The sequence below is a fragment of the Nostocoides veronense genome (assembly GCF_039531185.1).
GTDB lineage: Bacteria > Actinomycetota > Actinomycetes > Actinomycetales > Dermatophilaceae > Nostocoides_A > Nostocoides_A veronense.
This window is the reverse complement of the sequence record NZ_BAAAPO010000037.1, coordinates 56516-110040: the sequence shown is the minus strand read 5'-3', so window position 1 is coordinate 110040 and position 53525 is coordinate 56516. Positions and strand designations below refer to the sequence as shown.

Here is a 53525-nt window from a genome sequence, read left to right as displayed (position 1 = left end):
GCGGGCAAGGGGGCGTCGTTGATCGGGACCATCTCGGTTCCCGCGGGCACGACGCTGACCCTGATCGCCGGCGGTGTCGGAGACACGAAGATCTCCAACAACTACCTGGCGGGAGCGGCCTATGTCGCCAAGGGCGGCACCGGTTTTGGCAATGGCGGCGATTCGGGTCCGTCTGCCAGCCGTACGGGTTCCGGCGGCGGGGGCGGCTCGGCCATTCTCATCGGCGGCACGCCACTCGTTGTGGCAGGGCGGTGGTGGCGGCGGCTACGCCGGCGGCGCCGGCGGAAGTAGCGCCGCAATTGGGGCCACCACCACGCGAGGCGGTGTGACCTACACCGGGCACAACAGCAATGGGGGCACCGGCGGTGCCGGGTCGAGCTATGCCGGTATTGGCGGCGGCCGGCTCGTGACGCCGAGTTCAGGCAGCGGCACGGCCACGACGTATGGCAATGGCTACGTCACCCCCGACTGGTCGTTCTGCTGACCCGAGCCGCCCGGCGTTAGGGCGCTGTCAACCGCGGTCCCATCCGTCGATCAGGGCTGATAGTCCACGCTCGAACTGCTCGTCCGGCGACCAGGAGTAGCCACTCTGCAACGCGGCAACGATGTGCGGGAAGCCCGCCGGCGTCAGTCCCGCGGCGATTGCCTCCTGATCCGGGGCGGGGGCCCCGACCGATTGGCGGACTTCGGCGAGCACCTTGCCGACCGTAAACGCGACCAAGCAGTCGACCAATGGCAGCGCGGAGGCGGGTGGCAACCCGGCCCCCGCGCACTCCCCGACTATGTGGTCGAGCAAGCCCAGCACGGTCGGCGTGGACGCGGGTCGCGTACCCACGATGGGCGCGAGATTCGGGTGAGCCAGCAGGATTCTTCGTATGGTGCGCATCGGCGCGGCGATGATCTCCTGCCATCTCGGCTCGGCCGCCCGCCCTGTCGCGGCAACGTCCCGCTTGCTCCCGCCGCGCGCGGCCATCGACCACACCTCATCGACGACAAGGTCAATGAGCGCTGCCTTGTTCGGCACGTGGTGATACACCGCCATCGCGTCCACGCCGAGTTCCCGGCCGAGGGCACGCATCGAGAAGCCGTCGAGCCCGTCACGGTCGAGGACAACGAAGGCGGCCTCGACGGCCTGCTCTCGCGAGATGCGCGCTGGAGTGGGTGCCATCAGGAGCGCGCCACGCGGTCCGGACGGGCGAAGAAGAGGGCGCGATCGCGCCATACGAGAACGACGGCGACGACGAGGAGGATTGCCGTCTGGATCGCCTTGGTATCCGGTGCGGTGTGGAAGGCCTCATTGGTGATGTTCGCGACGAGATGGAAAACGACGGCAACCAGGATGCTGCGCCCACAGCGGTAGGAGAGCCAGTTCATGATCAGCACGAACGGGAAGATCGACCCGAGGAAGTTGAGCGTCGCCAGGGCCCCGTCTCGACGACTTCAGCCTGGTAGTAGCCCTTGATCAGGCCCAGCGGCAGATGCCACACGGCCCAGATGATCGCGAAGACCATCGACGTGCGGAAGATCGACCAGCGCGCGGCGAGCGCGTCGGTGCCGTAGCTGTGCCAGGCCAATCCTCGACAATCGGGGCGGCGGTGAGGATGAGCCAGGCGGGCAGTAGTCCGCAGCTGAAGGAGATGCCGTTGGCGAGCCGGAACTGATCCGGCGAATAGCCCAGCGGCAGCGAGATGGCCGTCGCCAGCATCAACGCCCCCACGGGCTGCAGCAGCATCAGGAGTGCGCGAGGCAGGGTGATGCCACGTATGGCGAGCAGCCGCTCGCGCACGTCGCGCACCAGAGCGGGATCTCGCCATACGAGGGCAGCGGCCACCAGCATCGGGGCGAGCAAGCCGAGGACGCCCAGGGTTGCGGTGAGTCCCTGGACCGCCGTGGTTTGGGACGGTCGGTGGCTCAGGTAGCCGGCGATTCCCCAGGTCACCCAGGGGATTGCCGTGGCGAGTCCATAGAAGAGGACGGGGTGTCGGTAGCGCTCAATCGCCGTCGCCACGTCTGGTGAATGACGGTCATGTTCTACGGTGTAGACCATGGGTTTGAGTGTACGCCCTCGAGCAGTGCCGGGAGCAGTGCCTCCTCGTGCACGGCCCGGCCACGGTGCGCCATCGCGGCGGTGAGTTCCGGGTCCCAGCTCGCGTCGACCCGGCTGCCCTTCAGGGCGAGCGATGCGGGCGCCGCCAGGTAGTCATCCACGCCCATCCGCCACGGCTGCACGCCGCAGCGCGCGCGCAGATGATTCGCCATCGCGATACCGGCCCAGTCGAAGTCGCCGTGATAGAGCAGCTGGCCGCCCGCGGACTGGATGCGGTCCAGGAGTTCAATCGTCGCCAGGTTCGCTCGCCCACTGGCGCAGACGACGCCCACCCCAACCCCGATCTCGGCCGCGGCCTCCAGCACGCGGGGGTTCTCGCAGACCAATACGGTCTGGCCCGGCGCTGGCTCCAGACCCTCATCGAGGTCACGCCAGGTCAGGTGCAGGACGGCCCTCTCGAGGGTGTATGCCGAGGCGCGCGCCCCCGCCGCGCCGGCGGCCCAGCGCAGCCCGAACGTTAGGCAGGTTGACGAGATCCGGTCCGAGAGCACCCCGAGCCGCTCCCACAAGGCCCGTTGGGTGCTGCCTTCGCCGCCATCGGGGACCGCGCGCAGGATCGTGCGTGTCAGCAATCGGTCGTCGTCCAGGGCATGCGCGTCGCCGAAGAGTTGCGCTGCGAGCTCGGTCCGGGCGATCGGCGGGGACAGACCGACCCCGCTAAGGTGCTCAGCGCGGTGGGCGAGCACGTCGAGGGCAGCAGTCACCAAGGCTGCTGGATCGCCGCCTCGCCGGCCGAGTAGCCCGTCGCGGCGAAGTCCGTCCAGCCACTCCGCCAGCGGCGGCAGGCCAGCATCGGGATGCGCTTGGTGCCAGGCGGCGAAAGCTCGTGTAGGGGCCTCGTGGCGCTCACGGTGATCCGCCCTCCGGGCCGGGCGATCGACCAGGACCCGGCCGGTGACGGTGGCGGCGGCGTCAATGAGCTCGATGCCCGCGCGGGAGCGCAGCCGGTCATCGAGGGAGGCAAGGTCTACTTCCACGCTAGACGTCACGATGGTGCGACCGAGCAGACCGGAGAGGGCCTGCTGCTCGTCGCGATGGAGGTCGCGAACGCGCACCCGGCCCTGCGCGACCAGACCCGCCCGCTCAAGGCGATCGGCGACGGCCAGCCAGGACCGCTCCAAGGCTGGCGCGGTCCACCAGCCGTCAGGCACGCGCCCCGACCGCGGTCAGCTGGCGGCCGTCCCAGCGATGCTCGTATTGGGCGATCCCGCGTTCGGCCGGATTGCGCAGCGCTTCATAGATCGCCAGCGATGGCACGGTTGCGTGGGTGCCCCACAAGCGTTCGCTGGTCACGACGAAATCGAGGTCGAGATCGACGAGCAAGCCGAACAGCAGGGGATGGGTGCGGGCATCGACCTTGGGGAAGGCATCGTCGAGGAGCACGAATCGGGGAGCGTGCGGTGCGGCGCCGGCCAAGGACGTGAAATGTGCAGCCGCGGCGGCGAAGAGCGGGAGGTAGCACAGCACCTTTTGCTCGCCCTGCGACAACGGACTCTTGCGGTGCAGGTCGCGCCAATCGCCGGACTCGGGCCGCTGATATTGGACCGTGAAGGCAAACCATTGACGGTAGTCCAGTGCCCGGGTGAGGTGCTCGGTGTAGGACTCCTCGGGCGCCTCGACCCGGGAGGTGTCGATGAGCCGGTGCAGCGCGTCGCGCAGCTCGGTGCGCTCCCCGGGCAGGAGCGCCCCGCTGGCCTCGCCGAGCAGCTGGACCGCGCGGCGGGCATCCGAGGGGATGTCGTCGCGGAGCCGCCAGCGCAGCCGCACCCGGATTCCCTGGGAGGTGGAGACTCGCCCGAGCTGCACGTTCATGGCCGCGACCAGCTCGTCGGCCTGCCGGCGGACGCCGCGAAGGGTGTCGCCGAGCTGGCCGAGCACGTGCGTCTCGAAGAGGTGTCGCTCCCGGTCGGTCAACAGCTCACGGTCGGCGGCGACCTGTGCAGCCAGGCGGTTGGCGAGTTCGGTGAGTGCGATATCGCCCGCCGACTCGTCCCGTCCGAGTGCCGCGAAAGTGCCGTCGAGCTCGGCCAACCGCGGCTCGACGATGGAGGCCGGCCCGGTTTGAAGGCCGGTCAGGGCCGCAAGGACCGCGTTGGCGCCCGCCTGCGTACCGGCCGCTGCTCGCTCGTGCAGGGAGGTGATCTCGTCCCGCTCCGTCGGCGGGCGTGCCGGATCGGCCCCGACGTCGGCCGCGCTAATCAAGCCGGGAACCGCATGCAGTGCGCGGACGGCGTCGTATGCCGCGTCCCGCGCCGGCTCGGCCTCGGCGAGGGCCGCGCGGTGACCGTCCGCCTCTTGCCGCAGCTGCCCCTGCCGGCCGAGCAGGTGATCGTGTTCGCCGCGGTGTCGGCGCTGTGCCTCGACGGCCTCCTGGCGCAGCGTGCGCTGCTCCGCGAGGCGCCGCTCCAGGTCCTCGACACTCTTGCCGCGAGCCGCCACCAACTCGTTGTGGGCGGCGCGTCGGCTGGCGGCTTCACTCCGGGCGATGCGCGCCCGGGTGCCCCCCAGGTCGGCCTCGGCGGCGTCGTCGGTCGCGCGGGCGACGACGCCGCGCCATAAGTCCAAGGCGGTGTCGAGGGCGCGTCGGGCGGACCCGACCCGGTCCAGGTCCTTCCCTGCCCTCGCCACCAGTTCGCGGCGAGCGGCGAGCCCCTCGTGCGTGATGGGCAGGCCGTGTCGTGCCGCGGTCGCCGTGAGGTCGCTCAGCGCGGCGGCCTCCTGCGACCGGGCATCCCGGGCGAGGTCCCGCGCACCCATGGCTTCGGCGGAGGCGCGCTCCGCGACGGCGGTTCGCGCGGCTTCGGTGGCCCAGGCCGTCAGGACGGCGTCGTGTCGAGGCCGCGCGCGCAGCCACGCCATCAGGGCGGTGAGCGCCTGCTGTGCCTCGGCAGCGGCCTGCTTGGCCGTGTCGCGCGCCTGCTCTTCCTGACGGATGCGCTCGTCCAACTCGGCGAGGCGGCGGGCACGCTCCTGCGCCCGGGCGGAGGCGCCGACGTACTGCGCAACCGGCTTTGCTGTGCGGCCCCGCGCGGGTCCGAGGCGCCACGACCCGTCCGCCGCGACGACGGCGGCGACCTCGTCCCGTGCGCCGTGTTGTCCGGCACCAGCCGAGGCGAACGCGATCGAGCCAAGCAGGTCGGTGACGACCCGCGCCGGCACGGCCTCGTGGGCCGAGGGGTCTGCGCCCAGGATGGCCAGGAGACTGGCATCTGCCGCAACCGGCACCGGGTTTGCGGTCAGGACGACATCGTGGCGGGCGGGATCGAGCAGGGTGCCGTCCGGGGTCACCCAGGCATCAAGTAGCCCCGACCCCTCGAGGGCGGCTTCCACCGCGGCGCGCACCTGCGCCTCGACCTCCGAACGGAAGTCCACCAGGAGCCACAAGGGGGCGCCGGGGAGGTTGCGTCGGTCGTCTCGAAGCCACGCCGGCACGGCGGGAGCAGGATCTCGCTCCGCCTCGATCGCGGCGCGCTCGCTGGTGAGTCGGGCGAGGGCGGCCACGATCTGCGTATGCCGCGCGCTCGCCTCCGCGACCTGCGTCGCCAGCCGCTCCTGGTCCGGCGCGGCTGCCTCCGCGACGATGGACTCCAGGTGCGCCAAGCCGTCCGCGTCCAGCGTCGGAAGGACGACCGAGACGGCGCCCGGGGCGGCCTGCCACGTCTGCAAGGCGTCGGTCAGCTCGCGCTCGCGAGTTTGCGTCCGCGTCCGCGCGGTCTCCAGGTCAGCCAGGGCGGCCGTCTCCGCGGCTTCCGCGCGATCGACCCCGGCCTCGGCCCGCCGGGTGGTCTCCTGAGCACGCACATGGGTGCCGCGGGCCTCCTCCACCACGGTGATGGCCGCGCCGACTTGACCCGCGGCGCGAGCGCCAGTCTCGGCCCACTCGGCGTGTGTCTGCCCCGCGTGCGCGACCGCCGATTCCACGGCGCTGGCCGCGTCGGCATCGCGCCAATCCGGTCGTCTAAGCACCTGGGCCGCCGTCGGACCGGGGGCAGCCTCGGCCCCACACGTGGCAAGAGCAGCCTCGGCGCGCTCGGTCGCGTCGTGCAGTTCACCAGCCCGGTCCATCAGGCGGTCGCTGGCCGCTGACGCCTCGCGGGCACTGGCCTGCGCCCGGACGTGTGCCTTCTCGGCCACAGCCCGCAGGTCGCTGGCTGCTTTCTCCAGGGTTTGCACCAGCTCGGCGGACTGCGCAAGATCGGTTCGCGCCTGCGCTTCCGGGCTCTGTTCGAGGGCGGCGATCCGCGATGCGGCTTCCCGCTGTGCTTGCTCGGCCGCGTCGATCGCCATCGCCGCCGCCGAGAGACCCTCGGTCACCTCCGTGAGCGAGCCCTCGCTCCGCCGCAATCGTCGCCGGGCGGCGCCGACCGCCTTCGCGGCCTCCAGAGCGACGCGGGTGCGGTCAGTAACGACGGAGCGGGCGTACGCGGCATACGTCTCGACGAAGGTGGCGAGCGCGGCGGCGGCGCGTTCGCGACGGTCGATGTCCTCGCCGAACGCCTCGAGTTCATCGAAGGTCGTGCCCGCTGCGCTCAGGGTGTCGCCATCCAGGGTGGGCAGGGCATTGACGAGTTGCTCGGCGAGGCGCCGCGGATCGATGTCCTCCCCGACCTGCGGCTGCCGCAGCCAGTAAAGGAGCCGGAGCAACGATTCGTATTGGTCCAGGGGCAGGCCGAACAGCAGCGCGCCCACGTGCTCGCGATAGTGCCGGGGGTTGTCGAAGACGCGGCTCGCCCCGGACTCGTCCTCGAGTGCCGCGGCGAGCGCAGGCTGGCTCAGCGGCCCGGCCGCGTTCTCCAAAGCGAGGTCATGCCCGACCCGGCGGGGGGTCGTGAAGAACCACGACGTGGCGGCTCGTGCCTTCTCGGTGGCCCGCAAGCCCACGCCGCAGGTGATCACGTCGGTTGTGCCGTCGGCGTTGTCGCGGCCGAACTCAACCCACACGTAGCCAGTGCGGGCGGATCCGTCGTAGCCGTCGAGGAGCAGCCAGAGCAGGCTGGTGTGGTGGCGACCCGATGAGGTCAGCCGTGACTTGTCCCCGTCGATGACGAAGGGCAGCAACATCTCCATGGTCTTGGATTTGCCGGCGCCATTGGCCCCGCGCAGCAGTAGCCGGCCGTCGGCGAAGTCGAAGACTTGCTCGTCGTATTGCCAGACATTGAGCACGCCAGCGCGCCGCATCCGGAATCGGCTGCCATCGATCGCCATCTCAGTCCTCGCCGTCGGTCAGGTCGTCGAAAAGGGAGGTCTCGCCGGTCGCACTCTGGGCGAGCAGCGCCACTCGGGGTGCGTAGCGGGTGGCGGCGGCGTGGACCAACACGGCCCCGTCCTCGCGGCGGATGAGCCCGAACCGAGCAAGGACGCCCAGGGCCTCGCGGAGGGCGCGGTCGGGGTCCTCGCGTTGGTCTCGGCGCAGCCGATCATGCCACCTGGCATGGACGTCCTGAGCACAGCGCTCGACCGTGGTGAGCGGGAGTCCGCGCCACGCGGTGCCTGCGCCCCCGGGCGCGGTGCGGTGGACCTCGTCGGCCAACGCTTCGAGGACCAAGAGGGCAAGTTGTCGGGTCTTGTCGGTTCCTGGGAAGCGTTCGTCGCTCAGGTCGTCGTCCGGGTCGATCACCGCGGCACCCTCGGCGCGCAACTCCAGCTCTAGCCCGAAATGCGTTTCATACCAATCGCGTTCGCGATTGCGATTGCGCCGCCACCACTCGGCGTGCTCAGCTGTCAGGTCATCGGTGGTGAGCAAGGGGCGTTCCAGCAGGGCTCGCCGGGTGGCGATGCGCGCACCGCCGACGGCCGAGGGCAGAGCCGCGAGGGTGAGCAGATCGGCGGCCGACGAGGCGGCCGTGAGCGGGGCAGCCACCAGGAGGGAGAGCAGGTCTCGTCGGACGTCGAGGAGGGATTGGGTGCGCTGATCGGCCCAGTGCTCCAAGTCGCCATCGCGCTCACGCAGGACCCCAAGATCGACCAGGACGACGATCGCCGCATGAAGCGCTCGTCGATCGCCAATTGCGTCCAGGTCGACGTCAAGGCCGGCGTCGACCGCAGCCGCCCGGACCTGGGCAACGAGTTCGTCGACCAAAAGTTGCGTGCGCGCACGCGTTAGGGCGGCGATCGTGAGACACAGCAGGGCATACGCGCGCGGCGTGAAGGAAGCGCCGCTGCGCCGTCGCAGCGGTCGCGTGGAGTCGGGGCCGAGTCCGGTCTTGAAGAGCCGGGCTGAGGTGGGATCAACTTGGAGGCGATAGCCCAGCCCGTCGGCAAAGAGCTGGATCAGCTCACTTTGGTGGCGGCGGACAAGCCGGAGGTCGTCGGGGTCCGTGCTGCCGCTGGCGAGCAGTGGGCGTTTGAGGAGCGCCCGAGCCGCCCGGCGGCGTTCGGCGAGGTCCTGCGGGTCGGCGGTCGCGGCGATCCGATCGGCGGTGGTCGTCACTGCGCCACCTTGTGATCGGTGCGGACAGCCTGCTCGGCACGCACTTCAAGAGTGCGGCCGACGAGGGTGAGGCGGCCGGCGGGGCTCGTCACGGCGGTCCCGTCACCCGGGGTTTCGTGGACGAACAGGACTGCGGCGGTGCCTGGGACGGCCACGACGGGAGCATCGCCGTCGATCGCGGCGGCCAGCGCACCGGCATACAACTCCAGCAGGAGATCGCGCGCGAGGTCGGAGACACGGACTCGTCCGAGTCGTCCCTCGTGGGCGACGATCTCCGCGAAGGCCGCCGCCCGGTCTCGCTCGGCACGCGTGCGCTCGGCCAGCCGTGCCGCCTTGGCAACGGCAAAGTCTTCGCGGCGCCCGGATCGCCCGGCGATGGTGCGTTCGCCCTGCTCCCTGAGCATGACCGGCACGTCGGCGCGTGGACCGGTCCACCAAGACGTCATCGGAGAGGCCGGCTGCTCCGGGTCGTCGCTGATAAAGCCGAGATGGCGGGCGGAGTAGAGCCCGAAGACACTGGCAAAGAGGGCGTGTGCGGTGTCGTCGTCAGCATGGTCGAACCATCGCGCGACGCGAACCAGATCGGCATACCGCCCATGCTCACGCTCGGCAGACGTGGCAATCCGCCGCAGATTGGTCAGGAGGGAACGCATCGCCGATGTCGCGAGATTGCGCACCCCGTCGGCGTCGCTGCCGCGACCTCCCTCACCGGTGAACCAGGCTCGCAGACTCCGCCAGTCGAGCGGGTCGAGCCCCGCCGAGCGCCGGGCCAGGCGGCCACCGGTGTCGAGCAAACGTTCGCCGGCGTTGGCCCGAGCAACAAGGTCGGGCACAGCTGGGTCGAGGGTGGCCAAGATGTCCGCGATCTGCGGCATGTGTCGGGAGATCTCATCGACGAAGCGCTGGAGATAGTCGATCAGCGCGACCTTGAACAGCTGGAACTCGGACCGGTCGAGGTCGAAGCGCGAGAGGACTTGGGTCAGATAGGTGTAGAACTCGCGCGTGCTGTGCACGAGTTCATCGAACTGGGCGAAGACGGTGGTGATGTCGCGGGCAAGTCGGTCCGGCTCGACGCCTTCGAGATGGGTCGCATCCAGCGCCGCGAGAGCGGTCAGGCCGGCGAGGATGCCGCCTAGCATCTGGCTCGACACCTCGCGCGCGGACTCACTGTGACCGAGCAACTCCTCGACCTGTCGGTGGACCAGCTCACCTCGTTGCGTCAACTGGTAGCGGGCCCGGTTGCGCAGATAGTCGGCCAGCGTGCGGGCCTCGGTCTCGCGGGGGCTTCGCGCGATATTGCCGTGCTCTACGAGATAGGAGAGGCGGGCGTCGACCGTGTCGAGGTCGAGCGACACCCCCTGCGCGGTCAGCGCCTCCCGCACGTCCACGGCGGACTGATCCGAGAGCAGGCCCGCGAGCCCGGTCGTGAAGACTCGCATGATGGCGATGTACTGGCCCGACTCCTCATTGACGGCATAGCGCAGCGCCTCCAGCCGCTGGCGATCGACCGGCGGAGACGTTGGCAGTGCGGGCCCTTGCAGGCCTGCCAGCGTCTCTTCGGGGTCCATATGGAGAACCCTACGAGGGGCCACCGACAACGGGTCAGGGCAGCATCATTTCTGCATCAACGCCGCGTATGCCGCCCTGGCCGAGCAACTGGGGGCACCCTCGGTCACCCTGGATCGCCGGATTGCGCGGGCGGCCGGCGTGCGATGCCGGGTCATGGTGCCGGGCGACCTGCTGGGTTTAGGCGGCGGTGGCCTCGCGCCGGCGAGCTACCTCGTGCAGGAGTTGGACGGCGCGGACGACTGCCCTTCGCGGCGCGGCCCCTTCGCTCACGAAGCCGACGATGCGGCGGCGTGGCGCGGCCTCCCCGGAGACCGGTCGTTGGACCAGGCCATCGTCAAGCCGTCCCATCGCCAGTCGCGGAAGCAGCGTGATTCCTAGTCCCGCCGCGACGAGACCGAGGGCGGCGTGGTGGTCACTGGACCGCGCGACATACCGAGGGCTGGCGCCGGAGGCGGCGTAGGCGCGGCGCAGGATCCCCGAGCACGTGGTGTCGGCCATGCCCTCGGCGATCAGACGCTCGCCGGCCAGGTCGGTCAGCGCGACCTGACTTTGCGACGCGAGCGGATGGGCTGCCGGGAGGACCGCGACATACGGCTCCTCCAGCAGCTCGAACCGCCGGTGTCCCTCGACATGGGTCGGGCCGAGTGACGGGTCCTCTGCCCGAAGCTCGATGTCGTATGGCGAGCGCGGGCCGTCGGTGACATCGATCAGATCGAGGTTTAAGAGGAGGGAAGGGAACTCGGCGGACAGGGTCCGGGCGACCTCGGGGACCCAGTACTGGCCCGCGGAGGGGAAGGTGCCGATGGACAGGCTTCCCGTGCGACCCTCGCGCAGGTCGTCGACCAAGCCCTCGAGACGCCCGGCGGCCTCGATGACGTCCTCACTCCCAGTCACCAGCGCAATGCCGGCCGGGGTGGGGCTAATTCCCCGTCCCGACTTCTCGAACAGCATCAGCCCGGTTTCGCGCTGCAGGGCGGTGATGTGCTGGCTCACCGCGCTTGGCGAGTAGCCGAGATTGGCCGCGGCCGCGTGGACAGTTCCGGAGTGGACAACGGCACGGAAGACGCGGAGGCGGTTGAGGTCGATCATGGTCGAATCGTACGTTCTGACTGAATGATTGTGAAGAAACATTCGCTTGTGCTGACGGGTTCGCTGTTGCAGTTTTGAGGCATGACGAACTACAGCCGCTACGCATCAGTCCCAGTCGACCGCGACATCGAGCGCCTCAACGACGAACTTCGCGCCCTGCCCCGCCCCGAGCGCGCAGCGCAAAGCGCGCGGCGCGAGGGCCTCGCGTGGCTGCGTCCTCGGCGCTTCGCTCACCTCCGGCACGCCTGACCCGAGACGCTAGACGTTGCCGGATTTGGGCGAGGCGAGATAGTCCTCGGCCAAGGTCGGGAGGTCGCGCCCACGGTGGAACCCGCGCTCGATGACGAGGTGCGCCAGTCGCCGCACCTCCGTCTTGTCCTGCTGAGTCAAGATTGGCCGGAGCGACGCGAGGTCTGCCCCGTCTTGCGGTCGCGTGGAGTCATCGCGCGCCAGGAGCTTGAGGACCACGAGGTGGGCTGGCCTGGCCACGGGCACGGTAAGCCCGGGGACGAGTTGCATCTGGTCGGCCTCGCGGGTGATCTCGGGCTCGAGGCCCGACGAGGCGAACAAAACGTCCACGAGCATGCCCTCGGACACGGGTGGGCGCAGCCGCACGGTCGCAAGGCGCTCGAGATATTCATGCTCAACCAGCGAATCCAGGGTGTATCCCCGCTGGAAGAACGACGCGATGACCGCCTCGGCGTCGGCGTCAGCGTCGACGAGGACACATATGTCGATGTCCCGTGTGAAGCGGGGCTCGACGCGTGCGGACACGGCCATCCCGCCAATCAGGGCCCAACGCAAACCCAGATTTGTGGCGTCGTTGGTAAGCCGGCGAAGCGACTCCCAGATAGGCGAGTTCATCCGGTTATCCGCTGGATCCGTTCCGGCGACGCGAGTCGGCCGACGCAATCGCCGAGTTCGGCACCTGGTCGGTCCCGAAGCCACGCGGTCACGCCCTCCTGAACTTGCTCGGGCGTCCAGTCTGGGTGCTCGCGCATTAGGCGGGCCCGCGTCATTTCGACGCCCAGGTCGAACAGATCCAACGCGATGCGCAGGCGCTCGGCGGGGGTGCTGTCCGGCATGCCCAGCAGTTTAGGCATTGGCTCGTCGCCGAGGATGCAGGCGCCGTTCCCGTCGAGTTCGGGAAACACGCCGATCGCCGGGCCGTTGCGTCGGCGTGTTTCCCGAACTCAACCAAACGGCGGGTGGGCGGTCGGTCGTATTTGATACGGTAAACATCGTGAAAAAAGAGGCGAGGGCAAAGGGACCTGTGCCGACCCGATTGGCGCCGCCGACGCCTGCGCAGGCTCAGGTGCTCGCCGTCCTCGACCGAGCGGGCGCGCCGCTCACCGTGGCCGAGTTGGCCGAGGCGACCGATCAGCACGGCAATACGGTCCGGGAGCATCTCGAGGGCCTCGTCGATCTCGGGCTCGTCGAGCGAGTCAAGGCTGACTCAGCCGGGAGAGGGCGGCCCTCATATTTGTATGCCGTGGTCACGCCCACGATCGCCCGCCCCGCGCTCGTCCTCATCGCCGCCTTGGCCGGGGAGTTGCGCCGCACTGCCCCCGACCCGGCCGCCGCAGCCCGCGAGCTTGGCCGGTCGGTTCAACCCGAGGTGTTGGTCGAGCGCCCGAGTGGGTGGGTTGCTCCCACCTCGTATCCAGCGGACGACGGTGAGCTATCGCCTCTCGAACGCCACTTCGCCGACCTCGGCTTTGCGCCCGAGGACGGAGCGGACGACACCATGCGGCTCCACACCTGTCCGCTCGTCACCGTCGCGCGGGCAGACGCCGATGTCGTCTGCAGCTTCCATGCCGGTCTCATCGACCGCTGGGCTGCCGACCACGATCTCGGCGACTTCGACCTCCATCCGTTCGCCGAACCCGGCGCCTGCACCATCACCCGCACCACCCAACCCCGAAAGGCCTGAGATGACCCAGGACACCCCGCTCAACACCATCCCACTCACCGAGGCGCAGCACGGCCACGACTGCGGCTGCCACGAGGCGGACTCCGGGCTACCGGAGCTCGACGCACGCGCCATCCCGCACGCGATCCGCCACGGCGCCGTCTTCGGCGCCTTCGGCCAGCTCCGCCCGGGTGCCGCCATGGTTCTCGTGGCCCCGCACAACCCCCTGCCCCTGTTGAAGCAGCTCAATGACCGCGAGGGCGACGCCATCGAGGTGAGCTACCTCCAAGAGGGCCCCGACGCCTGGCGCCTGAAGCTCGCCCGCGTCCGCTGAGGCGGCATACCGCTCGATGTCCGTGCCCACGACGGCGGGCGCTCGCCTGCCGTTCTTCCTTCCTGCCGCGCTCAGCCTCCTCGCCGGTCTGTATGCCGCCACTCGCCTCGTCCTCGATGAGGCCACGACGGATCGGGTCGCCGGGGTGCACGGCATTCTCATGGTGCTGGGCTTTCTCGGCACCCTGATCTCCCTGGAGCGATCGGTCGCGCTCCGCGCTGCCTGGGGGTATGCCGCCCCCGCCCTCCTCGGGGCGGGCGGGCTCGCGCTCGTCGCGCCGTCGCCGCGGCTGGTCGCCCAGGTGCTGTTGGTGGCAGGTTGCGCGCTGGCCACCGCGGTGCTGGTCGCGCTGTGGCGGCGCGCGCACGATGACACGACGATCACTCAGGTGCTCGCCGCCTCGCTCGCGCTGGGCGCGGCGGTGCTGTGGCTGCGGCTCGATGTGGCGGATCTGCTGCCGTGGCTGGTCGGCTTCGTCGTGCTCACCGTCTGTGCCGAGCGCGTCGAACTCGCCCGGCTGACCCTGCCGGCGACAGCCGGGCTGTGGCTGCTTGCCTTAGCGACGACAGTCCACGCCGGGGTCATCGCGGCGACCCTCTGGCCGCGCGTGGGCACGCGGCTGTTCGGCGCCTCCCTGGTGGTCTTGGTGCTGTGGCTGGTCCGCCACGATGTCGCTCGGCGCACCATCCGCAGCCGCGGCCTGCCGCGGTATGCCGCGGTGGCCATGCTCGCGGGCTACGCCTGGCTCGGCGTCGCCGGGCTCGGGTGGCTGATTGGCGGGCCGCCGGCGTCGCCCGAACGTTATGACCTGCTCGTCCACTCGTGCTTCTTGGGATTCGGCATGTCCATGGTGATGGCGCACGCGCCGGTGATCCTGCCGGCGGTGCTGCGCGTGGCACTGCCATACCGACCCGTGCTCTGGATTCCGTTGGTGCTCTTGCACATTGGGCTCCTGATTCGTGTCGTCGCGGGGCTCGTGGACGGGCATGCCACGCCCTGGCAGTTCGGCGCCTTCGTCACGATCGCCGCCCTCCTTGCCTTGCCGGTGGCCGCGATCGCGTGCGTTGTCGCTGGGCGCCGAACTTCCGCTGTCCGCCCACAGGCGTCTGAGCCGGCCCAGGTCAGCGCATGACCACCGGTATCGGTCGCCCCGAGGCGGCGCGGACGGCATACCCAAACAAGGGGTTGGAGAGGCAGCGCCGACCCGGCCGCCAGGGCTTTTGGCCCTGGCGCGACCTGCCCGCGGTGCTCTGGCTGGTCGCCGTGGCGGCGGTGACGATCGTCCACCCATTCCTCGAACACGCACGCTGGCTGATGGTCCACCTCGTGCTGCTTGGCGCGCTGACCCATTCGGCGATGGTCTGGAGCACCCACTTCAGTCAGGCGCTGCTCAAGACCGGCCCCGATCTGGACTCGCGCGCCACGCAGGACCGCCGCGCCATGCTCCTCTTCATCGGCGTCGCCGCGGTCGCGACTGGCGTGGTTGGCGAGTTCTGGTGGATCGCCGTCATCGGCGCCACCGCCGTCGCCTGCGCGCTCCTGTGGCATGGCTGGCAACTCTGGCGACGCCTCCGCGCGGCGATGGCGCCGCGCTTCAAGATCACGGTCCGCTACTACATCGCGTCCACCCTCTGCGTGCCCATCGGCGCGACGCTCGGCGTGCTGCTCGCGCGCGGCTACGCCGATGACATCCACGGCCGACTGCTCCTCGCGCACACCGCCGTCCTCGTCCTCGGCTGGATCGGGCTGACCGTCACCGGCACCCTCGTCACGCTCTGGCCGACGATGCTGCGCTCCCGGATGGACGACCGCGCCGAGCGCCTCGCGACCACGGCGCTTCCCCTTTTCCTCGCCTCCGTCACCGTCATCGTGGCCGGCGCCCTGCTCGGCCGTATGCCGCTCGCCGCCGCCGGCGTCCTCGCCTGGCTTTGCTCGGCGCTGTGGTGGGGACGCGCGCTGTGGGCGCCGGCCCGGCGACGCCCGCCGCGTGAGTTCGCTTCCCTGTCAGTGCTTTTCGCGCTGTTGTGGCTGGTTGTGCTGCTCGTCTGGGTGAGCATCGTGCTGCTGCGTGGCAGCAGTTGGGCCGACCTATCTGTCGCGCACGGGCGCGCGACCGCGGTCCTCGCCGCGGGCTTCGCACCGCAGCTGCTCCTCGGCGCTTTGTCCTATCTCGTGCCGGTCGTCCTTGGCGGTGGCCCCGCGGCCGTGCGGGCCGCGACCGAGACCATGGGCCGGTATGCCGTGCTGCGCCTCGTCCTCATCAATGGCGGACTTCTGCTCAGCCTCCTCCCCGTGCCCTCCGTGGTTCGGGTGCTGACGACCACACTGGTGCTCGCGGCATATGTCAGCTTCTTGCCGTTGATGGGCCTGGGTCTGCGCGGTTCTCTTCGCGCGCGCCGCGCCGCGGGTGACGAGGGTTTGCCCCCGCCCCAGCCACCCGGCATACCCGCCCCTGGGTCACGCTCGGTCTGGTCCGGCGGGCAATTGGTTGCGGGCCTGATCGCCCTGGGTATGGCCGTTGCCGTCGGGGTGGTCGTCGACCCCACATCGGCCGGCTTGCCGCTGGCCGGGAGCCGGGATGCCTCAGCGGGCGTCGTCGCGACCGGCCAGACCACCACGGTCAAGGTGGTGATGAAGGGCATGCGTTTCGAGCCGGCCAGCGTCACCGTGCCGGCCGGCAATCGGCTCGTCATTGACCTCACCAACACCGACCCGACGACAACCCACGACCTCGTCCTCGCCAATGGCGCGCGCACCAATCGCCTGCGCCCTGGCACGTCGACCACCCTCGACGTCGGCGTCGTCGGCGCCAGTCTGAAGGGGTGGTGCTCCGTCGTCGGACACCGCCAGATGGGCATGGTCTTCGCTGTCGAGGTGACCGGCGCGACAGCGGGCGGGACGGCGAGCGCCGGGCACGACGGCCATACGACGAGCAATCCGGCGACCACCACGGCACCCCTCGATCTGCACGCCGCCTTCGGACCAGGCTTCACCGCAGTCGACCCCGATCTCCCACCCGCCCCGAGCGCCACCGTCCACCGCGTCACCCTCACCGTGCGCGAACTCGAGTTGGAGGTCGCGCCGGGTGTATGGCAGCGCCGCTGGACCTTTAACGGCGCCGTCCCCGGGCCTACCCTGCGCGGCAAGGTCGGCGACCGTTTCATCATTACCTTGGTCAATGACGGGTCGATGGGGCACTCGATCGACTTCCACGCTGGGGCGCTGGCGCCCGACCGGCCGATGCGCACCATCCCGCCCGGCGCCTCGCTGACCTACACCTTCACCGCCACGAAGTCCGGCATTTGGATGTATCACTGCTCCTCGATGCCCATGTCCGCGCACATCGCGGCGGGCATGCACGGCGCCGTCATCATCGACCCGCCCAACCTTCCCAAGGTCGATCGCGAGTTTGTGCTCGTGCAGTCCGAGCTCTACCTCGGTGCCAACCGGGCCAAGGGCAGCGCCGACGAGATCTCGGCCGATGCTGTCCTCGCCGAGCAGCCGACGGGGATGACCTTCAATGGCATCGCCGGGCAGTACGACCAGCGCCCCCTCACCGCCCAGGTCGGCGATCGGGTGCGCATTTGGGTGCTCGACGCTGGCCCTAATCGTCCGTCGTCCTTCCACGTCGTCGGTGGCCAGTTCGACACGGTGTATGCCGAGGGCGCCTGGCTGCTTCGACCCGGCCCGGATGCTGGTGGCTCGCAGGTGCTCGGGCTGATGCCCGGCCAGGGCGGTTTCGTCGAATTGGTCATGCCCGAGGCAGGCTACTATCCGCTCGTCTCACACCTGATGGTCGACGCCGAGCGCGGCGCCCATGGGATCGTCCACGTGGTCGAGAGGCCCTGATCTCGCTAACCCCGACGATTAGGGCTTCGGCTACTCCCTCGGTGCCGCCGGCCGCGGGCGTGGCCTGATCCCCGACGCGCTGCGCGCCCTGATGGATGCGGCAGCGGCGAGTTGGATGTCCACACCTTCATCGCCTTCTGCGAGGACGACAACCCCGCCAGCATCCCAATCCTGGAGAAAGCCGGCTTGCTGGCCGCCGACGTGACGTGGACCAGTGATCAGGGGTGGGTGGAGCGCAAGTACTCCCGCCAAATCCGCGGGACGGACGCCACGTCACTCGAGTAGTGGGGGCGCGACGGAAAGGTACCTGTGGCCGGTCGGAGTGGTGACCTCGGTGGCATGGGTATGCGGTCCGGCTCCGTGCTCTGGCTGCGGGTCGAGGGCCCGAGTGGTGAAGCCGGGGAGTTCTTTGGTGTAGTTGCAGCGGGGGCAGAGTCCTTGCCCGTTGCGGAGTGAGGTGGGTCCGCCGTTGGCGGCTGGTTCGATGTGGTCGGCGTGGCGGATGGTGGCGTCGCAGGATGGGGTTCGGCAGGTGTCGTCGCGCAGGATGAGCGCGGCGCGGAGTCGGGGTGGGAAGAGTCGGGCGGTGGCGTCGAGGGCGAGGAGGTCGCGGCCGTCGGGGCTGGTGTAGACCCGGGTCAGGTAGACCTGCGCTGGCTCGGCTACTCGGTTGTCTTCCGGGTTCATTCCCGGCGGCGCCGAATCGTGTTGCAGTGTCGCGGTTTTCACTGGGTCAGGTGGTTCGCACCCGTGGAGCAGCAGGCGCCTGGCGAGCGCGGCCGGGAGTATGCCGTGTCCCGGGATCCGTGCGGGTGTCTCGGTGCTCCGCGGCCCGCGCGTAGCGGTAAGTCCTGGAGTCGGGTGGACGCTGTACGCCGGGTCAGGCTGGGCGCCGGCGCCGCGGGGGGCCCGGCCGGTTGCGGTCTCGTCGCTCGTCGCGGTCTCACCAGTGGCGGCGGAGTCGGTAGTCGTTGTGTTAACGGTCGCGGGCTGCGTCGCGAAGAGGCTTTCGGCGGGCATGACGAGGTTGAGGGCGACGGGGCAGGCTTGGCCGGGCGTGAGGCCGGCGAGCCAGCGCAGCGCGGCATCGGCCATCACCTGGGCGTGGGTCCGCTCATCCAGCGGATCCGCCGGCGTGTCGGGGGTGTCGGTTTCGTGATGGCCGGCGACCACCGCGGTGGCGTGCCGATGCAAGGACGCATACGCGCCGACGATCCCCGTCAACGGCCCGAAGATCGACAGGTACGCCATCCCGTCCGGAGCGGGCCGGGTCCACACGCCGCGCTCGGACATCGCTCGTTCGTGTTTGGCGACGATCGCGGCGGGGTCGAGTTCCGCGGCGTACCGCGCTGCCGCGCCGGCGAGTTGTTTCAGGCTCGAAGTGGCCAGTCGTGGCGCGAGCAACTCATCGACGCGCGCCCGCAACTCGGGATTGAGGACATTGGTTTCCCGGACGATCGCGGCCGCACAGCGTTCATCGATGACCCCGGCCGTCAATGCGGCCCGCGTGTGCCGCATCCCCGGCAACGCCCGCGCGAGCCCGAGGTGCCGATCCGCAGTCGCGGGTGAGCAGCGCCGGGCGAGCGCGATCTGCGGCGCGATGGAGGATCGGGCTTTCGGCAGCGAGGCCCGGTTCGCGAGCGCCTCCCGCACCGTCGCCCGCCCGAACTGCGCGGTGGCCCGGGCTTGGGCCGCGGCGATCGCACCTTTGACATGCTCCAAGCCGCTGATCACGTCGATCAACTCCGCCAGGCTGAATTCAATGGCGGGTTCCGTGCATTCGCTGCCGCCGGCAGCGGCGTCTGGCACCAGCGTGGCGAACCAATCGATCAGGCCCCGAATCTCGGAGCTGGGTGATGCCGTCGTCGGCACTACGGGGGTCGGATCACCAGGGTTTGGCTCGACGAGGATCGACTCGTGCTCGCACGCATGGCCGGCCGGCTGCTCGCACCAGCGGGGCTCGGTCGCGGCGAGCGCCCATGAGTCCCGCTCGTCTGCCTCATCTTCGTCATCCCAGCCCAGCTCGTCCTGCCACGCCTCAAAATCCGCGACCAACTCCTCGACATTCAACGGCGGCCACCACGCGTCATCAAGCGGAGTCAACCCCTCACGCCCGCCCGCAGGGCGCAAACCGGCAGCGGGCACGAGGGGCCCGTCTGTGGGGTGCTGCGCCATCGCCGTCATCCTCAGATGGTACACCAGTTCGATACCGGATGCAAGCGAAAAATGGATGAAATTTGTTGACAGACAGGAGAATTGGCTCGTTTCCTGGCGCCAACCACCCCCTCGCTGAGGCGGCCAAGAGACTCCAATCCATGACGTTCCACGCCGACTGCGGCGCCCGGCAGATCATGGCGACCTGCGCGACCGTGGAGCAGGCGCCCTGACGGAGTCAGCGACCGTCGAGGCGCGCCAACTCGCGCATCACCGCGTCAGCGAACGCTGCATGCAGCGCCTCGCTCGGGTGAAAACCGTCCGGTCCGAACATTTCCCTCTCCAAGGGCTCATGCGTCTCGATCCGCAGCGTGCGGGGTCGCCGCGCCAGCTCCTCCGCCGCGATCGCGTCGAAAGCCCTTCCGCGCCAACCGAGTACGTCAGCTAGAGGTCGAGGAAAGGCGGGGAAATGGTCGAGGGGAGGTATGCCGAGCAGGCACACCCGCGCCCTCGGCGCCGCCGCGAGAACCGCGTCAAGCAGGGCGCCCAGGTCCTGCCGGTAGCGCCGCGCCGAGTGCCCATTCTTCAGATCGTTGACCCCGACTGAGACGAAGATCAGGTCCGCGTCGGCGAGTGCCGCCACGTCGACCAAGTCCAGGGCGTCGTATGCCGTGGCCCCGCTCTTCGCGCACACCCGCCATGTGACCGTGGCATCGTCGCGCGGGCGGCGAGGCGGGCCGCGAGTTGTCCGGCGACGCTCGCGCGGTGGTGGGGCACGGCATACCCCGCCGTGACACTGTCCCCGAGCGCGACGACCATCAGTCGCCCCGGCCCGGAGCCCACCGTTCCGGCGCGGCCGTCGGCATCGGCATACCGCACCATCGTCCGGGTTAGCCAGATTCCTTGGAACGGCGCAATCGGCAACGCCAACAAGGCCAGACGGCTCCGCCGCCGCGTCATACTCGCGGCTCGGTGTGGCCAGTGTGCCGGCGCGCTCGGGTGCTGCCGCAGAGGCACACGATGCGCGGGCGGCCGGTTTCGGGATCGGGCATACCCGCATTCTGTCCGCACGGCTACCCTCGCGGCATGGTCCAGGTCCTCACGCATCTCACCTTTCAGCACCACCGCGCCGGCGAGGCCATCGAGTTCTATGTCGGGTTGATCCCGGACTCACGCATCGACGAGCGGGTCCCCGTCGGCGAGGGGCGCGAGATGATCCGGTTCACCCTGGCCGGCCGACCGTTCATCGCCGCCGACAGCCCACCGGTGCACGCCTGGGATTTCACGCCGGCCGTCTCGATCTTCCTCGAGTGCGGCACCGCCGCCGAGGTGGACCGTCTCTTCACGGCTCTCGCCGAGAGCGGCTTCGTCTTCATGCCCCTCGCGGACTACGGCTTCAACCCGCGCTTCGGCTGGGTCGCCGACCGCTTCGGCGTGAGTTGGCAACTGGCGCAGTAGCTTTCGAGATCTCAGGCTGGCGCGACATCCCTGAACATCACGCAGTTCTTCAGACCCTTTGGTCGGTCATAGGTGAACCCGAGCCGCTCATACAGCCGGCGCGTCCCGTTGTAGAGGAAGGAAGAGGACATCTTCTTCGTCTGCTCAGTGAGGTCGTGCGGGTAGCTCTCGACGCGCCCGCCGCCAGCGCGCGCAATCTGATCCAGCGCGCCCTGGATCGCCATCTCGGTCACCCCCTGCCGGCGGTGCCGCTTGTCGACGAAGACGCAGGTGATCCGGTAGTCCGGTTCGGCCTCCTTCGTCGCGTCGTACTCCTTGCGGTGGTGGATCGTCGGCAGTTCCTCGGGCGTCCCGTATTCCGCCCAGGCCACCGCCTCCTCGCCGGCCATCACCAGCGCCGCGTGCGCGACACCTTCGTCGACGAGCCGCTTCTTCACCGCACGGTTGCCCTCATAGGTCTCCCCGCGCCCCTCGCAACTCGGGTGCCCGTCGTGGAACCACGTGCACCAGCACCCGCCGAAGATCCCGTTGTGCCGCATCACCAACGCCTCGAAGGCCGGCCACGTCTGCGGGGTCAGTGCCTCGATCCGGTATGCCGTGTCGTCGCCCATCCCTGGACTGTATGTCGTTCGCCCGTTCGCCCGCCCAAGTTGCCTAAGTGCTGCTAACAGAGGTTGGTCGAATCTGCACACCTTGCACGGTGTGCAGATTCGACCAACCTCTGCTGAGTTGGCCCGGTTCGGGTCAGAGTTCGACGATCGGGGCGTCTTCGTCCTTGGCCGGGTCCTTGCCGAGCAGTCCCTTGGCCATGGTCAGCAGGAACCCGACGCTGCCGGGCGACTTCCACAGCTGAGCCGTATTGCCCGTGACCTTGAGCAGGGCGCTGTTCGGGTCGTCCGGTCCGCCCGACATGAACGCCGAGGCCGACGGATCCCACAGCTCCTCAAGCTTGGCTCGATCGCGGCTCAGTTCAGCCGTCCCCGAGACGGAGACCCAGCCCTTGTCCGAGGCGTATGCCACGTTCACGCGCGCGTCCGCGCCGATCGCGAGGACCTTGTCGCTGTCGGCTTCGGTGATGAACCACAGCGTGCCTGGGTCCTCCGTGTCCTGTGTGCCCATCGGCGTCGAAACCAGGCGCCCCTCCTGGTCGACATAGGTCAGGAAGGCGATCCGCGTGGCCTGAATGACTTCCAGGATTTCGGCGAGGACGTCGTCGTGCTCAGTACTCATGGCTTCCTCCGAAGCTCTTCGATTGTCTAAGGTTTGTCAAAGGTAGGTCATCCGACCGCCGGATGGGCCTTTACCAGTCGATGTCTTTCGGACGACAAGGTCCCTTGGCCTACGGTGGAGTTGCGGCCGCCATTCGAGCGGACGACATCCAGCCGATCGGAGGTCACCATGGCCGAACGCAAGACCACCAGCGAGAGCGGCCGAGCGGAAGGCCGTCGAGGCGCTCGTCCGGCGTGCCGTCGGAGGCGGCAAGGGATGAGCCTGATTGTCAACACCTCCGGCGGACTCTGACGGGGGGTCAGCGTGGCCAAGGTTTCTGTGAAGCGGGTGTACGACGATCCCGCGGACTCCGACGGCGCTCGGGTCCTCGTCGACCGCCTCTTGCCACGCGGGGTGAGCAAGGAGCGCGCTCACCTCGATCAGTGGCTCAAGGCGGTCGCGCCGACGACCGAGCAGCGCACGTGGTACTCCCACGACCCAGACCCTCCTCACCGCCAGCAAGGTCGTCGAGCACAGCGAAGCTCAGGTGCTCGCCCAACTCCTGAACTCCGGTCGCTGAACGCGGAGCACGCTGCCCAGCGCGACGAGGGAGTCCTTGTGATGCCTCGGCGCTGACTTCCTCATTCCGTTGCGGAGTTGGCCGGGCGGATGGGATCGTTGCGCGATGGGCTACCCGTTGCACACCGACCGCCTCACGGTCCGCATCATGCGCAGCACAGACATCGAGACCCAGTGCGCCTACCGCAACGATCCCGAGGTCGCGGAACTGCAGGACTGGGAGCTGCCCTACACACCCGAGCGCGCCGCCTGGCTTGCCAGCCAGGATGACCTCGACGACCTTAAGCCGACGGGCTGGACGGAACTCGCCATCGACCTCGACGGCACGCACATCGGTGAGATCCCCGTAGGCCGTGACGAGTCCGGTCAGCAAGCCTCGGTTGGCTTTTCGCTCGCCCGCGCGCACTGGGGCCGCGGCTACGCCCAGGAGGCGGCGCGCGCGGTGGTCGAGGACCTCGTGGAACGGCTCGGTGTCGTCCGGATCACCGGTGAAGCCGACCCCCGCAATATCGCCTCGCAGCGCGCCCTCGAAGCGATCGGCCTGGTCCACGAGCACGAGGGCAAGCAGAGCTACCTCTGGCGGGGCGCGTGGACTGACACGACCTATTACGCCAGCACCGCGGACGACTGGCGTGCTTGGCGTGACCGGCCGACCGGACCGCCGGCCGAGGTCACCATCGAACCCGTCGACAGCCGCAACGTGTGGGACTGGCGTCGCCTCGAAACCCATTGGACGCAAAGACGATTCGTCGCCCCGATGGACATTTCGTATGCCGATGCCCTCCGCCCTGAGATCTGGCTCGGCGGGCGCCTCGTGCCCGTCCTGCGCGGAATCCGCGCCGACGGCGAGCCGGCCGGCTTCTTGATGTATGCCGATCGCTCCCCGACGATGGCCGTTCCCTACCTTTGGCGAATGCTCATCGACCGGCGCTTCCAGGGCCGCGGGATCGGTCGCCGGGCGTTGGCGCTTCTGGCGGAAGAGCTCCTGGCCCAAGGTAACTCGCAGTTGTGGTCCAGTTTCATCGAGGGCGCTGGCGGGCCGCGCGCCTTCTATCTTGGCCTCGGCGCACGCCTCACGGGCGAGATCATCGATGACGAGACAGCCTTCGAGTTCGACCTCGCCGACCTCGCGTCCTGCGGCTCGGGCGTTACGGCCGCCGCGACGCCACCACACGCAGTTTCCGCGTCAACGCACGGCCTCGCCAACACCATCGACGAGGCCGCCGAACGCACCGGCTTCTCCGGGGTGGTGCGGGTGGACCAGGCCGGGGAGCGGGTGGTGGACACGGCATACGGCCTGGCGGACCGGGCCCACTCGATCCGCAACACCACAGAGACTCGCTTCGGAATCGCCAGTGGGACAAAGACATTCACCGCCGTGACCGTTCTGCGTTTGATCGAGCGCGGGTTCCTGGCGCTGGACACTTCGGCTCGCTCGCTGCTCCGCGGCGACCTGCCGCTCATCGACGACGCCGTCTCGATCGGGCACTTGCTTGCGCATCGCTCCGGCATCGGTGACTACCTCGACGAGTCGGCGATCGACGACATGACCAGCTATGTCATGACCGTCCCGGTGCATCGCCTTGCCACGACCGAGGACTACCTCCCGGCCCTCGACGGAAACCCAACCCAGTTCGCCCCCGGGGAGCGTTGCACCTACAACAACGCCGGCTATGTCGTCCTCGCGCTGCTGGCCGAGCGCGCGTCCGGCCGCGCCTTCCCCGACCTGATCGAGGAAGAGGTATGCCGACCAGCCGGCCTCACGGCGACCGCATTTGAGCGGATGGACCAACTCCCCGGCTCCGCGGCCATTGGCTACCTAGAGCGCGACAGCCTGCGCACCAACGCCCTACACTTGCCCGTTCACGGCAGCGGTGATGGCGGGATCTATTCCACGACAGCCGATTTGGCGCGCTTCTGGGACGAACTGACGGCCGGCAACATCCTCGGGCCCGGCCTCCTGGCCGAGGCGCTGCGCCCGCACAGCGACTCGCCCGAGGAGTCGAGGCGGTACGGCCTGGGCTTCCATCGGCATACGTCCAGCGAGCGAGTCTGGATGGAGGGTTATGACGCGGGCGTCTCCATGACCAGCCTGCACGACCCGGCTACCCAGACCACGATCACGGTCCTCGGCAACTGGACCGATGCGGCCTGGCCGATGGTTCGACTGCTCACCGACTGGCTCGACGCCTAGCCATCGACGGTTGAGCGATAGCGCAGAACCACTGCGCCCGAGCGGAATTCGCGCCGGTCGAGCAGCTCCAAGTGCAGGCGTTCGCGCAGCCCGGCCAGCAAGTGCGGCCCATGGCCGGCGAGCACCGGCTGCACGACAAACTCGTATTCGTCGATCAATCCCAGGTCGCCCAGCGCCACCGGAAGGGTCACGCCGCCCACCCACAGGGGGCCGCCCGGCTCGGCCTTGAGTCGCCGGATCGCTGACCCAACATCTCCCGTCAGCAGTTCGGCGTTCCAGTCGACGGCATCGAGGGTGCTCGACACGACATACTTCCGAGCCGTGTCGATGGCCTCGGCGAACGGGAGGTCTTGGGCGGTCATCCAGTCGGGCCACTCCCCACTGGCCGGCCGCCGCCACGCCGACTCCATCATCGAGTAGGTCACGCGACCGAGGATCAGAGCGTCGACCTGCGTCATCTGGTCTGTCCAGTAGCGCATCGACTCCTCATCGGGCGCGAGCCCGGCCTCGTGGTGCACGCAACCGTCCAGCGTGACATTGATCGAGTAGCGCAGGGGTCGCATGCGTGCCTCCTCAGGTGCTCTGGGACAAGGGCGTCGTGGCCAGTATGTGCGCTTCTTGTGGCGCCACGCCCAACAAGCACAGCACCCGCTCGGTTACGGTGTCTGTCGCCGAGATGCCGTCGATGGTGCGGTCGTGGCTGAGCAGTCGGATCAGGCCGAGCAGGGCGCCGCCCGCGCTAGCCAGCAGCAGTTCGGGATCGACCTCGACAAACCGGCCGGTCTCGACCCCCCGACGCAGATCCGCCAGCCCCAGCGGACGCAGGCCACGATGGACGACCAGCGCTTCGGTGCCGATGGTGTCCAACGGAGCCAGCAGTTCGGGGGAACTGACCGCCAGCCGCCCGCAGAGTCGAAAGCTGCGAGCGAAGCGCTCCGCCGGGTCCTCGATGCCGGCAGCGGCGGCCGTCAGGAGGGTTCCGAAGTTCTCCAGCGTGGCCAGCACCGCCTCGCGGAAGAGGTCCTCCCGGCTCGCGAAATGGTTGTGGAACGACCCGAACCCGACCCCCGCGCGGGTCGTGATCTCCTCGATCGTCGCGTGCGTGCGCCCCTCGCCGAGCAGGGCGGAGGCCGCCTCCACCAGGGCATCGTGAGTGCGCTGCCGACGCTTGGCCAAGGTCGGGACCGGGCAAGTGTCGAGCGCACGGTGGCGTGAAAGGTCCGCACGGCATCCGCCAGATCCCCGAAGGGATCGCTCTGGTCGAGGTCCTTGCTGGAGCGGCCGTAGCCCGGCAGGTCGGGGATGACGAGGGTGAAGTGCTCGGCGAGCGGCGCGATATTGCGCGTTCAGTTGGCGACGCCACTGGCGCCCGGGCCGCCGCCGTGGAGGAGAACGAGGGCCGGACCAGAGCCCGTGGTGGCGACGAAGAGTTCGCGCGATCCGACCCGGATCACAACTGCCCACTGTCTCGAACGACACGTGCTCGCCCCAACGAGCTCGCTCTGTTTGGCACCGCTCGGTGAGCGCGGCGCTGCGGCGTCCTCGGCGAGGACGACGACAGCTGCTGGCTGGGCGGCGTCATCATCGACGCGACCCACCAGGGCCGCGGCCGGGGCCGGGCGGCGGTGCTCGCCGCCCTCGACCGGTTGTCGGACCACGGGTCGACGGCCGGTTTCGCCCTGTTCTACGAGGACGAGAACACCGCCGCGGCACGGCTGTACGGTTCGCTGGGGTTCGCCCCGACCGGCGAGAGGGTGGACGACGAGGTCGTGACCCGCCGTCCCCCTCAGGTCTGGGCGCCTGACCGCCGGGCGGTCACCGCGGGACGGGCGGCAGGTCCCACTCGTCGTCCGGGGTCCGCAGGACGGCGCGGGCGACGAGGGCGTAGCCGAGGGTCGTGGCGCCCCAGCCGAGGACGACGTCGAGCATCCGGCTGGGGACGACGACGGCCGAGACCACGTGAACCGGTTGGGCCACGGCGATGACGAGCCCGACCCACAGCGGCACGATGCGCGCCCGGACGACGGCGATGGCGACGAGCACCATCCCGACGAGGTGTCCGAGGACGAACGACAGTGCGCCGGCGAGCATGACCGGGGTGTCCATGAGGAGCTGCGCGGTCCCGGCCACGGATGCTTCGCCGTCACCGCGCCCGAGGAGCGCGGTGACGAGGATATCCGGTGCGCTGACGGCGCTGCCGAGGGCGTAGGCGCCGAACAGGACCGCGGCGCCCCAGGTCGCGATGACCGGTGCGCGGCGGCGGGCGACGTAGCCCATGGCCAAGGCGCTGAGCAACAGGAACGGGGTGACGACGAACGAGAGCCAGTTCATCGCCGCACCCCGGCCGGGGTGGGCCGCGAAGCCGGCGACCATCTGGGCGGGGGCATCGTCGGTCCAGTAGGGCATGACGAGCCGGATGACGGTGACGCCGAGCGGGCCGGCGATGAGGGCGAGGGCGGCGACCCGGCGCCAGGTGCGGCGCAGGTCGCGGGTGTCGCGAGCGTCGGTCGTCGCGCTCTGCGTGAGGTGGTCGGTGGTGGTCACGATCGTGCTCCTGACGGTGTGCGGATGAGGACTCCACCGTCACCGTCGGGCCGGGGTGGGCGCGTCGGGGCAGGTACGCGACCTGGTGTCGGTACCAGCACGGATGACACGGCGCGGACCGCCGCCCTAGCCTGAGCCATGCCTTGGGCGAGACGGACGACCTTCCTGCTGTGGGGGGTCTCCGTCGCGCTCCTCGCCCTGACGGTGGTCGCGGTGCGCGACCTCGCCGAGCCGGCCGGGACCTGGATCGTCGGCGGCACCGTCCTGGCCTCCCTCGTCCCCTTCGCCGCGGGCTGGCTGGCGACCCGGCACGACCCGGCCAACTGGGTGGGCACGTGGCTGACGGCCGCGGGGACGAACATCCTGCTCCAGATGGCGCACGGCAACTGGGCCGACGCGTTGGCCGCGGCACCCAGCGACCTCCCGGCGAGCGCCGTCCTGCTCAACCTGACCCAGGGCGTCTGGATGGGTTGGTTCGTCCCCTTCGCGATGGTGCTGCTGCTCTTCCCCGACGGTCGCCCGGCCGACCGGCGAGCTCGCCGGACGGTCTTCGCGCTGCTCGGGTCGGTCGTCGCGTTCAACCTCCTGCTCGCCGTCGCCCCGGGGCCGCTCATGCCCCCGCTTCAGGACTGGCCCCGCCCGTTCGGGGAGCACTGGGTCGGGAACGGCTCGATCCCGGCCCTGCTCGTGTTCTACGGCTCCCTCGTCATGGCCGCCCTCGCGACGAGGCGCCGCTACCGCGCCGCGACCGACGAGGTCGCCCGGGCCCGCCTGCGCTGGATGTTCCTGACCTGTCTCACCGTCCCCGCGACGATCCTGTTGTGCTGGGCGGGCTACCTGCTCACCGGCACCCCCGTGGTGGCCCTCGGCGGCCTCATCGCGATGAACGTGGCCATCCCGGCCGCGACGCTCGTCGCGATGCTCCGGCACGAGCTGTACGACGTCGACCGGGCCGTCGTCGCCGCGACCGTCTACCCCCTCCTCGCCTTCGGGGTCGTCGCCGCGCACGCCGGCCTGTCCGCCGCCCTGGCCCTGGCCCTCGGAGCCGCGTCCACCGTCCCCGCGGTGCTGGCCACCGTGGTCGTCGTCGTCCTGCTGCTCCCCGCTCGCGCCCTGCTCCTGCGCGTCCTGGGCGCCCGCCTCCACCCCCGCCGGGCCCGCGGGGTCGACGCCCTGCGGGCGCTCGTCAGCGAGGTGCACGCGGGCACGGCACAACCGGAGCGGCTCGAGCCCGTGCTGCAGGAGGCGCTGCGTGATCCCGGGTTGCGCGTCGGGTACCGGCAACCCGGCCACCCGACGCCGGTGGGCGTCGACGGGCTCCCGGTGCTGGGCGACGGTACGCCGATCCGGCTCTCCGGCAGCGACATCGGCGTCATCGTCGCCGGACCGGGGCACTCCCGGGTCCCGGCCGACGTCGCGCGCGAGGCCGCGTTGCTCGCGGAGTCGGTCCGCCTGCGCGGCGAGCTGTCGCAGGCCCTCGTCGAGGTCGACGCGAGCCGCGAGCGCCTCCTGCGGGCCGGGTACGAGGAGCGGCGCCGGCTCGAGATGGACCTGCACGACGGGGCCCAACAACGGCTCGTGTCCCTGGGGATGCGGCTGCGCGTCGCCCAGCACCAGGTCGCCGCGGGTGGGACCGTCGCCATCGACCCGCTCGTCGACGACGCCGTGGAGGAGCTCGCGCTCGCCGTCCGCGAGCTGCGCGAGATCGCCCACGGCCTGCGGCCCAGCTGCCTCGACGACGGGCTCGGCCCCGCCCTCGAGAGCCTCAGCCGGTCCAGCGCGCTGCCGCTGCACGTGTCGTACAGCGGCGGCGACCTCCCCGACCACGTCAGCGTCACCGCTTACTACGTCGCCAGCGAGGGCGTCACCAACGCCGTCAAGCACTCCGGCGCCCGGCGCGTCGCCCTCGATGTGTGGCGCACCGACAACGGGCTCCACGTCGCCGTGCACGACGACGGTGCCGGCGGAGCCCGGATCGCGGGAGGGACGGGGCTGGCCATGCTGCATGACCGTGTCCGCGCCCTCGGCGGACGTCTCAGCGTCACCGACCGCCAGCCCGCGGGCACCTCCCTCGTCGCGGTGATCCCGTGCGGATCGTGATCGGCGAGGACTCGGCCCTCTTCCGGGCCGGGCTGCGGTCCCTGCTCACCGAGGTCGGGCACGACGTCGTCGCCGACACCCCCGACGCACCGTCGACGCTGGCGGCTGTCCTCGAGCACCGTCCGGACATCGCCGTCCTCGACATCCGGATGCCACCGGACCACGCCGACGACGGCGCCCGGCTCGCGGCGCACATCCGCACCGAGCTCCCGGACACCGGCGTCCTGCTCCTGTCCCAGCACGTCGAGTCACGCCTGTCCGTCGACCTCGTCGCCGCAGGCCACTTCGGCTACCTCCTCAAGGACCGCGTGCTCGACGTCGGCGACTTCACGGCCGCCCTCGAACGGGTCGCCACGGGTGGGTCCGCCCTCGACCCCGAGGTGGTCGCCCGCCTCATGGTCGGCGGCAGCACAGCCCTCACCCCCTTGACGACCCGCGAGCGTGAGGTCCTCGCCCTCATGGCCGAGGGCCTGACCAACTCCGGCATCGCCGCACGCCTCGTCCTCACCGACCGCACCGTAGAGACCCACGTCAGCCGCATCCTCCACAAGCTCGGCCTCGGCGAGACCACCACCAACGAGCACCGCCGCGTCCTCGCCGTCCTGCGCTACCTCGAGTCCCACCGAAACCTTGCCAACAACTGAGTCCAGCGCACACCGCTGGCCCCTCGACTCGACGTGGGTAGGGGGAACGCGGCGGCGTTGTCCAACGGTGCGGCGGCGTCGCCACCGCTGATCGCGGACGCATGACACGCCGGACCCCAGTGCAAAGGGGAAGGGTTGGCTCGTGCGGCCGCCGAAGGCAGTGGTGACCGGACCCGAAACAATGGGCGAAGCCGCGGACAGGGTCGTGAGCCAGCCGACGCACGGACCGCAGGACTGTGGACATCGATGACGACGTCTCCCGACAGACGCAGCGCTCTTTGTCGGATGGCCCCCGAAAGGCCTCCCGGGCAAAGGTCAGGTGCGCGATCCCGGCGAAGAGCAGGAAGCCGCCCAGCGCCATACGCCCGAGTCCTCGGCCTCCTCCGGTGCCCACCCGAGCAGGTCGTATGCCGCCCGAGCCGGTCAGCCCTCTGCCCCGGAGTCGGTCGTGCCCTCATACAGACCGATCGTGTTGCCGTCCGGGTCGGTGAAGATGGCCCACCAACTGGTGTCGCTGATCGGGGACTTCTCTATCGCCACCGTGCCGCCGTGGGCCTTGACCAGGCGGAGTGTGTCGTCGATCGAGTCGACCTCGACATAGGACCGGGGCTGGGTGAAGCCGTCGCTGCGAGGCGCCAGCCCGCCGCCGCTGATTTTGTTCGGCGCCTGCCACATCGGGTAGTCCTCGAACCCCGGCGGCGCCGCGATCTGCCAACCGAACAGGGTCGAATAGAACGCCTTGGCCCGTTCCTGGTCGGCGACCGGAATGTCGATGTGGGTGATATCTCCGTGCGGCATGCCAGCCCCTTTGTTCGTGACGGTGATGCTCTCGAGGCTAGCCGCTAGGGCGTAGCGCGACGGTGGGGAACTTTGCTGTCGCGGGGGCAACAGCAAAGTTCCCCAAGGCGGCCGCGCATCGGCGATGGAGAGAAACAATCACCGTCGCCACCCGAAACACCGGCGAAACAGGCCGCCCCAAGAATCCCGTCCATTCGGGAGCATCCCGCAGATCGGGATGCCGAGGCAGCGTGGCCTCGCGACCGAATCTCCTCGCCCCTGGCATGAATTCGAAGGGATTTGCCTCGTGACGCAATTCATCACCCGCCGCACTCTGGCCGCCAGCGCCGTCCTCGCGATGGCTCTCGCCACCGCCGCGTGCGGCGCCAAGACCGACGGCACCAGCACCGGTGGAACCTCGGCAGCCGGCGCGACCTCCTGTGTCGACACGTCCGGCGACAGCATCAAGATCGGCTTCCTCAACTCGCTGTCCGGCACGATGGCCATCAGCGAAACAACAGTTTTCACGTCGCTAACCATGGCGGCCAACGAGATCAACGCCGCCGGCGGGGTCCTCGGCAAGAAGCTCTCGATCGTCTCCGAGGACGGTGCCTCCGAGCCCTCCGTCTTTGCCGAGAAGGCCACCAAGCTCATCCAGAAGGACTGTGTCGCAGCGGTTTTCGGGGGCTGGACGTCGAGCTCTCGCAAGGCGATGCTGCCGGTCTTCGAAGGCAACAACGCCTTGCTGTTCTATCCCGTGCAATACGAGGGCCTTGAGGCATCCAAGAACATCTTCTACACCGGCGCCACGACCAACCAGCAGATCGTTCCCGCCCTGGAGTGGCTCAAGAACGAGAAGAAGATCACCTCGATCTTCCTCGTCGGCTCGGACTACGTCTTCCCGCGCACCGCCAACGCGATCATCAAGCAGTATGCCGCCGCCAACGGCATCAAGGTGCTCGGAGAGGAATACCAACCGCTCGGCTCGACCAACTTCGGGTCCGTCGTCGACAAGGTCAAGGCAGCCGGCGCGGACGCCGTCTTCAACACTCTCAATGGCGACTCCAATGTCGCCTTCTTCAAGGAATACAAGGGCAAGGGCCTGACCGCCGACTCGATGCCGGTCGTCTCGGTCTCGATCGCCGAGGAGGAGGTGCCGGGCGTCGGCGTCGACAACCTCGTCGGGCAGTACACCGCGTGGAACTACTACGAGACCATCGACACCCCCGTGAACAAGAAGTTCGTCGCGGACTTCAAGAAGGCCAATGGCGCGAAGGCCGTGACCTCGGACCCGATGGAAGCGGCATACACCAGCCTCTATCTGTGGAAGGGCATGGTCGAGAAGGCGAAGTCCTTCAAGGTCGCCGACGTCCAGGCCGCCGCCGGCGGTGTCAGCTTCGACGCACCCGAGGGCAAGGTCACCGTCAACGGCGAGAACCACCACATCGCCAAGACCGCCCTCATCGGCCAGATCCACGACGACGGCCTGATCTACACGGTGTGGTCGTCGAAGGGTCCCATCGAACCCGATCCCTTCCTCAAGGGCTACCCGTGGTGGAAGGGCGCGACCGGCTGAGCTATGGAAACCGTTGTCGCCCAAGTCTTTACGGGTCTCTCCTCGGCATCGGTCCTGCTCCTCGTCGCGATCGGCCTCACCTTGACCTTCGGTCAGATGGGCGTGATCAATATGGCGCACGGGGAGTTCCTGATGGCCGGTTCCTACACCGCTTTTGTCACCGCCTCAATCCTGCGGGGCAGTGCGCTCAGCCTTCCCGTTGCGCTGGTCGTCGGCTTCCTGATCGGCGGACTCCTGGGCATCGCCTTGGAGGCCACCATCCTGCGCTGGATGTATGACCGTCCCCTGGACACTCTCCTCGTCACCTTCGGTGTCGGCCTGATCCTGCAACAGCTGGCCAGGGATATCTTCGGCGCGCCGGCGAAGGAGGTGTCGACGCCAACCTGGTTGTCGGGGACCGTGCCGATCTTGGGCTACGGCTTTCCGGTGACACGGCTGTTCATCATCGCGCTGTCCGCGCTCTGCGTGGCCGGCTTGTTCGCGATGCTTCGACTGACCGATCTGGGTCGCCGCATTCGCGCCACTGTCGCCAACCGCGACCTCGCGGAGTCCCTCGGGATCTCGACGCGGCGCACCGACCGGACCACCTTCTTCATCGGCTCCGGTCTCGCCGGGGTCGCGGGGGTCGCCTTGACCCTGCTCGGATCGACGGGTCCCACGGTGGGCACCTCCTACATCGTGGAGGCCTTCCTCGTGGTCGTCGTCGGCGGCATCGGGCAACTCAAAGGAACGATCCTCGCGGCCCTGGGCATCGGCATCGGTCGCAGCTTCCTGGAGTCCTGGACTTCGGGGTCCATGGCGCAGGTCCTCATGCTGCTGACGATCGTCGCCTTCTTGCAGATTCGCCCCCAGGGCATCTTCACCACGACGACTAGGAGCCTGGCATGACTTCTCCGAGAACGTCTTTCGCAGAACCGACGCGGTTCGCCAAGGCCGGCCCGTGGATCGGCCTGGCAGTGCTGGCCGTTGCCCTGCTGGTCATCGCGCCGCTCGCGCTCTCGCCATTCCGGCTCGGCTTGTTGGCGAAGTACCTCTGTTATGCGATCGCCGCGGTCGGCATCGGCCTGGCCTGGGGGCGAGGCGGCATGCTCGTCCTGGGCCAGGGCATGTACTTCGGCCTTGGCGGTTATGCGATGGCCATGCACCTCAAGCTCGCCGACGCCGGCCCGAACGGCATACCCGACTTCATGCTGCTGTATGCCGATGGGCACATGCCGCTTTGGTGGGAACCCTTCCGGTCGCCCCTCGTGACGCTGGCGGCCATCGTGCTGGTGCCGGGCCTGCTCGCCACGATCCTGGGCCTGGCCATCTTCAAGCGTCGGATCAAGGGGGCCTACTTCGCGATCCTTTCGCAGGCCCTCACGGCGGCGTTCGCGCTGCTGCTCATCGGGCAGGTCAAGACCACGGGGGGCTTTAACGGCCTGAACAATTTCCGCGGCTTCTTCGGCTACTCGCTCTATGACCCGGCGAACAAGCAGATGCTCTATCTCATCGCGGCGGGTGTGCTCCTGCTCAGCCTGGCGCTCGTTGCGCACCTGCAGCGCTCGCGCTTCGGTGAGTTGCTCATCGCCACCCGCGATGCCGAGGAGCGCGTCCGGTTCCTCGGGCAAGACCCGGCATTCCCCAAGCTCCTGGCGTATGTCGTCGCGGCCGTCCTCGCGGCCGTCGGCGGTGCCCTCTACGTCCCGATCGTCGGCATCATCTCGCCGGACGATGTCGGCGTTGTCGCCTCGATCGGCCTCATCGCCGGGGTCGCGCTCGGCGGGCGCGCCTCGCTCTTCGGGCCGGCCCTCGGGGCTATCGCGGTTGGGTATGCCGAGTCCACCCTCTCCGAACGCTTCGCCGGCTCGTGGACGTACTTCCAGGGTGCGCTCTTCGTTGTTGTCCTGCTTCTCCTGCCCGGTGGCCTGTCCAGCGTCCTCGCTAAGGCGCGCGAGGCGGTGGGTGGCCGGCGCTTGCGCCGCGTCCACGCCGAGGCAGGGGAGGTGGCGGCGATATGACGGCCGAGCCGATGCGCACGGACGACTACTTGGAGGTGCGCGACCTTCGGGTCTCCTTCGGGGACTTTGTCGCCGTGGACGGCGTCGTCCTGACCTTGTTGCAGGGGCAGGTGCACTTTCTCGTCGGCCCGAATGGGGCCGGCAAGACCACGGTCATCGATGCGCTTACCGGACTCGCTCGCGGTCAAGGCGTCGCGACCTTCGACGGCGAGGACCTCCTGGGTCGTTCGTCGCACGCGATCGCGCGGCTCGGGGTTGGTCGCACCTTCCAGACCGCCACGGTCTTCAACGACCTGACCGTTCTACAGAATCTCGACATCGCCGGGCTGCGGCACCGTCGCCGGCGGTCGTTGTGGCGGGCCCGGAACGGCATACCGGATGCCGTCGCCGAGGCGGCGGAGGCCGTCGGGCTGAGCCATCTGCTGGATCGACCCGCCGGAGTGCTGAGCCACGGTCAGAAGCAGTGGCTGGAGATCGGGATGCTGCTGGTCCAGGATGCCCGCGTCCTCTTGCTCGACGAACCGGTCGCCGGCATGAGCGCGCAGGAGCGGGACGCGACCGGCGAATTGCTGCACCGGATCGGTCGCGAGCGCACGATCGTCGTCGTGGAGCACGACATGGAATTCGTGCGGCGCTATGCCGATGTGGTCACGGTCCTGCATGCCGGCCGGGTACTCGCGTCCGGCTCGATGGAGCAGATCCGCGCCAATCCCGAGGTGCAACGCGTCTATCTGGGCGACCACGCCGAAGGAGTCTCGAATGCTTGAACTACGCTCTGTGACAGCGGGATACGGCCGAACGCGGGTCCTTCACGATGTCTCGATCACGGTGCCCACCGGCCGCGCGGTTGCGGTCATGGGTCTCAACGGGGCGGGTAAGACCACCCTCTTGCGGGTGGCGATGGGGCTGCTGCCCATAACGTCTGGCTCGATCGTGATCGATGGCGAGGATGTCACCGGAACCCGGCCCAGCGAGCGGGTCCGGCGCGGCCTCGGATATGTCCCGCAAGGGCAGCTGAGCTTCCCCACCATGACCACCCGCGAGAACTTGCAGCTCGTCGCGCCCAAAAACGCGGCGGCGATCGATCAGATCCTCGATCTCTTCCCGGCACTGCGTGCCGTCCTCGACCGGCGCGCCGGGCTGCTTTCGGGCGGGCAGCGACAGCAACTCGCCATCGGCCGCGCCCTGCTGACCAAACCCAAGCTGCTCATCCTCGACGAGCCAACAGAGGGCATCGCGCCCAATGTGGTCGCCGAGATCGAGCGGACCATTCTCGAGTTGAACTCGACCGGGGAGCTCGGGGTGTTGCTCGTCGAGCAACATGTCGGGTTCGCCCTGCGCGCGGCGGAGCACTTCTACGTTCTGGAGTCGGGCCGGATCACGGGCAGCGGTGAGGGCGGCAACGACGCCGGGTCGAGGGTGCGCTCGATGATGGCGGTCTGAGATGCATCTGACACCCGGCGACGTCGAGAAATTGTTGCTGGCCACCGCGGGGATGGTGGCGCGCGACCGGTTGGCCCGGGGCGTGCTGCTCAACTATCCCGAATCCGTGGCGCTGCTGAGCACCTGGGTCATCGAACGCGCTCGCGAGGGCGCCTCCGTGGCGGAGTTGATGGACGCCGGCCGGCAGGTGCTCACCGCCGAGCAGGTGATGGCGGACGTTCCGGCGATGCTCCTCGACGTTCAGGTCGAAGCGACCTTCCCGGACGGGCGCAAGCTCGTCACTCTCCACCAGCCGATCACCTGAGGATTTCCATGACCAGCATGCCCGGCCCCGGGCCCGGTGCCCTTCGCATCGTCCCCGGCCAGATCGAGATCAATGCCGATCGCACGCCCCAGGAGCGACGGCGCATCGTCATCGTCAACACCGGAGATCGCCCCGTCCAGATTGGTTCCCATATCCACCTTCCGAGCGTCAATCCCGCCTTGGACTTCGACCGAGCCGCCTGTCAGGGCCATCGACTCGATATCCCGTCCGGCACATCGCAGCGATTCGAGCCAGGCGTCTCCCGGGAGGTCGACATCGTCGCCTTGCGCGGGCAACGCCGAGTGCCGGGCATCCAGATCGGCGGGGCGCGCTGATGGCGTGGATCAGCCGGGAAGCGTACGCCGCGCTGTATGGCCCCACTGTCGGCGACCAAGTCCGGCTCGGCGACACCAATCTGTGGATCGAGATCGAGGCCGATCACACAGTCGGAGGGGAGGAAGCCATCTTCGGTGGCGGCAAGTCGATCCGCGAATCGATGGCCCAGTCCACCCGTTCCCGCGATGACGGTGCCCTGGACACCGTCATCACCAATGCCATCGTCTTGGACCATTGGGGCATCGTCCGCGCGGATGTCGGCATCCGTGACGGACGCATCGTCGCCCTCGGCCGCTCCGGCAATCCCGACATCGCCGATGGTGTCCATCCCGCACTCATCATCGGTCCCTCCACGGATGTCATTGCGGGAGAGGGAAAAATCCTCACGGCCGGCGCCTTCGACACCCACGTCCACCTGTTGTCGCGCTCCCAGATCCATGAGGCGCTGGCCACCGGAATCACGACGATCGGCGGCGGTGGAACAGGCCCCTCGGAGGGTTCCAAGGCCACCACCGTCACCCCCGGCGCCTGGCATTTGAGTGCAGTGCACCGCGCCCTCGATCCACTCCCGGTCAACGTGCTGCTGATGGGCAAGGGCAATACGGTGAGCGCGGCCGGTCTGGCCGAACAAGCGCTCGGGGGCGCCGCGGCATACAAGGTGCACGAAGATTGGGGCTCGACGCCGGCGGCGATCGACGCCGCCCTGCGGGCCGCGCAGGAGTGGGGGCTGCAGGTGACGCTGCATTCCGACTCGCTCAACGAGGCTGGCTATGTCGCGTCCACGGTGGCGGCAATCGGGGGCCGCTCGATCCACGCCTTCCACACCGAGGGTGCCGGTGGCGGCCACGCACCCGACATCATCACGATCGCCGGTGAGCCGCACATCATCCCCGGGTCGACGAATCCGACGCTGCCGCACACGGTCAACACCATTGCCGAGCATCTCGACATGCTGATGGTCTGCCATCACCTGAACCCGCGAGTCCCGGAGGACCTGGCCTTCGCCGAGTCCCGGATCCGAGGCACAACCATCGCCGCGGAGGACCTGCTGCACGATCTCGGTGCCCTCTCGATCACCTCCTCCGACGCGCAAGCGATGGGGCGCATCGGCGAAGTCATCTGCCGGACCTGGCAGGTCGCGCACGCGATGAAGGATCGCTTCGGCCGGCTTGGAGAGAACCTGCCCGCGGACAACGAGCGGGCCCGCCGGTATGTCGCGAAGTACACGATCAATCCGGCGATCGCGCATGGCGTCGACTCCCAGATCGGCTCGGTGGAGCCCGGCAAGCTCGCGGACCTGGTGTTGTGGGAGCCACGCTTCTTCGGCATCCGTCCGTCCGTGGTGCTCAAGGGTGGGGCGTTGGTGTATGCCGCGCTCGGCGACCCCAACGCCTCGATCCCGACCCCGCAGCCGGTGCTGATGCGCCCGACCCTCGTCGAGCAGGATGGGGCCGACCACAGCGTCTCCTTTGTCGCGCCGGCCGCCCTGGAGGCCGGTCTGGCGGACCGGCTCGGGCTGCGTCGAGAGCTGCTCCCCGTGACCGACACCCGCGCCATCGGCAAGGCACAGATGATCAACAATGACGCGCTTCCCGCAATCGTCGTCGACCCCGAGACCTTCGCCATCAGCATCGACGGTGAACTCGTCGATCCCGCGCCTGTTTCGAGAGTTCCTCTCGGACAGCTCTATTCGCTCTTCTGATGAGTGAGTCGCCCGTGAAGCTCGCGTGGGAGCCGCAGATTCAGCCCGAGCACGGCGCCCTCACCGCCCTGCTCCTCGCCGACGCGCGGCTGCCGATCGGCGGTCATACGCGCTCGGGATCTCTGGAGCCCGCGCTTGCTGCCGGCGTCGACGACATCCCCAGTTTCATCAACCTGCACCTGCGCACTGTCGTGCGAACCGACGCCGGAACTGCCGTCGTGGCCCGTCGACACGCGCTCGCGGGGCTGCCCCTTGAGCCGGTGCTGGACGCGTGGCGCGCTCGCACGCCGAGTGCGGCCTTGCGAGCCGACGCCGAGATCGTCGGGGCTGCCCTGGTGCGCCTGGCCTCGCGGATCTGGCAGCTTGTCCCCCTCCCGGCCAACCCGCCCGGTGCGCTCGTCCTCGGCGCCATCGCGGCCGCCACGGGCATCGACGCCGCTGACATCGCACGAGTCGTCGCCTATGACGCGGTGCAGACCATCACCTCGGCCGCTCTCAAGCTGCGACCCGGTGACCCCCTCGAGGTGGTGGGGTGGACCCTTGCGGCCTTCCCTGCCATCGCGTCGGTCGTCTCGGCGAGCGCCGACATTGTCACCCCCGACCAGATCCCGGCCCGGTCGGCGCCGCACCTGGAGAGCTACGCCGAAGCCCACACCACCACGATGAGGAGACTCTTCCGTGCCTGAAAACCACTGCGCCCCAACGCGTCGCGCCATGCGCCTGGGGATCGCCGGCCCCGTCGGCACCGGCAAGAGCTCCTTGATCATGATGATCTGTCGAGAGCTCGCCCACGACATCGCCATCGGGGTCGTCACGAACGACATCTATACCGATGAGGATGCGCGGATGATCCGCGCCGCCGGAGTGCTGGATCCTGCTCGCGTCCTCGCTGTCGAGACGGGGGCGTGTCCGCATACGGCCATCCGCGACGACATCACGGCCAACGCCATGGCCTGTGAACGCCTCGAGGCTCAGCACGGGCCGCTCGATGTGATCCTCGTCGAGTCCGGCGGCGACAACCTCACCGCGACCTTCTCGCCGGCCCTGGTCGACGTCCAGATCTTCCTCATCGATGTCGCCGGCGGTGGTGATGTCGCACGCAAGGGTGGCCCGGGCATCGAGCGGGCGGATCTTTTGGTGGTCAACAAGACCGATCTGGGACCGCACGTCGGTGTCGATGTGCCGATGATGTATGCCGATGCCCTCGCCGCTCGACAGGGCGGCCCAGTGATCGCCTTGTCCCGCAACGACTTCCGAGCCGTTGCCGAGCTGCGCGGGTGGGTGCTCGACCAGCACGCGGCATACATTCAGGGACGGCTTGAGCCGGCAGATCCGGGTCCGATGGCACCGCACAGCCACGGCCCCGGCGAACCCGAGCATGCGCACGCCGGTGGGCGACACGGGCATACGCACTGAGTCGATGACGCTCGCGACCGAGACCACCGAACTCGACGTGACCCTCGGCCCTCGCGGGGCGCAGGTCCGCGCCGGTGGAGGCGCGCTGCGAGTGCTCACGCAGTCCTGCGATGGCGCGCGCGTGCGGGTTGCGGTGGTGCCGGAGCGCGCATTGCTGCTGGCCGGTGACGATGTGGTCTTCCGTGTTCATGTTGGGGAGGGTGTGCAGCTGCACCTCCAGGACATTGCCGGGACGATCGCGCACGACATGCGCGGCGGGCAAGCGCGCTGGCGGTTCGAGGTGGATATCGCTGCCGACGGATGTCTGCTGCACGAGGCGCTTCCCTGGGTCTCGGCGCAGGGCTCGTGCGTCGAACGCGATCTGATCCTCGACCTGGCGCCGAGCGCCGCGGCGCTGCTACGCGAGACGATCGTGCTCGGGCGGCACGGCGAATGGCCCGGGCAGCTGGTGAGCCGGACGCGGGTGGCGCGCGACGGCATACCCGTGCTCGTGGAAGACCTGCATGCCGCCGATCTGGCGCCCGCGCGGGTCCTCGATGCGGTGTACGCGTTCGGTGTCGAGAGCCCGCCCGCGCCAGGCGCCACTCGGCTGGTGACCGCCGGTGGTGAGGTCATCCACCGGGTCCTTGGGGACGCCGCGCACCACGCCTGCGCCGTGCTCGATCAGGTGTGGCGACAGACACTTTCCGAAGTTCCTAACACGTCCTAGGGGGCGATCGCCGCTGACCACAGGACTCGGGAAAACTTACTGTCGCGGGGGCAACAGCAAAGTTCCCCGCCGTCGACGCGTAGCTGGTCGGTGGAGACGGAACGGATGGCTGCACCTCATCCCGCAGTTGACCTGTCGTGGACGCCGCCGCGAAGCGCATGTCACTCCACGTTCGGGACGTCCTCGCTCCCTAACCGCGCGCCCCGCATGGCAGCCCTGATCGAGCGCATCCGCGCCAGCACCGTCGGCCTGGGCGAGCTCGGCATCGAGGCCATGGACTGACGTTATAGACCCCCGGGGACACCACCCATCAGGATCATTGCCTTGGGGCAATTCATGGTCAACCAGGCCCGCTCTTGCGCCGCTGCGGCCAGCACCGCGGGGGCTTTGAGGAGATCTTTTTGGCCCGCAGCTGGCGTCTTTCCGGTGATCACGACATCGAGAATCGCGTCCGTCACGCCGAATACGGTGACGAAGGCGTCATGAATCTCCGCCGGCGAGGCATCGGTGATCTCGCGGTTCAATTTCCGCAGCTTCTTGGCACTGGCCTTGTCATGGTTCAGGAAAGCCGCTTGGGACAAGGTGGCCGGCGTCGGGAGCCTTGACGAGGAGAAATCGGCTTCGCTCGTGTCGGCGTTGGCGATCTGCCACGCTCGTCAAGAAGAGGGCCAGCACGGCGTGGTGATATCTAGAGCCTGCCGAGAGCCGAGCGATCAGCCGACGTCAGTCAGTGCGCCACTCCCCGCCGCACGCACGGCATACCCGATCGTTGTCGTTCGGGCCGACCTAACACCCGCGATGCTCGATGAGACCCGCCCGGGCGGCACGCTCAGCCTCGGGCGTGGGGAATCCGCGCAGGATCATCACGCCGGCCTCGCGGCCGCAGCGCGGACAAGGCATGGGTGGCGGCGGGAACGTCGGGTCATCGGCCATGACGCAACGGTGCCACCCCGCTCTGACAACCCCAACCTGATGCTCCGCCGTGCCGCGCGGGTGGGCGCGCACTCCGAAGCCCTGCGGCATAATCGAAAAGCGGATGCCCGGGAGGGGCGCCGCACGACACCCAGGGGAAGAACAGTGAAGAGGCGCACCAAGGTCGCGAGTGGCGGGGCACTCGTGGCGGGCCTCGCGCTGGGGGGTGGCGCGACGGCATATGGCGCCTACTACCAGGATCGGGCCCTGCCGGGCAGCAGCATTTCCGGTGTTGATGTCTCGGGTATGACGCGCGCCCAGGTCGCTGCCGCGCTCCAGGAGCGTGCCGATCAGGTGGCCGTCGCAGTGACGACTCCCACTGGCACACAAGATCTTTCGCTCGCTGACCTCGGCGCGGGGATCGACATCGACGCGACGCTCGCCCGCACCTTCGCACCGAATCAGGACTGGTCGTCATACGCCAAAGCTCTGATCGAGCAGCGCGCCGTGAGCGCCGTGCCGGCCGCCGACGAGGCTGCCCTGGCCAAGCTGGTCGCGTCGCTCTCCGCCGCCTCCGAAGAGCCCGCGCGAGATGCCTCGGTGCGACTCGCATCGGACAAGAAATCGTTCACCGTCGGCCCGGCCAAAGCTGGTCAAAGCCTCGACACGACCGCTCTGAGCGAGGCAGCGGCCACTGCGGCACGCACCCTCACCTCGAGCCAGGTCACCCTTGCTCCCGTGGCAAAGCCCGCCACCGTGACCACCGAGCAAGCCGAGCAGGTCGCCGCGCAGGCCAATGACATCGTCAAGGCCGCCGCCAAGATCTCCGCCGGCACCAAGACTTTTGCCGCGACGACGGAGCAAAAGGCGTCCTGGGTCGACATCCCCCAGGCAACCGGCGAGCTCGGCACACCCACCGTCGATGCGTCAGCGGTGACGGCGTGGGTCACCGAGGCTGCCAGCTCCCTGAAGGTCGCGCCCCGCGCGGGTATGCGCTACCTCGACCAGTCCGGCAAACTGCTGCGCGTCGTCACCCCCGCCGCCGACGGCGCGGAAGTCAGCAATGCCTCCGCGGTGGCAAAGGCGCTCGCGGCCAGCCTAAGTTCGGGCCGCTCAAAGACCGCCGAGTTCCAGACCAAAGCTGTTGCCGCGACGTGGAATGAGCGGCGCATCGCGCGCGGAGCCGAGCGGCTGGCATACCCCGCGGTCGACGGCGAAAAATGGGTCGACGTGAACCTGGCCAGCCACACGATGACCGCCTATGTCGGCGGCCAGGTGGTCCTCGGCCCGATCAAAATGGTCAATGGCGCCCCGGCGACCCCGACCGATATCGGCACCTTCCACATCTATTGGAAGAATCCGATGATGACGATGCGCGGCCAGAACGCCGACGGCACCGACTACGAAACCCCTAACGTGCCGTGGTCCTCCTTCTTCAACGGCGGCGAGGCGCTGCACGGCGCGTACTGGCGCGAAACTTGGGGGTATGCCGCCTCGCACGGCTGCGTCAACCTCCCGATCCCGACGGCCAAGTGGATCTACGACTGGGCACCGATCGGCACCCCGGTCGTCACCCACAACTGATGCTGCGCATCGGTGCCCTCGTCCTGCACGTCTCGGACCGCGAGCGCGCGGGGACGTTCTGGAGCGAGGCGCTGGGGTATGACCGTGGCGACAATCCCGACTTCCTGACTCCACGTGCCACGGGCGGCCCGCGGCTGCACCTCGACGACTCCGATCGCACGCACCTCGATCTGTGGACCGATAGCGCGGCGGAGCAGTCTGCGGAGGTCGCTCGCCTGGTGGCGCTTGGGGCGACGCGGGTGGACTGGGACTACCCCGAGGATGCCGACTTCGTCGTCCTCGCCGACCCCGACGGCAATCTGTTCTGCGTCATCGACAGCAGTCACTAACGGCGGCTGGTCCGTCATCTCCTGACAGACTCGGCCGTATGCCGCTCGCCCACCCCCTTGCCGACCTCGCCGCTGAGGACTTCGTTCTGCTGACCACCTTTCGCAAGGACGGTCGATCGGTGCCGACGCCCGTTTGGATGGCTGGTCTCGGCGATGCACTCGCCGTGAGCACTCCTGAGGGAACGGGCAAGCTGAAGCGGCTGCGGCATACGCCCCGGGTGACGCTGCAGGCGTGCTCGCGACGCGGTCAGCCGAAACCGGAAGCGCCGGTGATCGAGGCAGTCGCCGCCGTGCATCGGGACGAGGAAACGCGATCAAGAGTTGAGTCGGCGCTGCTCGCGAAGTATGGCTGGCAGTGGCGTCTAGCGCTCGTGGCCGAGCGCGTGATCAGACGCCGCCGCTCCGCTCCGCGCCCAACGATCGTCATAACCAGCTAGAGCGCGCCCGCTCTCGCGCTCAGATGCCGTCGCTCGATGTCGTTGTGGCACAGCATGATTGCTTCGTTGTATGCCGCCCGCGCACCCTCGTGGTCACCGAGCCGGGTGAGAAACTCGGCTCGGGCAGCGAGGGGTCGATGCCCGGACATGGCGAGGCCCGCGAGGGCGTCGAGTCCGGCTGCTGGGCCGTCCGCTTCGGCGATGGCAATGGCGCGTGCGAGCTGGGCACTCGGGCCGGCGCCGAGGTCGAGCAGCACGTCATACAAGGCGACGATGCGATCCCACCGGGTTGCCGCTGGGCTGGGGGCGAGCGCATGCTCGGCCGCGATGCGCGCCTGCACGGCATACACCGCCGCCTGCTGGGTGAGCGGGCCGGCGAGAGCGGGGCCGGCGAGCAAGGCGCTCGCCTCGTCAATCTCGCCGCGGTGCCACAGGTTTCGGTCCTGGTCCGGCAACAACACCAAATCTCCGCCGGCATCCACCCGGGCGTCCCGCCGCGAATGTTGCAAGAGCATCAGCGCGAGGAGGGCGACGAGAACCGGCTCGTTCGGACGCAGGGACAGCCCGACGCGCGCCAGCCGGATGGCCTCGCCCGAGAGCTCTGCGCGCAGGAGCGCGTCTCCGCTGGCCGGGGCGTAGCCCGCCGTGAACGCGAGATATGCCGTCGTCGCGAGGGCATCCAAGCGTTCGGGAAGTGCTGTGGCAGAAGGAATCCCGAAGGGTATGCCGGCCGCCACGATCTTCTTCTTCGCCCGGGTGATCCGCGCCGCCATGGTCGGCTCGGACACGAGGAAGAGGCGGGCAATGTCGTGCGTGCTGACGCCGAGGACCAAGCGCAGGGCGAGCGCAGCCCCACCCTCGGCGCCCAGAGCCGGGTGGGTGCACAGCAGCACCAATCGCAGCTGGTCATCCTCGATCAGTCCGCCGGGATCGACCATCACCCCCCTCCCGTCGGCTGTTCGCTCGGCGTCGGTGACCAGCAGTGGCCGCCGCCGCGCGGCCATCGCCTCGGAACGCAGGTGATCGAGGATCCGGCGCCGCGCGACGGTGAGCAGCCAGGCGGCGGGACGATCCGGCATACCCTCGCTCGGCCAGCGACGGGCTGCCGCCTCGACCGCATCGCCGAGCGCATCCTCGACCAGGTCAAGGCGCCGAAACTGCCCGGTGAGCACCGCCGCCAGCCGCCCCCAGTCGTCGCGGACGACGTCTTCGAGGGCGGCGGCCTCTAACCCTCGGCCTACCGCCTGGTACCGGTCGTGATCGCGACCCATACCAAGCGGTAGGTCAGGCGCTAGCGCTGGCAGGTTGGCGGGGGGCTCCGTCATACGTCGACGTCGATGACCGGGCTGATCTGGATGTCGTAATCGGGCAGCAGGCGCAGGAGGTCGACGAGGGTGTCAAGGTCCGGGGCTTCCACGAGATAGAAGCCGCCGAGCTGCTCGACCGACTCGGCATATGGCCCATCGGTGAGCGATACGGCGCCCGCGCGGGTGCGCATGACCGTCATCGTGTCCGGGCCCCCGAGAGCTTCGCCGCCGAGGATCTCCACGCCATCCCGCTGCGCGCACGCGGCGCCGAAGTCCTCAAACTTCAGCATCTCGGCGCCCTGCTGCTCCGGCGTCATCGCCTCCCACGATCCGGCATCGCCCTCGCCGATCAACAACACGAGGTACTTCATGGCCTACTCCGCCAGCTTCCGGAACTCGATGTGCTCTCCCCGCGCGGCGAACTGCTCCGTGATCGCCCGCAGCCCCGGCTCGTCGTCGCTCTCGATGAAATAGAAGCCGACGATCTGCTCGGCGGATTCGGTGAACGGGCCGTCGCTGATCAGCGCCCCACCCTCGCCGTCGGGGCGCATCGACGTGGCCTGAGCCGACGGCTCCAACGGGTTCGAGACGATCAGCCGGTGTCCGCCCGCCGCCAGGTCGCGGTGGAACTGGCCGTGCGATCGGTGGCCCTTCTCGTGCTCCTCGGGCGGCAGGTCGGCCCACTCGGCCTCGGGCGCGGGCAGCAGCAATAAATAGCGGCTCATGGAGATCTCCTTCTCGGGGTGGATGCAGCGAGGACGAATCGAGTCCTCACCACCATGACGGATGACGGCATGCGAAATCGACAAGCGGGACAAAGTCCCTGTCTTGCGACCTCCCGCCCCGACAGGCTGAGCGCGGGGGGATCGCTCGACCCGCCTTGTCTCGGAGGGAATTTCGTCATGTCGTATGCCGTCCGTTCGCGCCCCGTCGCGCGCGCCAGATCCGCCCTGCTCGTGATCCTGGCGGCCGTCTTGGCCGTTGCGCTCACCGCTCCAACGTCCGCGTCAGCCAGCGGTCTAGCCGGCGCGGCGGCGAGCACGGGCGAGCTCACCGGGCGGGTCCTGAACCTGCCGGAGGAGCTAGAAGACCCGAGTTGGACCGTGTGCACCTGGGACCCCGCACACTCTTCGACCGGTGCGTGCCACTGGACGAGGCCCCCGCCCCCGCCCGCATGGCTGCCCTCCATCATCGCCGAGCGCTATCCGCGTCTCGCCGACGAACTCGACCGGGATTGGTCGGACACCGAACTCGAACTACGCCGTGCCGTTGATGCCATGTTGCGCGGCATCGATCCAAACCAACTGCCGCACAGCCGGATTGACTAACCTCTGCTAGCACACGTTGGTCGAATCCGCATACCTTGCAAGGTGTCCACAGTGACCTAACCTGTGCTAGCAGAGGTTAGGAAGCCCCCGCGGGGGCGCCGCCCCGGACGTCCGCCGAGTCAGTCAAGGGAAAGCACATGGGTCAGGTCGTTGATTTCGTCACGGTGTCCACGCAGGGGCTGGAGTCCTCGCCGGTGGCCGATGCGCTGGCCGGGCTGCGCGCCAACGAAGCCCGCTACTTCAAGAACAAGTACGACCACGACTTCACCGTCACCCCGGCCGAGCAGGACCCGAAGACCCTTGCCTGGGTCACCGACATCCTGAGCAGCGAGCGCGATATCACCATCGCCTCGCGGCCGCTGGAGATCGCCATCGCCGATGTCGACGGCATCCATTGGGTGCATGTCTTCTATGAATCCGGCCTGGCTGTCAATGTGCTCTACACCCTGGCCGAGGCCGGGAAGCGCGCAGTGGGGTTCAAGCTCTCGCAGGGCATGCCCATTCCGGACGAGCTCTCCTCGTTCAAATTCGCCCGCCAGAAGTCGAAGCTCGCCGGGGAGATCCGCGGTACTTACTTCGTCATCAAGCAGGAGCACAACCCAGGGGTATGACGCCCGCCCCCGTCCCGTCGCCGATCTGGACGATCGGGCACTGGACGTGTCCGCAGGAGGTCTTCCTCGCGCCCTTGCGGGAGCAGGAGATCGATGTGGTCGTGGATGTTCGGGCCCATCCGGGATCCCGATCAACACCGCACTTCGGTCGGGATCAGACTCTGAAATGGTTGACCGACAATGGAATTGGCTACCAGCACATCGAGGAACTCGGCGGGCGACGGCCCAAGCAGCCCGATATCGACCCAGCCCTTAACGCGGGATGGCGCAACCAAAGTTTCCACAACTACGCCGACTACACCCGGACCGAGCCCTTCCGCCGCGGCCTCGATCAGCTGATCTCCCTGGCCGCCGACCACCGGGTCACCCTCTTGTGCGGCGAGCCAATGCCGTGGCGCTGTCACCGACTGCTCGTCGCGAATGTCCTCACCGCACACGGTCGCCCGGTCGAACATCTCTTCACCGATCGCCCGCCGACACCTCACGAGTTCGGGCGTTGGGGCGCCCAGCCGCTCGTCGAGGCCGACGGCAATGTGCGCTATCCCGGCCCACTCGAAGGATCGGTGTAACCGCTGGCTGGGTGAACCCTGACGCCCAGGGTGAAAGATGGCGTCCGGAGGCACACCGTGCCGCCCCGCGGCATACCTAGCCGTCCCGCTATCGAAGCGAGGAGTACAGCCCATGTCCGAGAACCCCGTTCGCGTCCTGCTCGGCACGACGAAGGGTGCCTTCGTCCTCGACGGCACCGCAGCCCGTGATCGGTGGACCGTCCGCGGACCCTATTGCGACGGCTGGCCGATCAATCACGTCATCGGTGATCCGGCCACCGGCCACCTGTGGGCCGGTGGCGGCGGCGAGTGGACCGGTGCCGGCATATGGCGATCCACCGACGGCGGGCACACCTGGTCGGTCGCCAAACTCACCTCCGGACAGGTCGACGAGTGGGCCGCCAACGATCCCGAATTCGCCGAGTCGATCGGCTGGACGGACGAGCCGGCGCCGCACGGCAAACGCTTCGGCCAGATCTGGTCACTCGCCCGCATCGGGGACCTGCTGTATGCCGGGACCAAGCCAGCCACTCTCCTCGTCAGTGACGACGATGGCCAGAGCTGGTCGGTGGTCGAGTCCCTCACCGACCACCCGTCCGCAGCGGAGTGGATCGGAGGAGCGGCGGGACTGGTGCTCCATACGATCATCGCCGACCCGTCCGACCCCGAGAAGCTCTGGATCGGCATCTCCTCCGCCGGCGTCTTCGCGAGCAAGGATGGCGGCGCGCACTGGGAGCGTCGCAATGACCTCGCCGACCCCGACGAGGTCGACGCGGCCGAGCACCCGGCCGCGCCAAGCGACGGCAAGGTCGGATTGTGCGTCCATCACATCGTGCGCGCGCCGGGGGACTCCGATGTCCTCTACCAACAGAACCACTACGGCGTATGGCGTTCCGAGGACGGCGGCCAGACGTGGCACGACATCACCACGGGCCTGCCGTCGACTTTCGGCTTCCCCATGCGCGTTCATCCCCGCGACCCGCAGACGGTCTGGACCCTGCCGCTCAATGGCGACATGGCCGGGCGCTTCCCACCCGATGCCGCTGCGGCCGTGTGGGTTTCGCACGACGGCGGCCGGACCTGGGCAGCGCAGCGCGACGGCCTCCCGCAGGAGTCGTGCTTCTTCACCGTCCTGCGCCAAGGCATGGGCGGGGACCGCCTTGAGCCGGCCGGACTTTATTTCGGCACCAACTCCGGCTCGGTCTTCGCGAGCCGCGACGAGGGCGAAACATGGGAAGAGATCGCCCGCCACCTCCCGACGATCCTGTCCGTCGAAGTCCTCTCATGAGCGAGAACCCAGACCGCACTCAGATTGCGGCCCCCAACCAGATTCCCGCCGACGTCGCCGCGCACCTCGACTCCATCACCCCCGCCAAGCGCCAGCGCGACGCCCGGACGATGGTCGCGATGATGCAGCGCGTGACCGGACTGGCCCCGGCGATGTGGGGCACCATGATCGCGTTCGGCCGCTACTCCTACCGCTACGACAGCGGCCACAGCGGCGAGGCCGGTGCGGCGGCTTTCGCCGGCCGCAAGAACGCCCTGACGATCTACTTCCCTGACGGCATCGGGTCGCACGCCGCATCGCTGGAGCAACTCGGTCCGCATACGACCGGGGTCGGGTGCCTCTATCTGAAGGACCTCGACCAGGTCGACCTCGACGTGCTGGAATCGATGATCGCCACGTCCTACGCCTCCGTCACCGATGGCACCTGGACCCAGCGGGCCCGCGACGGACGGGCCTAGCCCGGCGAGGCAGCACCTTCTGTCATCTGCGGCACCCCCTCCCCGCTGAGTTCGTCGGACGCGACGGCCCGCCCGGAGACGGACAAGAGCAACGCCAGCGCGCTGCCGCGCACCAGCGGGCCATCGCCCCGCGAAATGTCGGCGTCGGTGGCTTGCACGTGCAGTCCCGCAGCGCGTTGCTTGCCACCGCCCATCGACACCGACGTCCGCAATTGATAGTCGAGTGCGGCCACGATTGCCTCGACCGGATAGCTGCCGCGCCGCCCCACGGCGCGCCGGATGTCCTCGCCATGCACGATCGCCTCGACCAACCGGGTGGCCAGATTTGCCGGCGGTGTCGTGGTCCGGTCAAGAACCCGACGGAACTCTTCGACCGTATGCCGCGGGTCCGCCCGCCGCTCCCGCCGCACCCCGACCTCGTTCTGCCGATCGAAGTCAAAGCGCGCCGCCGTCAAGCCAGTCACGAAACTCCGACGTGTCGTCTTGGCGGTGTCGACCAGATGGGCCACGACATCGTGCACGCTCCACCCTGGGCAGGCGGTCGGCGCCCCCCACTCGTCGGCGGAGAACGAATCGAGGTCATCGCACAGTGCCGCCCGCTCGTCTCGGACGATGCGCCAGATCGTGGTCTTGTCCATCCGGCAACCTAATCAGGCCCCACCGACAGCCCATCGGATTGACCGTCGACGCCCTGGCATGCTGGCCGACATGAGCCGCACCAAGACGCCCTCGCGCGGCATCCTCATCACCGGCGCATCCCGAGGGATCGGGGCCGCGGCCGCGCGGGCCTTCGCCAAAAAGGGTGACCGCGTCGTCGTCCACTTCCACCAGCAACAGCAGCGCGCGGCCGAGGTGCTCGAGCGCCTCGACGGCACCGGCCACACGATCGCCGCCGCCGATCTCGCCGACGCGAGTCAGGTGGCCGAACTCGCCGCCACCGCAGTCGCGGCCCTCGGTCGCGTCGACGTCCTCGTGAACGCCGCCGCCCTGCTCGCCGAGTCGAGCACCGGCGGACGGCGCGGCGACCACCCGCTGGAGCACACGGCATACGCCGACTGGGTCGAAATCTGGCAACGCACCCTGGCGGCCAACCTGCTTGGCCCGGCGAATCTGACTTGGCAGATCGCCCGGCACATGATCGAGGTAAAGCCAGCGGACGGCATACCGGCTGGCCGGATTGTCAATGTTGGTTCCCGCGGCGCCTATCGAGGCGAGCCCGAGGTGCCGGCGTATGGCGCGAGCAAAGCCGGGCTGCATGCCTTCGGTCAGTCGCTGGCGCTCGCCCTCGCGCCGCACGGCATTGCCGTCACGACCATCGCGCCCGGCTTCGTCGCCACCGACCGTGCGGCCGCACTGAACGGGCCCGAGGGCGCGGCGGTGCGCGCCCAGTCACCCTTCGACCGGGTCGCCACCCCCCACGAGGTGGCTGCCGCCATCGTCGCGCTCGCCGATCCGCTGGCCGAGTGGGCCAGCGGCGCCGTCCTCGACTTCAATGGCGCCAGCCACCTGCGGTGAGGGTCAGGAGGCGTCGTTGACCTTCGGCATGATGTCGTTGACCAGGCGCTTCATGTCATCGAGCGTCTTGGCGACCGGCACATCGGCGAAGGCAACGACACACCGTGAGCGGGGCGCGGACGTAGTTCCGGTGGTCTTTGCGGTCGACGGCGACAACTTGGCGATCCCCATAGACACCGTGAAGCCCAAGGCCGCCGGGCGCCTGCAACGCGAGCGCAATCTCGCTGCCGACCCCCGCGCGACGCTGCTTGTCGAGCACTGGGATGCCGCTGACTGGTCGCGCCTGTGGTGGGTCCGCGCTTGCCTCAGATGGCTCGGCGAAGACGTGGAATCCGTTGTCGCCGAGTCTCTTTCCACCCGGCTAACGACCAAATACGAGGCGTATGCCGCGGCCCCCTTCTTACGAGGCGTATGCCGCGGCCCCCTTCTCCCGCGTCCTCGTCTTCCGCGTCGAGGAAGTCAGCGGCTGGTCGGGTGCCTCATCGGGGCGCTAGAACGTCGATGCCAAGGAGTTCGGCACTATGTGCCAATCGCTCGTCGTAGGTCACAAAGCCAGCCAACTCATCGCCGAGATCCAAGGCTGCAGCCAGGTGCAGGGCGTCTAAGGAACGAAGACTCGGTGGGTCGAGACGACCGGCGATCTCGAAAAGCTCTGTGCGCAGGGTTGTTATGCCGACGGCATCGAGCACGTGGCGCGCGGCGAGGGCGAAGTCCGGCGCGATGCGACGCACTGCGCGCATCAACTCCGTTCGCGCGAGGTCAGTCGTGATGAGGGTGTCGCCGCAGGCATTCGCCCACTTCTGCAGCGCCGCACTCTCTAGTTCTTGAACGACGAGTTTGGCCAGCGCCGAGGTGTCGAGGTAGTAGGCCACCGTCAGTAGCGATCGTCGGCGCGTGATCGGAGAATCTCGTCGGTCAGAGATGGACCGGGTTGAGGTGCTGCGAGCTGCTCAAAAGGCACCCTCGGTAGACGGGCCTGCCCGTCCGCGAGGAGCGCAGCCCAGCGCGATGTCGGAAGCGGCCCGAGCCGCGCGACGGGCCGACCTCGGTCGGTGACTGTGATGACCTCACCGGCAGCCGCTTGAGCGACCACCGTCGAGGCGTCCTGCCGCAGTGCGCGAATACCTACGGTGCTCATGTGCTACAGGGTAGCACTTGTTGTTTGTGGTGATCAGTGACCGTCGCCCATGTTGATATTCATCGGGCGGCGGAAGAGGCGGGTGATCCACAGCAGGACAAGAACGCCGATGAAGAACCAGATCACGCCATAGTTGAAGGACTCGCGCGAGAGGTTCCACCAGAGCATGATCGTGAAGGCGACACCGATCAGCGGCAAGACCACATTGCGGAAGATCGCCATCGGCGTGCCGATCTCCTTGCGCTTGACCGCAAAGTGCGCGATCACGGTCAGGTTGACGAAGCTGAACGCCATCAGCGCGCCAAAGTTGATCAGCGCCGCCACGAAGTCGAGATTGAAGGGAATGGCACCGAGGGAGACGATGCCGACAAAGAGCACGGCATTTGCGGGCGTGCGGAAGGTCGGATGCACGGCGCCGAAGGTTTTGCCGATTGGGCCGGTTCCATTGCGCCCCATGACATAGAGCAGCCGGGAAACCGAAGCGTGCGAGGCCAAGCTCGAGGCCGCGGTGGCCGCGAAGGCAGCCGATGTGAGCAGAATCTTGAAGAGCGTGCCGCCGACGAGGAAGGCGATCTCGGGCAGGGCGCTGTTCTCCAGGGAATCGGCACTGAAGTCCTCGATCGTCGGGAAGAGCGACTGCGTGAACCACGCCGCGACAAAGAAGATGGCGCCGCCGATAAGCAGGGCCAAGACGATGGCTTTCGGCACGGTCGACGGGTCTTTGGCCTCTTCGGTGTACATCGTGATCGCGTCAAAGCCGATGAACGAGAAGCACACGAGCGTGGCGCCGGTGATCACGTGCCCCAAGCTGACGTCCGCGTGCCAGGCGGGTTGCGTCGAGAAGATGGTGCCATTTCCGTCGCCCTTGGTTAGCGCCCGCCAAGCCAGCACGATGAAGACGGCGATCAGCACCACCTCGAAGACCACCAACAAGCCGTTGACCTTGGAGGTATTGCTCATGCTGAACAGGCACATCGCGGTGATGGCCACGACATACACACTCACCCAAATCCACGGCGGCACATCCGGGAAGAAGGCCTCCATATAACTGCGGATGATCAGGGCATTGACCAGCGGCAGGAGGAGATAGTCCAACAGGGACGACCAGCCGATGAGGAAGCCCAGCTTGGGGCTCATCGTGTTGCTGGTGTAGGTGTATGCCGATCCAGCCGACGGGAAGATCCGCGTCATCCGCCCATAGCTGATGGCGGTGAAGGTCATCGCCACGAGCGCCAGGACATAGGCCGATGGAACGACGCCATTGGTCTCATCCGAAACGATCCCGAAGGTGTCGAAAATGACCGTTGGCGTCATATAGCCCAGGCCGAGCGCGACGATCGCCCACAAACCCAAATTTCGGGAGAGGTGGGCGGTGCCGTGCGTGGACTCCTCGTGCGTGCTGAGGGCGGACATCGGCATACCTTTCGGAGCGGGTGCCCGGAAATTATCAGTCGCCATTCAGCCCTGCCGCTCTGAGACTGAATCGTTACCAATGCCTGGGCCCTGCGCGCTAGCATGAGCGCGCCGAGCTCGGCAGACAGCCTTGTCCCAAAGGGGCTCTTCTAACTTGACCGGGCACGCCGGTCCTTCGTGGTGACGCGTAAGGGCCCGTGACCTCGGTGATCATGGCTGTTG

The 53525-nt window shown here is 68.6% G+C and carries 63 protein-coding genes (1 of these 63 cut by a window edge); 34 read left to right on the top strand and 29 right to left on the bottom strand.

From position 1 onward, the window contains the following. Together ABD225_RS11960 and ABD225_RS11955 are read left to right on the top strand one after the other, a co-directional pair. Window positions 1–291, top strand: partial view of a hypothetical protein gene (locus ABD225_RS11960; RefSeq protein ID WP_344085452.1) — the 3' portion only. It extends 156 nt beyond the left edge of the window; only the last 291 of its 447 coding nucleotides appear in the window; the start codon falls outside the window, past its left edge; it ends in the stop codon at window positions 289–291. A 34-nt stretch (window positions 292–325) separates the two neighbouring features. Then, window positions 326–484, top strand: coding sequence for a hypothetical protein (locus ABD225_RS11955; protein WP_344085449.1), 159 nt, complete (start codon window positions 326–328; stop codon window positions 482–484). Window positions 485–511: 27 nt separating this feature from the next. Here ABD225_RS11955 and ABD225_RS11950 read toward each other — a convergent pair whose 3' ends face one another. The 11 genes from ABD225_RS11950 to ABD225_RS11900 form a co-directional block, all read right to left on the bottom strand. Beyond that, entirely contained in the window at window positions 512–1168 is a 657-nt protein-coding gene (locus tag ABD225_RS11950; protein ID WP_344085446.1) for a TetR/AcrR family transcriptional regulator, read from the bottom strand. Then, window positions 1168–1383, bottom strand: coding sequence for a hypothetical protein (locus ABD225_RS11945; protein WP_344085443.1), 216 nt, complete (start codon window positions 1381–1383; stop codon window positions 1168–1170). The genes ABD225_RS11950 and ABD225_RS11945 overlap by 1 nt, the downstream gene beginning before the upstream one ends. Window positions 1384–1462: 79 nt before the next feature. After that, window positions 1463–2047 (bottom strand): hypothetical protein, encoded by a 585-nt coding sequence (locus tag ABD225_RS11940; protein WP_344085440.1) that lies wholly within the window; start codon window positions 2045–2047, stop codon window positions 1463–1465. Beyond that, window positions 2032–3258: a TIGR02679 family protein gene (locus ABD225_RS11935; RefSeq protein WP_344085437.1), complete on the bottom strand. Its 1227-nt coding sequence runs from the start codon at window positions 3256–3258 to the stop codon at window positions 2032–2034. Before ABD225_RS11935 ends, ABD225_RS11940 begins: the two co-directional genes overlap by 16 nt. Next, entirely contained in the window at window positions 3251–7312 is a 4062-nt protein-coding gene (locus ABD225_RS11930) for a TIGR02680 family protein (RefSeq protein ID WP_344085434.1), read from the bottom strand. Before ABD225_RS11930 ends, ABD225_RS11935 begins: the two co-directional genes overlap by 8 nt. Window position 7313: 1 nt before the next feature. Continuing rightward, window positions 7314–8537, bottom strand: a complete 1224-nt coding sequence (locus tag ABD225_RS11925; RefSeq protein WP_048546250.1) for a TIGR02678 family protein — start codon at window positions 8535–8537, stop codon at window positions 7314–7316. Next, complete coding sequence (locus ABD225_RS11920; protein WP_344085429.1) at window positions 8534–10105, bottom strand: TIGR02677 family protein; 1572 nt, start codon at window positions 10103–10105, stop codon at window positions 8534–8536. The genes ABD225_RS11925 and ABD225_RS11920 overlap by 4 nt, the downstream gene beginning before the upstream one ends. Window positions 10106–10283: 178 nt before the next feature. After that, entirely contained in the window at window positions 10284–11195 is a 912-nt protein-coding gene (locus ABD225_RS11915) for a LysR family transcriptional regulator (RefSeq protein WP_048546253.1), read from the bottom strand. A 105-nt stretch (window positions 11196–11300) separates the two neighbouring features. Beyond that, window positions 11301–11429 (bottom strand): hypothetical protein, encoded by a 129-nt coding sequence (locus tag ABD225_RS11910; protein WP_344085425.1) that lies wholly within the window; start codon window positions 11427–11429, stop codon window positions 11301–11303. A gap of 24 nt (window positions 11430–11453) precedes the next feature. Next, window positions 11454–12059, bottom strand: a complete 606-nt coding sequence (locus ABD225_RS11905) for a nucleotidyl transferase AbiEii/AbiGii toxin family protein (protein WP_344085422.1) — start codon at window positions 12057–12059, stop codon at window positions 11454–11456. Continuing rightward, the gene (locus tag ABD225_RS11900; protein WP_344085419.1) at window positions 12056–12349 is read right to left on the bottom strand and encodes a hypothetical protein; all 294 of its coding nucleotides are present in this window, start codon (window positions 12347–12349) and stop codon (window positions 12056–12058) included. Before ABD225_RS11900 ends, ABD225_RS11905 begins: the two co-directional genes overlap by 4 nt. A gap of 89 nt (window positions 12350–12438) precedes the next feature. Here ABD225_RS11900 and ABD225_RS11895 point away from each other — a divergent pair, with 89 nt between their 5' ends. The 5 genes from ABD225_RS11895 to ABD225_RS11875 all read left to right on the top strand — a co-directional run bounded on the left by ABD225_RS11895 (window position 12439) and on the right by ABD225_RS11875 (window position 17575). Then, window positions 12439–13128 carry a helix-turn-helix transcriptional regulator gene (locus tag ABD225_RS11895; RefSeq protein ID WP_344085417.1) on the top strand — a complete coding sequence of 230 codons (690 nt, stop codon included), beginning with the start codon at window positions 12439–12441 and terminating at the stop codon, window positions 13126–13128. Window position 13129: 1 nt separating this feature from the next. After that, window positions 13130–13441 carry a DUF2249 domain-containing protein gene (locus tag ABD225_RS11890; RefSeq protein ID WP_344085414.1) on the top strand — a complete coding sequence of 104 codons (312 nt, stop codon included), beginning with the start codon at window positions 13130–13132 and terminating at the stop codon, window positions 13439–13441. A 16-nt stretch (window positions 13442–13457) separates the two neighbouring features. Continuing rightward, a complete protein-coding gene (locus ABD225_RS11885) occupies window positions 13458–14573 on the top strand; it encodes a hypothetical protein (RefSeq protein ID WP_344085411.1) in 1116 nt (371 codons plus the stop codon). Then, a complete protein-coding gene (locus ABD225_RS11880; RefSeq protein WP_344085408.1) occupies window positions 14570–17290 on the top strand; it encodes a multicopper oxidase domain-containing protein in 2721 nt (906 codons plus the stop codon). The genes ABD225_RS11885 and ABD225_RS11880 overlap by 4 nt, the downstream gene beginning before the upstream one ends. 111 nt (window positions 17291–17401) lie before the next feature. Beyond that, on the top strand, window positions 17402–17575 hold the full coding sequence (locus ABD225_RS11875; RefSeq protein WP_344085405.1) for a hypothetical protein: 174 nt from the start codon (window positions 17402–17404) through the stop codon (window positions 17573–17575). On the opposite strand, the gene ABD225_RS11870 is transcribed toward ABD225_RS11875, so the two are convergent. The 3 genes from ABD225_RS11870 to ABD225_RS11860 all read right to left on the bottom strand — a co-directional run bounded on the left by ABD225_RS11870 (window position 17564) and on the right by ABD225_RS11860 (window position 20404). After that, entirely contained in the window at window positions 17564–19474 is a 1911-nt protein-coding gene (locus ABD225_RS11870) for an HNH endonuclease (RefSeq protein ID WP_344085402.1), read from the bottom strand. The genes ABD225_RS11875 and ABD225_RS11870 overlap by 12 nt on opposite strands. A gap of 208 nt (window positions 19475–19682) precedes the next feature. Further along, a complete protein-coding gene (locus ABD225_RS11865) occupies window positions 19683–20138 on the bottom strand; it encodes a GDSL-type esterase/lipase family protein (protein ID WP_344085399.1) in 456 nt (151 codons plus the stop codon). After that, the gene (locus ABD225_RS11860; RefSeq protein WP_344085396.1) at window positions 20060–20404 is read right to left on the bottom strand and encodes a hypothetical protein; all 345 of its coding nucleotides are present in this window, start codon (window positions 20402–20404) and stop codon (window positions 20060–20062) included. Before ABD225_RS11860 ends, ABD225_RS11865 begins: the two co-directional genes overlap by 79 nt. A 126-nt stretch (window positions 20405–20530) precedes the next feature. Here ABD225_RS11860 and ABD225_RS11855 point away from each other — a divergent pair, with 126 nt between their 5' ends. Continuing rightward, window positions 20531–20902 (top strand): VOC family protein, encoded by a 372-nt coding sequence (locus tag ABD225_RS11855; protein WP_048546271.1) that lies wholly within the window; start codon window positions 20531–20533, stop codon window positions 20900–20902. Between the two features lie 11 nt (window positions 20903–20913). Here the strand turns inward: ABD225_RS11855 and ABD225_RS11850 are convergent, their stop codons facing one another. Continuing rightward, window positions 20914–21513: a GNAT family N-acetyltransferase gene (locus ABD225_RS11850; protein ID WP_344085392.1), complete on the bottom strand. Its 600-nt coding sequence runs from the start codon at window positions 21511–21513 to the stop codon at window positions 20914–20916. 133 nt (window positions 21514–21646) lie between these two features. Further along, a complete protein-coding gene (locus tag ABD225_RS11845; protein ID WP_344085389.1) occupies window positions 21647–22132 on the bottom strand; it encodes a pyridoxamine 5'-phosphate oxidase family protein in 486 nt (161 codons plus the stop codon). 303 nt (window positions 22133–22435) lie between these two features. Here ABD225_RS11845 and ABD225_RS11840 point away from each other — a divergent pair, with 303 nt between their 5' ends. Then, window positions 22436–22747 (top strand): DUF488 domain-containing protein, encoded by a 312-nt coding sequence (locus ABD225_RS11840; protein WP_344085386.1) that lies wholly within the window; start codon window positions 22436–22438, stop codon window positions 22745–22747. Window positions 22748–22796: 49 nt separating this feature from the next. Then, window positions 22797–24884: a GNAT family N-acetyltransferase gene (locus ABD225_RS11835; RefSeq protein ID WP_344085383.1), complete on the top strand. Its 2088-nt coding sequence runs from the start codon at window positions 22797–22799 to the stop codon at window positions 24882–24884. Here ABD225_RS11835 and ABD225_RS11830 read toward each other — a convergent pair. The 3 genes from ABD225_RS11830 to ABD225_RS11820 all read right to left on the bottom strand — a co-directional run bounded on the left by ABD225_RS11830 (window position 24881) and on the right by ABD225_RS11820 (window position 26542). Beyond that, complete coding sequence (locus tag ABD225_RS11830) at window positions 24881–25447, bottom strand: dihydrofolate reductase family protein (RefSeq protein ID WP_344085381.1); 567 nt, start codon at window positions 25445–25447, stop codon at window positions 24881–24883. The two genes, ABD225_RS11835 and ABD225_RS11830, sit on opposite strands and share 4 nt — an antisense overlap. Before the next feature lie 10 nt (window positions 25448–25457). Next, complete coding sequence (locus tag ABD225_RS11825; protein ID WP_344085378.1) at window positions 25458–26024, bottom strand: TetR/AcrR family transcriptional regulator; 567 nt, start codon at window positions 26022–26024, stop codon at window positions 25458–25460. Window positions 26025–26230: 206 nt separating this feature from the next. Beyond that, window positions 26231–26542, bottom strand: a complete 312-nt coding sequence (locus ABD225_RS11820) for a hypothetical protein (protein WP_344085375.1) — start codon at window positions 26540–26542, stop codon at window positions 26231–26233. Between ABD225_RS11820 and ABD225_RS18715 the strand changes: the two genes are divergently transcribed. The 3 genes from ABD225_RS18715 to ABD225_RS11805 all read left to right on the top strand — a co-directional run bounded on the left by ABD225_RS18715 (window position 26453) and on the right by ABD225_RS11805 (window position 30172). Then, window positions 26453–26869: a GNAT family N-acetyltransferase gene (locus tag ABD225_RS18715; protein WP_425564406.1), complete on the top strand. Its 417-nt coding sequence runs from the start codon at window positions 26453–26455 to the stop codon at window positions 26867–26869. The two genes, ABD225_RS11820 and ABD225_RS18715, sit on opposite strands and share 90 nt — an antisense overlap. Window positions 26870–27566: 697 nt before the next feature. Further along, window positions 27567–29528 carry a sensor histidine kinase gene (locus ABD225_RS11810; protein ID WP_344085369.1) on the top strand — a complete coding sequence of 654 codons (1962 nt, stop codon included), beginning with the start codon at window positions 27567–27569 and terminating at the stop codon, window positions 29526–29528. Further along, a complete protein-coding gene (locus ABD225_RS11805) occupies window positions 29516–30172 on the top strand; it encodes a response regulator (RefSeq protein ID WP_344085366.1) in 657 nt (218 codons plus the stop codon). The genes ABD225_RS11810 and ABD225_RS11805 overlap by 13 nt, the downstream gene beginning before the upstream one ends. A gap of 423 nt (window positions 30173–30595) precedes the next feature. Here ABD225_RS11805 and ABD225_RS11800 read toward each other — a convergent pair whose 3' ends face one another. Next, on the bottom strand, window positions 30596–30970 hold the full coding sequence (locus ABD225_RS11800) for a VOC family protein (protein ID WP_344085363.1): 375 nt from the start codon (window positions 30968–30970) through the stop codon (window positions 30596–30598). 286 nt (window positions 30971–31256) lie between these two features. Here ABD225_RS11800 and urtA point away from each other — a divergent pair, with 286 nt between their 5' ends. The 12 genes from urtA (at window position 31257) to ABD225_RS11740 (ending at window position 40717) form a co-directional block, all read left to right on the top strand. Further along, window positions 31257–32525, top strand: a complete 1269-nt coding sequence (gene urtA, locus ABD225_RS11795) for an urea ABC transporter substrate-binding protein (protein ID WP_344085360.1) — start codon at window positions 31257–31259, stop codon at window positions 32523–32525. A 3-nt stretch (window positions 32526–32528) separates the two neighbouring features. Beyond that, a complete protein-coding gene (urtB, locus tag ABD225_RS11790) occupies window positions 32529–33413 on the top strand; it encodes an urea ABC transporter permease subunit UrtB (protein ID WP_344085357.1) in 885 nt (294 codons plus the stop codon). Then, a complete protein-coding gene (gene urtC / locus ABD225_RS11785) occupies window positions 33410–34525 on the top strand; it encodes an urea ABC transporter permease subunit UrtC (RefSeq protein WP_344085354.1) in 1116 nt (371 codons plus the stop codon). The genes urtB and urtC overlap by 4 nt, the downstream gene beginning before the upstream one ends. Further along, complete coding sequence (locus tag ABD225_RS11780) at window positions 34522–35292, top strand: ATP-binding cassette domain-containing protein (protein WP_344085351.1); 771 nt, start codon at window positions 34522–34524, stop codon at window positions 35290–35292. Before urtC ends, ABD225_RS11780 begins: the two co-directional genes overlap by 4 nt. After that, window positions 35285–35968, top strand: coding sequence for an ATP-binding cassette domain-containing protein (locus ABD225_RS11775; protein WP_344085348.1), 684 nt, complete (start codon window positions 35285–35287; stop codon window positions 35966–35968). Before ABD225_RS11780 ends, ABD225_RS11775 begins: the two co-directional genes overlap by 8 nt. A gap of 1 nt (window position 35969) precedes the next feature. Continuing rightward, on the top strand, window positions 35970–36272 hold the full coding sequence (locus ABD225_RS11770; RefSeq protein WP_048546298.1) for an urease subunit gamma: 303 nt from the start codon (window positions 35970–35972) through the stop codon (window positions 36270–36272). Window positions 36273–36280: 8 nt separating this feature from the next. Continuing rightward, window positions 36281–36607 carry an urease subunit beta gene (gene ureB / locus ABD225_RS11765; protein WP_344085344.1) on the top strand — a complete coding sequence of 109 codons (327 nt, stop codon included), beginning with the start codon at window positions 36281–36283 and terminating at the stop codon, window positions 36605–36607. Further along, window positions 36607–38310 (top strand): urease subunit alpha, encoded by a 1704-nt coding sequence (locus ABD225_RS11760; protein ID WP_344085341.1) that lies wholly within the window; start codon window positions 36607–36609, stop codon window positions 38308–38310. Before ureB ends, ABD225_RS11760 begins: the two co-directional genes overlap by 1 nt. Continuing rightward, complete coding sequence (locus tag ABD225_RS11755; protein ID WP_344085338.1) at window positions 38310–38996, top strand: urease accessory protein UreF; 687 nt, start codon at window positions 38310–38312, stop codon at window positions 38994–38996. Before ABD225_RS11760 ends, ABD225_RS11755 begins: the two co-directional genes overlap by 1 nt. Further along, entirely contained in the window at window positions 38989–39726 is a 738-nt protein-coding gene (ureG, locus tag ABD225_RS11750; protein WP_425564403.1) for an urease accessory protein UreG, read from the top strand. The genes ABD225_RS11755 and ureG overlap by 8 nt, the downstream gene beginning before the upstream one ends. Then, window positions 39689–40435: an urease accessory protein UreD gene (locus tag ABD225_RS11745; protein WP_344085335.1), complete on the top strand. Its 747-nt coding sequence runs from the start codon at window positions 39689–39691 to the stop codon at window positions 40433–40435. The genes ureG and ABD225_RS11745 overlap by 38 nt, the downstream gene beginning before the upstream one ends. A gap of 105 nt (window positions 40436–40540) precedes the next feature. Beyond that, window positions 40541–40717, top strand: a complete 177-nt coding sequence (locus ABD225_RS11740; protein WP_344085332.1) for a hypothetical protein — start codon at window positions 40541–40543, stop codon at window positions 40715–40717. A gap of 2 nt (window positions 40718–40719) precedes the next feature. On the opposite strand, the gene ABD225_RS11735 is transcribed toward ABD225_RS11740, so the two are convergent. After that, window positions 40720–41016 carry a hypothetical protein gene (locus ABD225_RS11735; RefSeq protein ID WP_344085330.1) on the bottom strand — a complete coding sequence of 99 codons (297 nt, stop codon included), beginning with the start codon at window positions 41014–41016 and terminating at the stop codon, window positions 40720–40722. Window positions 41017–41512: 496 nt separating this feature from the next. On the opposite strand from ABD225_RS11735, the gene ABD225_RS11730 reads away from it, so the two are divergent. The 3 genes from ABD225_RS11730 to ABD225_RS11720 are packed head-to-tail and all read left to right on the top strand — an operon-like array spanning window position 41513 to window position 43697. After that, window positions 41513–42931, top strand: coding sequence for a L,D-transpeptidase family protein (locus ABD225_RS11730; protein WP_344085326.1), 1419 nt, complete (start codon window positions 41513–41515; stop codon window positions 42929–42931). Beyond that, a complete protein-coding gene (locus ABD225_RS11725) occupies window positions 42931–43260 on the top strand; it encodes a VOC family protein (protein WP_344085324.1) in 330 nt (109 codons plus the stop codon). The genes ABD225_RS11730 and ABD225_RS11725 overlap by 1 nt, the downstream gene beginning before the upstream one ends. A 38-nt stretch (window positions 43261–43298) precedes the next feature. Then, window positions 43299–43697: a PPOX class F420-dependent oxidoreductase gene (locus ABD225_RS11720; RefSeq protein ID WP_344085321.1), complete on the top strand. Its 399-nt coding sequence runs from the start codon at window positions 43299–43301 to the stop codon at window positions 43695–43697. On the opposite strand, the gene ABD225_RS11715 is transcribed toward ABD225_RS11720, so the two are convergent. From ABD225_RS11715 to ABD225_RS11705, 3 genes are read right to left on the bottom strand one after another with little or no spacing between them, the layout of a single operon-like run. Further along, window positions 43694–45022, bottom strand: a complete 1329-nt coding sequence (locus tag ABD225_RS11715; protein WP_344085318.1) for an RNA polymerase sigma factor — start codon at window positions 45020–45022, stop codon at window positions 43694–43696. The genes ABD225_RS11720 and ABD225_RS11715 overlap by 4 nt on opposite strands. Further along, window positions 45019–45375: a YciI family protein gene (locus ABD225_RS11710; protein ID WP_344085316.1), complete on the bottom strand. Its 357-nt coding sequence runs from the start codon at window positions 45373–45375 to the stop codon at window positions 45019–45021. Before ABD225_RS11710 ends, ABD225_RS11715 begins: the two co-directional genes overlap by 4 nt. Before the next feature lie 3 nt (window positions 45376–45378). Then, window positions 45379–45729, bottom strand: a complete 351-nt coding sequence (locus ABD225_RS11705) for a YciI family protein (RefSeq protein WP_344085313.1) — start codon at window positions 45727–45729, stop codon at window positions 45379–45381. A gap of 177 nt (window positions 45730–45906) precedes the next feature. Here ABD225_RS11705 and ABD225_RS11700 point away from each other — a divergent pair, with 177 nt between their 5' ends. From ABD225_RS11700 to ABD225_RS11680, 5 genes are all read left to right on the top strand, one after another. Continuing rightward, window positions 45907–46332 (top strand): hypothetical protein, encoded by a 426-nt coding sequence (locus tag ABD225_RS11700; protein ID WP_344085310.1) that lies wholly within the window; start codon window positions 45907–45909, stop codon window positions 46330–46332. Window positions 46333–46469: 137 nt separating this feature from the next. Next, window positions 46470–46943: a phage tail protein gene (locus ABD225_RS11695; RefSeq protein WP_344085307.1), complete on the top strand. Its 474-nt coding sequence runs from the start codon at window positions 46470–46472 to the stop codon at window positions 46941–46943. Then, complete coding sequence (locus ABD225_RS11690; RefSeq protein WP_344085304.1) at window positions 46940–47512, top strand: DUF488 domain-containing protein; 573 nt, start codon at window positions 46940–46942, stop codon at window positions 47510–47512. Before ABD225_RS11695 ends, ABD225_RS11690 begins: the two co-directional genes overlap by 4 nt. Before the next feature lie 112 nt (window positions 47513–47624). Further along, entirely contained in the window at window positions 47625–48779 is a 1155-nt protein-coding gene (locus ABD225_RS11685) for a WD40/YVTN/BNR-like repeat-containing protein (protein WP_344085301.1), read from the top strand. Further along, the gene (locus ABD225_RS11680; protein WP_344085298.1) at window positions 48776–49237 is read left to right on the top strand and encodes a DUF1801 domain-containing protein; all 462 of its coding nucleotides are present in this window, start codon (window positions 48776–48778) and stop codon (window positions 49235–49237) included. Before ABD225_RS11685 ends, ABD225_RS11680 begins: the two co-directional genes overlap by 4 nt. Here ABD225_RS11680 and ABD225_RS11675 read toward each other — a convergent pair. Next, window positions 49234–49875, bottom strand: coding sequence for a maleylpyruvate isomerase family mycothiol-dependent enzyme (locus ABD225_RS11675; protein WP_344085295.1), 642 nt, complete (start codon window positions 49873–49875; stop codon window positions 49234–49236). The two genes, ABD225_RS11680 and ABD225_RS11675, sit on opposite strands and share 4 nt — an antisense overlap. Window positions 49876–49945: 70 nt before the next feature. On the opposite strand from ABD225_RS11675, the gene ABD225_RS11670 reads away from it, so the two are divergent. Continuing rightward, window positions 49946–50752, top strand: coding sequence for an SDR family NAD(P)-dependent oxidoreductase (locus ABD225_RS11670; RefSeq protein ID WP_344085292.1), 807 nt, complete (start codon window positions 49946–49948; stop codon window positions 50750–50752). A 3-nt stretch (window positions 50753–50755) separates the two neighbouring features. On the opposite strand, the gene ABD225_RS11665 is transcribed toward ABD225_RS11670, so the two are convergent. The 4 genes from ABD225_RS11665 to ABD225_RS11650 form a co-directional block, all read right to left on the bottom strand. Further along, window positions 50756–50923 (bottom strand): hypothetical protein, encoded by a 168-nt coding sequence (locus tag ABD225_RS11665; protein ID WP_344085289.1) that lies wholly within the window; start codon window positions 50921–50923, stop codon window positions 50756–50758. A gap of 308 nt (window positions 50924–51231) precedes the next feature. Then, window positions 51232–51624, bottom strand: coding sequence for a type II toxin-antitoxin system VapC family toxin (locus tag ABD225_RS11660; protein WP_344085285.1), 393 nt, complete (start codon window positions 51622–51624; stop codon window positions 51232–51234). A 2-nt stretch (window positions 51625–51626) separates the two neighbouring features. Beyond that, window positions 51627–51890, bottom strand: a complete 264-nt coding sequence (locus ABD225_RS11655) for a type II toxin-antitoxin system Phd/YefM family antitoxin (protein WP_344085282.1) — start codon at window positions 51888–51890, stop codon at window positions 51627–51629. 33 nt (window positions 51891–51923) lie between these two features. Beyond that, entirely contained in the window at window positions 51924–53303 is a 1380-nt protein-coding gene (locus tag ABD225_RS11650) for an APC family permease (protein ID WP_344085279.1), read from the bottom strand. Window positions 53304–53525: the final 222 nt, after the last annotated feature.

What these genes read in the sequence shown, in the direction of transcription:
- ABD225_RS11915 (WP_048546253.1), bottom strand. Translation starts at nt 11,195, where the DNA reads ATGATCGACCTCAACCGCCTCCGCGTCTTCCGTGCCGTTGTCCACTCC.
- ABD225_RS11780 (WP_344085351.1), top strand. Translation starts at nt 34,522, where the DNA reads ATGACGGCCGAGCCGATGCGCACGGACGACTACTTGGAGGTGCGCGAC.
- ABD225_RS11810 (WP_344085369.1), top strand. Translation starts at nt 27,567, where the DNA reads ATGCCTTGGGCGAGACGGACGACCTTCCTGCTGTGGGGGGTCTCCGTC.
- ABD225_RS11930 (WP_344085434.1), bottom strand. Translation starts at nt 7,312, where the DNA reads ATGGCGATCGATGGCAGCCGATTCCGGATGCGGCGCGCTGGCGTGCTC.
- ABD225_RS11855 (WP_048546271.1), top strand. Translation starts at nt 20,531, where the DNA reads ATGGTCCAGGTCCTCACGCATCTCACCTTTCAGCACCACCGCGCCGGC.
- ABD225_RS11680 (WP_344085298.1), top strand. Translation starts at nt 48,776, where the DNA reads ATGAGCGAGAACCCAGACCGCACTCAGATTGCGGCCCCCAACCAGATT.
- ABD225_RS11685 (WP_344085301.1), top strand. Translation starts at nt 47,625, where the DNA reads ATGTCCGAGAACCCCGTTCGCGTCCTGCTCGGCACGACGAAGGGTGCC.
- urtC (WP_344085354.1), top strand. Translation starts at nt 33,410, where the DNA reads ATGACTTCTCCGAGAACGTCTTTCGCAGAACCGACGCGGTTCGCCAAG.
- ABD225_RS11755 (WP_344085338.1), top strand. Translation starts at nt 38,310, where the DNA reads ATGAGTGAGTCGCCCGTGAAGCTCGCGTGGGAGCCGCAGATTCAGCCC.
- ureB (WP_344085344.1), top strand. Translation starts at nt 36,281, where the DNA reads ATGACCAGCATGCCCGGCCCCGGGCCCGGTGCCCTTCGCATCGTCCCC.
- ABD225_RS11950 (WP_344085446.1), bottom strand. Translation starts at nt 1,168, where the DNA reads ATGGCACCCACTCCAGCGCGCATCTCGCGAGAGCAGGCCGTCGAGGCC.
- ABD225_RS11700 (WP_344085310.1), top strand. Translation starts at nt 45,907, where the DNA reads ATGTCGTATGCCGTCCGTTCGCGCCCCGTCGCGCGCGCCAGATCCGCC.
- ABD225_RS11670 (WP_344085292.1), top strand. Translation starts at nt 49,946, where the DNA reads ATGAGCCGCACCAAGACGCCCTCGCGCGGCATCCTCATCACCGGCGCA.
- ABD225_RS11940 (WP_344085440.1), bottom strand. Translation starts at nt 2,047, where the DNA reads ATGGTCTACACCGTAGAACATGACCGTCATTCACCAGACGTGGCGACG.
- ABD225_RS11775 (WP_344085348.1), top strand. Translation starts at nt 35,285, where the DNA reads ATGCTTGAACTACGCTCTGTGACAGCGGGATACGGCCGAACGCGGGTC.
- ABD225_RS11740 (WP_344085332.1), top strand. Translation starts at nt 40,541, where the DNA reads ATGGCTGCACCTCATCCCGCAGTTGACCTGTCGTGGACGCCGCCGCGA.
- ABD225_RS11860 (WP_344085396.1), bottom strand. Translation starts at nt 20,404, where the DNA reads ATGACGCGGCGGCGGAGCCGTCTGGCCTTGTTGGCGTTGCCGATTGCG.
- urtB (WP_344085357.1), top strand. Translation starts at nt 32,529, where the DNA reads ATGGAAACCGTTGTCGCCCAAGTCTTTACGGGTCTCTCCTCGGCATCG.
- ABD225_RS11695 (WP_344085307.1), top strand. Translation starts at nt 46,470, where the DNA reads ATGGGTCAGGTCGTTGATTTCGTCACGGTGTCCACGCAGGGGCTGGAG.
- ABD225_RS11690 (WP_344085304.1), top strand. Translation starts at nt 46,940, where the DNA reads ATGACGCCCGCCCCCGTCCCGTCGCCGATCTGGACGATCGGGCACTGG.
- ABD225_RS11745 (WP_344085335.1), top strand. Translation starts at nt 39,689, where the DNA reads ATGCGCACGCCGGTGGGCGACACGGGCATACGCACTGAGTCGATGACG.
- ABD225_RS11770 (WP_048546298.1), top strand. Translation starts at nt 35,970, where the DNA reads ATGCATCTGACACCCGGCGACGTCGAGAAATTGTTGCTGGCCACCGCG.
- ABD225_RS11800 (WP_344085363.1), bottom strand. Translation starts at nt 30,970, where the DNA reads ATGCCGCACGGAGATATCACCCACATCGACATTCCGGTCGCCGACCAG.
- ABD225_RS11870 (WP_344085402.1), bottom strand. Translation starts at nt 19,474, where the DNA reads ATGACGGCGATGGCGCAGCACCCCACAGACGGGCCCCTCGTGCCCGCT.
- ABD225_RS11905 (WP_344085422.1), bottom strand. Translation starts at nt 12,059, where the DNA reads ATGAACTCGCCTATCTGGGAGTCGCTTCGCCGGCTTACCAACGACGCC.
- ABD225_RS11720 (WP_344085321.1), top strand. Translation starts at nt 43,299, where the DNA reads ATGCCGCTCGCCCACCCCCTTGCCGACCTCGCCGCTGAGGACTTCGTT.
- ABD225_RS11890 (WP_344085414.1), top strand. Translation starts at nt 13,130, where the DNA reads ATGACCCAGGACACCCCGCTCAACACCATCCCACTCACCGAGGCGCAG.
- ABD225_RS11705 (WP_344085313.1), bottom strand. Translation starts at nt 45,729, where the DNA reads ATGAGCCGCTATTTATTGCTGCTGCCCGCGCCCGAGGCCGAGTGGGCC.
- ABD225_RS11665 (WP_344085289.1), bottom strand. Translation starts at nt 50,923, where the DNA reads ATGGGGATCGCCAAGTTGTCGCCGTCGACCGCAAAGACCACCGGAACT.
- ABD225_RS11845 (WP_344085389.1), bottom strand. Translation starts at nt 22,132, where the DNA reads ATGAGTACTGAGCACGACGACGTCCTCGCCGAAATCCTGGAAGTCATT.
- ABD225_RS11830 (WP_344085381.1), bottom strand. Translation starts at nt 25,447, where the DNA reads ATGCGACCCCTGCGCTACTCGATCAATGTCACGCTGGACGGTTGCGTG.
- ABD225_RS11715 (WP_344085318.1), bottom strand. Translation starts at nt 45,022, where the DNA reads ATGACGGAGCCCCCCGCCAACCTGCCAGCGCTAGCGCCTGACCTACCG.
- ABD225_RS11850 (WP_344085392.1), bottom strand. Translation starts at nt 21,513, where the DNA reads ATGGGCGACGACACGGCATACCGGATCGAGGCACTGACCCCGCAGACG.
- ABD225_RS11650 (WP_344085279.1), bottom strand. Translation starts at nt 53,303, where the DNA reads ATGTCCGCCCTCAGCACGCACGAGGAGTCCACGCACGGCACCGCCCAC.
- ABD225_RS11655 (WP_344085282.1), bottom strand. Translation starts at nt 51,890, where the DNA reads ATGAGCACCGTAGGTATTCGCGCACTGCGGCAGGACGCCTCGACGGTG.
- ABD225_RS11725 (WP_344085324.1), top strand. Translation starts at nt 42,931, where the DNA reads ATGCTGCGCATCGGTGCCCTCGTCCTGCACGTCTCGGACCGCGAGCGC.
- ABD225_RS11885 (WP_344085411.1), top strand. Translation starts at nt 13,458, where the DNA reads ATGTCCGTGCCCACGACGGCGGGCGCTCGCCTGCCGTTCTTCCTTCCT.
- ABD225_RS11760 (WP_344085341.1), top strand. Translation starts at nt 36,607, where the DNA reads ATGGCGTGGATCAGCCGGGAAGCGTACGCCGCGCTGTATGGCCCCACT.
- ABD225_RS11835 (WP_344085383.1), top strand. Translation starts at nt 22,797, where the DNA reads ATGGGCTACCCGTTGCACACCGACCGCCTCACGGTCCGCATCATGCGC.
- ABD225_RS11880 (WP_344085408.1), top strand. Translation starts at nt 14,570, where the DNA reads ATGACCACCGGTATCGGTCGCCCCGAGGCGGCGCGGACGGCATACCCA.
- ABD225_RS11675 (WP_344085295.1), bottom strand. Translation starts at nt 49,875, where the DNA reads ATGGACAAGACCACGATCTGGCGCATCGTCCGAGACGAGCGGGCGGCA.
- ABD225_RS11710 (WP_344085316.1), bottom strand. Translation starts at nt 45,375, where the DNA reads ATGAAGTACCTCGTGTTGTTGATCGGCGAGGGCGATGCCGGATCGTGG.
- ABD225_RS11920 (WP_344085429.1), bottom strand. Translation starts at nt 10,105, where the DNA reads ATGGACCCCGAAGAGACGCTGGCAGGCCTGCAAGGGCCCGCACTGCCA.